The organism is Brevibacillus sp. HB2.2 (assembly GCF_013284275.1).
Lineage (GTDB): Bacteria > Bacillota > Bacilli > Brevibacillales > Brevibacillaceae > Brevibacillus > Brevibacillus brevis_D.
The window spans coordinates 1-57,671 of record NZ_JABSUV010000033.1 but is presented as its reverse complement, the minus strand read 5'-3'; the positions used below and the strand labels follow the sequence as shown (position 1 = coordinate 57,671).

The 57,671-nt window shown below is 46.0% G+C and carries 46 protein-coding genes and 1 tRNA gene (1 of these 47 running past the window's edge); 33 read left to right on the top strand and 14 right to left on the bottom strand.

Annotation, left to right across the window (positions count from 1 at the left end):
* From polA to HP401_RS32725, 5 genes are all read left to right on the top strand, one after another.
* Positions 1-449, top strand: the end of a protein-coding gene (gene polA, locus HP401_RS32745; protein WP_173606517.1) for a DNA polymerase I. Its footprint begins 2,200 nt before the window's first position; 449 of the gene's 2,649 nt are visible here — the last part of the coding sequence; the start codon falls outside the window, past its left edge; it ends in the stop codon at positions 447-449.
* Between the two features lie 48 nt (positions 450-497).
* On the top strand, positions 498-1,325 hold the full coding sequence (gene mutM, locus HP401_RS32740) for a DNA-formamidopyrimidine glycosylase (protein WP_173606516.1): 828 nt from the start codon (positions 498-500) through the stop codon (positions 1,323-1,325).
* Between the two features lie 21 nt (positions 1,326-1,346).
* Entirely contained in the window at positions 1,347-1,955 is a 609-nt protein-coding gene (gene coaE, locus HP401_RS32735; protein WP_012685133.1) for a dephospho-CoA kinase, read from the top strand.
* On the top strand, positions 1,952-2,515 hold the full coding sequence (locus HP401_RS32730; protein WP_173606515.1) for a lytic transglycosylase domain-containing protein: 564 nt from the start codon (positions 1,952-1,954) through the stop codon (positions 2,513-2,515). Before coaE ends, HP401_RS32730 begins: the two co-directional genes overlap by 4 nt.
* 174 nt (positions 2,516-2,689) lie before the next feature.
* A complete protein-coding gene (locus tag HP401_RS32725; protein ID WP_087344730.1) occupies positions 2,690-3,736 on the top strand; it encodes a glyceraldehyde-3-phosphate dehydrogenase in 1,047 nt (348 codons plus the stop codon).
* Between the two features lie 62 nt (positions 3,737-3,798).
* On the opposite strand, the gene HP401_RS32720 is transcribed toward HP401_RS32725, so the two are convergent.
* Positions 3,799-4,932, bottom strand: a complete 1,134-nt coding sequence (locus HP401_RS32720; RefSeq protein WP_173606514.1) for an HD-GYP domain-containing protein — start codon at positions 4,930-4,932, stop codon at positions 3,799-3,801.
* Positions 4,933-5,069: 137 nt separating this feature from the next.
* Here HP401_RS32720 and nrdR point away from each other — a divergent pair, with 137 nt between their 5' ends.
* The 3 genes from nrdR to dnaI all read left to right on the top strand — a co-directional run bounded on the left by nrdR (position 5,070) and on the right by dnaI (position 8,088).
* Positions 5,070-5,549 (top strand): transcriptional regulator NrdR, encoded by a 480-nt coding sequence (gene nrdR, locus HP401_RS32715; RefSeq protein ID WP_012685137.1) that lies wholly within the window; start codon positions 5,070-5,072, stop codon positions 5,547-5,549.
* Positions 5,550-5,700: 151 nt separating this feature from the next.
* Positions 5,701-7,140, top strand: coding sequence for a replication initiation and membrane attachment family protein (locus HP401_RS32710; RefSeq protein ID WP_173606513.1), 1,440 nt, complete (start codon positions 5,701-5,703; stop codon positions 7,138-7,140).
* 15 nt (positions 7,141-7,155) lie between these two features.
* The gene (gene dnaI / locus HP401_RS32705; RefSeq protein WP_012685139.1) at positions 7,156-8,088 is read left to right on the top strand and encodes a primosomal protein DnaI; all 933 of its coding nucleotides are present in this window, start codon (positions 7,156-7,158) and stop codon (positions 8,086-8,088) included.
* Here dnaI and HP401_RS32700 read toward each other — a convergent pair.
* Positions 8,065-8,706, bottom strand: coding sequence for a YdcF family protein (locus HP401_RS32700; RefSeq protein ID WP_173606512.1), 642 nt, complete (start codon positions 8,704-8,706; stop codon positions 8,065-8,067). The genes dnaI and HP401_RS32700 overlap by 24 nt on opposite strands.
* A 180-nt stretch (positions 8,707-8,886) precedes the next feature.
* Between HP401_RS32700 and HP401_RS32695 the strand changes: the two genes are divergently transcribed.
* Entirely contained in the window at positions 8,887-11,478 is a 2,592-nt protein-coding gene (locus HP401_RS32695) for an Ig-like domain-containing protein (protein ID WP_173606511.1), read from the top strand.
* 124 nt (positions 11,479-11,602) lie between these two features.
* On the opposite strand, the gene HP401_RS32690 is transcribed toward HP401_RS32695, so the two are convergent.
* Positions 11,603-11,678 (bottom strand) — tRNA-Ala (locus HP401_RS32690).
* A gap of 656 nt (positions 11,679-12,334) precedes the next feature.
* On the opposite strand from HP401_RS32690, the gene avs1a reads away from it, so the two are divergent.
* Positions 12,335-13,567, top strand: a complete 1,233-nt coding sequence (avs1a, locus tag HP401_RS32685) for an AVAST type 1 anti-phage system MBL fold metallo-hydrolase Avs1a (protein WP_309145149.1) — start codon at positions 12,335-12,337, stop codon at positions 13,565-13,567.
* A gap of 1 nt (position 13,568) precedes the next feature.
* Positions 13,569-18,389, top strand: coding sequence for a trypsin-like serine peptidase (locus HP401_RS32680; protein WP_173606509.1), 4,821 nt, complete (start codon positions 13,569-13,571; stop codon positions 18,387-18,389).
* Between the two features lie 799 nt (positions 18,390-19,188).
* Here the strand turns inward: HP401_RS32680 and HP401_RS32675 are convergent.
* Both HP401_RS32675 and HP401_RS32670 read right to left on the bottom strand, forming a co-directional pair.
* A complete protein-coding gene (locus HP401_RS32675; RefSeq protein ID WP_173606508.1) occupies positions 19,189-19,932 on the bottom strand; it encodes a LytR/AlgR family response regulator transcription factor in 744 nt (247 codons plus the stop codon).
* Positions 19,907-21,619, bottom strand: a complete 1,713-nt coding sequence (locus HP401_RS32670; protein ID WP_173606507.1) for a LytS/YhcK type 5TM receptor domain-containing protein — start codon at positions 21,617-21,619, stop codon at positions 19,907-19,909. Before HP401_RS32670 ends, HP401_RS32675 begins: the two co-directional genes overlap by 26 nt.
* 273 nt (positions 21,620-21,892) lie before the next feature.
* Here HP401_RS32670 and HP401_RS32665 point away from each other — a divergent pair, with 273 nt between their 5' ends.
* Positions 21,893-23,224, top strand: coding sequence for an MFS transporter (locus HP401_RS32665; RefSeq protein ID WP_173606506.1), 1,332 nt, complete (start codon positions 21,893-21,895; stop codon positions 23,222-23,224).
* A 147-nt stretch (positions 23,225-23,371) separates the two neighbouring features.
* Here the strand turns inward: HP401_RS32665 and HP401_RS32660 are convergent, their stop codons facing one another.
* Both HP401_RS32660 and HP401_RS32655 read right to left on the bottom strand, forming a co-directional pair.
* Complete coding sequence (locus HP401_RS32660) at positions 23,372-23,902, bottom strand: ECF transporter S component (protein WP_173606505.1); 531 nt, start codon at positions 23,900-23,902, stop codon at positions 23,372-23,374.
* 194 nt (positions 23,903-24,096) lie between these two features.
* Positions 24,097-24,672: an NAD(P)H-dependent oxidoreductase gene (locus HP401_RS32655; RefSeq protein WP_173606504.1), complete on the bottom strand. Its 576-nt coding sequence runs from the start codon at positions 24,670-24,672 to the stop codon at positions 24,097-24,099.
* A 142-nt stretch (positions 24,673-24,814) separates the two neighbouring features.
* Here HP401_RS32655 and HP401_RS32650 point away from each other — a divergent pair, with 142 nt between their 5' ends.
* The 6 genes from HP401_RS32650 to HP401_RS32625 all read left to right on the top strand — a co-directional run bounded on the left by HP401_RS32650 (position 24,815) and on the right by HP401_RS32625 (position 29,563).
* On the top strand, positions 24,815-25,834 hold the full coding sequence (locus HP401_RS32650) for an AraC family transcriptional regulator (RefSeq protein ID WP_173606503.1): 1,020 nt from the start codon (positions 24,815-24,817) through the stop codon (positions 25,832-25,834).
* Between the two features lie 131 nt (positions 25,835-25,965).
* Positions 25,966-26,622, top strand: coding sequence for a TetR/AcrR family transcriptional regulator (locus HP401_RS32645; RefSeq protein WP_173606502.1), 657 nt, complete (start codon positions 25,966-25,968; stop codon positions 26,620-26,622).
* 11 nt (positions 26,623-26,633) lie between these two features.
* Positions 26,634-27,002, top strand: a complete 369-nt coding sequence (locus HP401_RS32640) for a DUF4180 domain-containing protein (protein ID WP_173606501.1) — start codon at positions 26,634-26,636, stop codon at positions 27,000-27,002.
* A gap of 2 nt (positions 27,003-27,004) precedes the next feature.
* Positions 27,005-27,694, top strand: coding sequence for a formylglycine-generating enzyme family protein (locus HP401_RS32635; protein ID WP_173606500.1), 690 nt, complete (start codon positions 27,005-27,007; stop codon positions 27,692-27,694).
* Between the two features lie 37 nt (positions 27,695-27,731).
* Positions 27,732-28,283: a MarR family winged helix-turn-helix transcriptional regulator gene (locus HP401_RS32630; RefSeq protein ID WP_173606499.1), complete on the top strand. Its 552-nt coding sequence runs from the start codon at positions 27,732-27,734 to the stop codon at positions 28,281-28,283.
* Between the two features lie 74 nt (positions 28,284-28,357).
* Entirely contained in the window at positions 28,358-29,563 is a 1,206-nt protein-coding gene (locus HP401_RS32625; protein ID WP_173606498.1) for an MFS transporter, read from the top strand.
* Between the two features lie 36 nt (positions 29,564-29,599).
* On the opposite strand, the gene HP401_RS32620 is transcribed toward HP401_RS32625, so the two are convergent.
* On the bottom strand, positions 29,600-31,072 hold the full coding sequence (locus tag HP401_RS32620) for an MFS transporter (RefSeq protein ID WP_173606497.1): 1,473 nt from the start codon (positions 31,070-31,072) through the stop codon (positions 29,600-29,602).
* Positions 31,073-31,339: 267 nt separating this feature from the next.
* On the opposite strand from HP401_RS32620, the gene HP401_RS32610 reads away from it, so the two are divergent.
* The 7 genes from HP401_RS32610 (at position 31,340) to HP401_RS32580 (ending at position 39,707) form a co-directional block, all read left to right on the top strand.
* On the top strand, positions 31,340-31,786 hold the full coding sequence (locus HP401_RS32610; RefSeq protein WP_173606496.1) for an SRPBCC family protein: 447 nt from the start codon (positions 31,340-31,342) through the stop codon (positions 31,784-31,786).
* A 211-nt stretch (positions 31,787-31,997) separates the two neighbouring features.
* A complete protein-coding gene (locus HP401_RS32605) occupies positions 31,998-34,094 on the top strand; it encodes an S-layer homology domain-containing protein (protein ID WP_173606495.1) in 2,097 nt (698 codons plus the stop codon).
* A gap of 148 nt (positions 34,095-34,242) precedes the next feature.
* A complete protein-coding gene (locus tag HP401_RS32600; protein WP_173606494.1) occupies positions 34,243-35,004 on the top strand; it encodes a DUF4253 domain-containing protein in 762 nt (253 codons plus the stop codon).
* An 87-nt stretch (positions 35,005-35,091) separates the two neighbouring features.
* The gene (locus tag HP401_RS32595) at positions 35,092-35,529 is read left to right on the top strand and encodes an SRPBCC family protein (RefSeq protein ID WP_012685170.1); all 438 of its coding nucleotides are present in this window, start codon (positions 35,092-35,094) and stop codon (positions 35,527-35,529) included.
* Positions 35,530-35,643: 114 nt separating this feature from the next.
* Entirely contained in the window at positions 35,644-36,036 is a 393-nt protein-coding gene (locus HP401_RS32590; RefSeq protein WP_173606493.1) for an iron chaperone, read from the top strand.
* A 32-nt stretch (positions 36,037-36,068) separates the two neighbouring features.
* Entirely contained in the window at positions 36,069-38,690 is a 2,622-nt protein-coding gene (locus tag HP401_RS32585; RefSeq protein ID WP_173606523.1) for a winged helix-turn-helix domain-containing protein, read from the top strand.
* 84 nt (positions 38,691-38,774) lie between these two features.
* Positions 38,775-39,707 carry an NAD(P)-dependent alcohol dehydrogenase gene (locus HP401_RS32580; RefSeq protein WP_173606492.1) on the top strand — a complete coding sequence of 311 codons (933 nt, stop codon included), beginning with the start codon at positions 38,775-38,777 and terminating at the stop codon, positions 39,705-39,707.
* A gap of 61 nt (positions 39,708-39,768) precedes the next feature.
* Here the strand turns inward: HP401_RS32580 and HP401_RS32575 are convergent, their stop codons facing one another.
* The 3 genes from HP401_RS32575 to HP401_RS35795 form a co-directional block, all read right to left on the bottom strand.
* Positions 39,769-40,614 (bottom strand): DegV family protein, encoded by an 846-nt coding sequence (locus HP401_RS32575; RefSeq protein ID WP_064201294.1) that lies wholly within the window; start codon positions 40,612-40,614, stop codon positions 39,769-39,771.
* Between the two features lie 227 nt (positions 40,615-40,841).
* Positions 40,842-41,699, bottom strand: a complete 858-nt coding sequence (locus HP401_RS32570) for an amidohydrolase family protein (RefSeq protein ID WP_173606491.1) — start codon at positions 41,697-41,699, stop codon at positions 40,842-40,844.
* Positions 41,700-41,713: 14 nt separating this feature from the next.
* Positions 41,714-44,809, bottom strand: coding sequence for a GNAT family N-acetyltransferase (locus tag HP401_RS35795; protein WP_173606490.1), 3,096 nt, complete (start codon positions 44,807-44,809; stop codon positions 41,714-41,716).
* A 136-nt stretch (positions 44,810-44,945) separates the two neighbouring features.
* Here HP401_RS35795 and HP401_RS32560 point away from each other — a divergent pair, with 136 nt between their 5' ends.
* The gene (locus HP401_RS32560) at positions 44,946-45,665 is read left to right on the top strand and encodes a metallophosphoesterase family protein (protein ID WP_173606489.1); all 720 of its coding nucleotides are present in this window, start codon (positions 44,946-44,948) and stop codon (positions 45,663-45,665) included.
* A gap of 69 nt (positions 45,666-45,734) precedes the next feature.
* On the opposite strand, the gene HP401_RS32555 is transcribed toward HP401_RS32560, so the two are convergent.
* A complete protein-coding gene (locus HP401_RS32555; RefSeq protein ID WP_173606488.1) occupies positions 45,735-46,949 on the bottom strand; it encodes a GDSL-type esterase/lipase family protein in 1,215 nt (404 codons plus the stop codon).
* A 228-nt stretch (positions 46,950-47,177) separates the two neighbouring features.
* On the opposite strand from HP401_RS32555, the gene HP401_RS32550 reads away from it, so the two are divergent.
* The 6 genes from HP401_RS32550 to mleBRB all read left to right on the top strand — a co-directional run bounded on the left by HP401_RS32550 (position 47,178) and on the right by mleBRB (position 54,089).
* On the top strand, positions 47,178-47,711 hold the full coding sequence (locus HP401_RS32550) for a 3'-5' exonuclease (protein WP_173606487.1): 534 nt from the start codon (positions 47,178-47,180) through the stop codon (positions 47,709-47,711).
* Between the two features lie 108 nt (positions 47,712-47,819).
* Entirely contained in the window at positions 47,820-49,016 is a 1,197-nt protein-coding gene (locus HP401_RS32545) for a DUF418 domain-containing protein (protein WP_173606486.1), read from the top strand.
* Between the two features lie 163 nt (positions 49,017-49,179).
* Positions 49,180-50,652: an S-layer homology domain-containing protein gene (locus HP401_RS32540; RefSeq protein ID WP_173606485.1), complete on the top strand. Its 1,473-nt coding sequence runs from the start codon at positions 49,180-49,182 to the stop codon at positions 50,650-50,652.
* A 231-nt stretch (positions 50,653-50,883) separates the two neighbouring features.
* Positions 50,884-52,257, top strand: coding sequence for a TraB/GumN family protein (locus HP401_RS32535; RefSeq protein ID WP_173606484.1), 1,374 nt, complete (start codon positions 50,884-50,886; stop codon positions 52,255-52,257).
* A 165-nt stretch (positions 52,258-52,422) separates the two neighbouring features.
* On the top strand, positions 52,423-52,824 hold the full coding sequence (locus HP401_RS32530; RefSeq protein ID WP_173606483.1) for a DoxX family protein: 402 nt from the start codon (positions 52,423-52,425) through the stop codon (positions 52,822-52,824).
* Between the two features lie 419 nt (positions 52,825-53,243).
* Positions 53,244-54,089: a BRB family alpha/beta fold macrolide esterase gene (gene mleBRB, locus HP401_RS32525; protein ID WP_173606482.1), complete on the top strand. Its 846-nt coding sequence runs from the start codon at positions 53,244-53,246 to the stop codon at positions 54,087-54,089.
* Positions 54,090-54,259: 170 nt separating this feature from the next.
* Here the strand turns inward: mleBRB and HP401_RS32520 are convergent, their stop codons facing one another.
* Positions 54,260-55,312, bottom strand: coding sequence for a 2,3-butanediol dehydrogenase (locus HP401_RS32520; RefSeq protein WP_173606481.1), 1,053 nt, complete (start codon positions 55,310-55,312; stop codon positions 54,260-54,262).
* 247 nt (positions 55,313-55,559) lie between these two features.
* On the opposite strand from HP401_RS32520, the gene HP401_RS32515 reads away from it, so the two are divergent.
* Positions 55,560-56,591 (top strand): LacI family DNA-binding transcriptional regulator, encoded by a 1,032-nt coding sequence (locus HP401_RS32515; RefSeq protein WP_173606480.1) that lies wholly within the window; start codon positions 55,560-55,562, stop codon positions 56,589-56,591.
* A gap of 73 nt (positions 56,592-56,664) precedes the next feature.
* Here HP401_RS32515 and HP401_RS32510 read toward each other — a convergent pair whose 3' ends face one another.
* Entirely contained in the window at positions 56,665-57,402 is a 738-nt protein-coding gene (locus HP401_RS32510) for a cyclase family protein (protein ID WP_173606479.1), read from the bottom strand.
* Positions 57,403-57,671 lie beyond the last annotated feature (269 nt).

The following is a 57,671-nucleotide window of genomic DNA, read 5'->3' as shown; positions in this document are numbered from 1 at the left end:
CCCGTAAAGAAGCTGGGGACTTCATTGAGCGTTACTTTGATGTCTTCTCCGGTGTGAAGCGCTGGATGGACGAGATCGTTCAGCAGGCGAAGGCGGATGGCCATGTGACGACCTTGTTGAACCGCCGCCGCTACCTGCCTGATATTCGCAGCAGCAACTTTAACCTGCGTTCGTTTGCCGAGCGTACCGCGATGAACACGCCGATCCAGGGGACTGCTGCCGATGTGATCAAGCTGGCGATGATTCGCATGCAGGAAGCGCTCGAGGAGAAAGGTCTCGCTAGCCGCATGCTTTTGCAGGTGCACGATGAGCTTGTATTTGAAGTGCCAGAAAATGAGCTAGAGGTCATGCGCAAGCTGGTACCAGAAGTGATGGAGAGTGCGCTGTCCCTCAACGTGCCACTCAAGGTGGACGTCAGTGACGGACGTACCTGGTACGATGCGAAGTAGGCATGCCTAGAACATAAGGATCGATAGACAGCGAGAGGAGGAGGGCATATGCCAGAATTGCCGGAGGTAGAAACCGTCGTACGGACTTTGCGTGGCTTGGTTATGGGAAAAACGATCGAGAGAGTAAGTGTTCATTTGGCGCGTATTGTACGCCAGCCAGATGACGTGGAAGCTTTCAAATCTCTCTTGGTGGGACAAACCATCCAGGATATCCAACGGCGGGCAAAATTCATTCAGTTTTTCTTAAACGAGGACGTGCTCGTGTCCCATCTGCGAATGGAAGGGCGCTATGGCGTGTATCAGGCGGATGATCCCGTTGAGAAGCATACCCATGTCGTCTTCCATTTTACGGACGGGACGGAGCTGCGTTATCGGGATGTTCGCCAGTTCGGGACGATGGATCTGTTCCCTAAGGGGAAGGAAACAACCGTCGGACCTTTGGCAAAACTGGGGGTAGAACCGCTAGATAAGAGTTTTACCCCTGAAGTTTTGGGGAAATTGTTAAAAGGACGGTCAACAAAAATTAAGCCGCTTCTCCTAAACCAGGAATGTATTGTAGGGCTGGGGAATATTTATGTGGACGAGTCACTCTTTAAAGCAGGCATTCATCCGGAGAAACCAGCAGGAAAGCTGACAGATAAAGATGTTATTCGACTGCACGAAAGCATCGTCTCCACTTTGCAAGAAGCGGTAGAACAAGGTGGTAGCTCCATCAAGTCGTATGTGAACGGACAGGGCGAGATGGGAATGTTCCAGCAATCTCTATTAGTGTATGGACGTAAAGATGAGGCGTGTACGAAGTGCGGAGCCGAAATCATTCGGTTTGTAGTCGGCGGCAGAGGGACGCATATTTGCCCGGACTGCCAAAAGTTATAACAGTTCGACCAAGGGAGGAGGATGGGCATGATACTAGGGTTAACAGGCGGAATTGCCACTGGGAAAAGCACGGTGACTGGTATGCTTCGAGAGCGTGGAATTCCTGTCATTGACGCTGACCAAATCGCCAGAGAGGTCGTAGAACCAGGTAAACTGGCCTATGAAGCGATCGTGCGCCATTTTGGAAGAGAAATCCTATTGGAAGATGGTCAAATTGATCGAAAAAAACTAGGTGAGATCGTGTTTTCGGACGAGTCCGAGCGTCAAAAGCTGAACGCCATCGTCCATCCCGAGGTACGCCGCGTCATGCGGGAAGAGGCCGAATCAGCGGAAGCGAATGGAGCCGAGATCGTCTTTATGGACATTCCTCTGCTGTATGAGAGCAAGCTTACGCATATGGTAGAAAAAATCGTGGTCGTCTATGCGCCCTACGAGATGCAACTGGCGAGAATGCTGGAGCGCGACGAATTGGAAGAAGAACAAGCACGAAAAAGACTGCGGGCACAGTTTCCCATTGATCAGAAGAAGCAGGGCGCAGACTTTTTAATCGATAATTCTGGTTCGCGTGAAGAAACCGAGCGTCAAGTGGAGGCTGTATTAGCTGCGATTCGATCGGAGCGTCAATCATGAGTTTTGGCAAACGTGCAGCATGGATTCTGCTCGTTTTGGCGAGTGTATTTTTGCTGCTAAACACGCCAGTGGTGTGGAAATGGATGTACCCGATCAAATATGAGCAACAGATTGTGACGGCTGCACTGAAATATGAGGTGGACCCTCATTTGGTATTGGCCATCATTCGTTCCGAGAGTGGGTTTGCGACAGATCGCGTTTCGAAAAAAGGTGCGGTCGGGCTCATGCAACTCATGCCGGAAACAGCGCAATGGATTGTCAATGAGGCAGGCTTCCGTCCAAAGGACAGTCAATACTTGTACGATCCTGTCATGAACATCGAGATTGGGACATGGTATCTCGATTTTTTGCTGTCACGCTATGATGGCGATATCGTCAAAGTCATTGCCGCCTACAACGCCGGTCCGGGAAAAGTAAATGGATGGCTCGCGAGTGAGCAATGGAACGGAACTAGAGACACGGTTGAGGACATTCCATATGGGGAGACCCGTCAATATGTCCAGCGAGTGCTCTATTATCATGATCGTTACAAAAATATATACGACTTTCAATTACGTTAAAAATTACGAAAAGCCGCTTCTCTTACGGGTTAGAGAGCGGCTTTTTCTCTTTTTTTGGGTAGGGTAAATCGTCCAAATATTTATTTTTCAGTAAAACACATTGATAATTGTGTCATACTTATTATAATAAAAGTATCAGATAAGCGTAACTCAATTCGAAAGGGGTTTCTATATATGACAATTAAAATCGGTATTAATGGTTTCGGACGTATTGGCCGCATGGTATTCCGCCGCGCTATCCAGGACCCCAACATTGAAATCGTTGCAATCAACGCCAGCTATCCAGCGGAGACGCTTGCACATTTGTTGAAATATGACACGATCCACGGACGCCTGCAAAATAAAGTGGAAGTCCAAGATAACAAGATTATCGTAGATGGAAAAGCAACAGTTGTACTGTCTGACCGTGATCCGCTGAAACTGCCTTGGGGTGACCTCGGAGTAGAGATCGTTGTAGAAGCTACAGGTAAGTTCAACAATCGCGAAGGCGCTGGCAAGCACCTGCAAAGTGGTGCGAAAAAAGTTGTGATTACAGCACCAGCGAAAGAAGAAGACGTGACGATTGTAATGGGTGTAAACGAAGGCACCTACGACCACGCCAATCACCACATTATCTCCAATGCTTCCTGCACAACCAACTGTCTCGCACCTGTGGCAAAAGTGCTCAACGATTCATTCGGTATCGAACAAGGTCTCATGACTACCATTCACTCGTTCACAAACGATCAGGTGAATCTCGACAATCCGCATAAAGACCTGCGTCGTGCACGTGCAGCTAGCGAGTCCATCATTCCAACGACGACAGGAGCTGCTCGTGCAGTAGGGATCGTTTTGCCAGAATTGAATGGCAAGCTGAACGGTTTTTCCTTGCGCGTACCGACTCCAAACGTTTCTGTAGTAGACTTGGTGGTCAACACGAAGAAGCCAGTTACATTGGACGAAGTAAACCGCGTCCTGCGTGAAGCGAGCGAAGGCAGCATGAAAGGCTACCTCGAGTTCTGCGACGAGCCGCTCGTATCCAGCGATTTCAATGGCAATGATCACTCCTCGATCATCGACGGTCTGTCTACGATGGTAATGGGAGACAATCAAGTAAAAGTCATTGCTTGGTACGATAATGAGTGGGGCTACTCCTGCCGTGTCGTAGACTTGGTTCGCCACGTATCCGAGCAGCACAATCAAGCTGCAACAAAAGAAGCTGCTGCTGTTGGTGTAAAATAAGTAGCATATACAAAACCCCTTTGCCGATATTTCGAGCAAAGGGGTTTTTCGTTGCTTCGTATTTACGATGAGGTAGGAGGATCTTCTAATGAGTTCACGTTAAATAGATCATCATCTTCAAAGCCGATAATAAACAGTCGGATGTTCGCTTTGAGATCGAGGTCATAAGGGCTAGGGACGTCGTTTCCTCGGCCGTCTTTTATCACACGTACAGTAGGGCGATGCGAATAATCCGGATCAACCCGACTTACTACCCCAACTTCTCCGGTATTCAAAACGACGCTGCTTCCAATCGGGAAGATAGCAATGTGCTTGATAAAGGCACTTACGAGATGGTGCTCGAATAACGTACCGCCAGACCCAAACAGGTATTCCACAGCATCCTGTGGCATGTACCGCTTGCGCCATGGACGTGGGGAAGTCAATGAATCATAAATATCGCAGAGACCGACGATTTGCGCGAATTCGTGAATTTGCTTGCCGGATAATCCCTGTGGATAGCCACTTCCATTTAGCCGTTCATGGTGCTGCAGGCAGACGTGGGCTGACAAAAGCGAGATGTCATGCTGCTTTCGCAACAAATTAAAGCCAAGCATCGTGTGTTGTTTGGCGATTTCCTTCTCTTCGTCCGTCCAACGCTCTGTTTTTAGCAACAGCTCTTCAGGCAGGCTCACTTTGCCGATATCATGTAGCATGGCCCCTATCCCTAAATTGATGAGCTGTGTGCGATTGTAGCCTAGTGACATGCCGACAGCAGTCGCCAGCACGGCCACATTCACGGAGTGATGGTATAAGGATGGCGAATGAGAAGAGATCGTAGTCAAATGTCCAACCATTTGCTTGTTTTGCATCAGGTCGTCCAAGATAGAACTAAAGGCACGCTGAAAATGAAGGCCCATTTCTTTTAAGGAAATTTTCCGGGCCAGCTTGTTTGAGTTTGTAATTTGTTTGATCGTCTTCTCGATGGCTTCCACAGCTACTTGTCTGGTTTGTGGGCGAATCACTTCTTCCACAACGATGTCATTGGTACGGGGATCATCGATATACACCGAATCAACACCAGTTCGCTCTAATCCGGAAATGAGTCGTTCCGTTAATTGCATACCGGTTCCAAGCAGCACCTTTCCATCTTCTGTGAAGACCGTACGTCCCAATTTCATTCCAGGCTGTAGGTGTTTTAAAGATACTAAACGCATGACTATCCCTCCAACAGTACTATAATTGTACTCCATTCGACTTATGCTTTAAATAGGTACAAGGATTGACTTGACTTCTGACAGGAATATGAGGGACACTGTAGACAAGTATTGTCAGTATTGGAGTTGATTCTGATATGCGTTGTCCATTTTGCGAATATAATGGGACTAGAGTCCTGGATTCACGTCCTTTCAATCATAATAAATCCATTCGTCGCCGCCGTGAGTGCGAAGCCTGCGAGCGCCGTTTTACTACCTTTGAAATGGTAGAAGAAACACCTTTGTTAATTGTGAAAAAGGACGGAACACGCGAGGAATTCAGTCGAGACAAGATATTGCGCGGGTTGGTGCGTGCTTGCGAAAAGCGTCCCGTCCCGTTGGAAGTGCTTGAAAATGTAGTGAACGACATTGAGAAAGAATTGCGCAGCTGCGGGCAAGCAGAGATCCCGAGCAATGATGTTGGGGAGAAGGTCATGGAGCGTTTATACCATGTTGATGAGGTCGCCTATGTGCGCTTCGCCTCTGTATACCGTCAATTCAAAGATATCAATGTATTTATGAAAGAGCTGGAGGAGCTATTGGCTCAAGCGCGAAACAGCTCGTTTCCGAAAGAATAGATAAGCTTTTTCTGCCAGAATGGCAACTTCTTTCTCGCTCTTGCGGCCAATCCGCCAGGGCTTCTTTGGTTTTCCAACTCATTTTTCCGCGAATGAATGGGTTGTCATGCTATAATAAAAGAATCGAATTTTGTCAGGAAGGAAAGATCTGATGCGTCGTTTAGTTTGGAACGAGTTGTTGCCGAAGGATCGTTATCTGGTGCGGATGGCAAGACCGATTGGCTTTGCCGAAATGGGCTTTGTTACGCAGCTATACTTGCCGATCATCGGTGTCGAATCGTACGCTCTCTACCAACTGCTCGTCCATGGCGTGCAGGAGGTGAGCGGAGCCTCTTCGGAGGGGACCCATCGCAGTTTGATGCTGACGACTTCACTTTCTCTGGATCGGCTATTGGATGCGCGTGAACGTTTGGAGGCAATCGGGCTAGTTGAGGTGCGCCGCAGGGAAAATCAGCAGCGTGACTATTATTACGAGTACTTGATCAAACCGCCGCTTAGTCCGGCTGAGTTTTTTGCAGACTATGTACTGTCGTTGATGTTGTTAAACAAAATCGAAAACGTTCGCTATTCGCAACTGCGCCAGTATTATGCAGACACGCTTGGCAGTCAGTTGGATCAAGAATACTCCATTGTGGAAAACGTCACGAAAGACTTCCACGATGTGTTCCAGTCGTTGAAACCATCGGAGCTGGAAGTGAAAAAAGGATCGGAGCGGGATCAATTTTTAACCGAGATGGACACTAGCTTCCCGCAAGCGCCGATGAAATCTGGCTACGAGGCACAGGTCAACCATTCGCTGAGTGTATCGTCCTTGCGCCTGTACTTGCCGGATAATGCCGACTCGGTCAAAGTGTTGGAAGGCAAGAACATGGAGCTGTTGTTCTCGCTGTGCCATTTCTATCAGCTGGACAGCTGGGGGATGGGGCAGGAGCTGCGTGATTGGACGCTGTACAAATCGGATCGTAGTTTGGACGGAGAAGTTTTGCGCAAGCGTTTGGTACAACGTTACACGGAAGACAAGCTGTACCGGACTACGCCTGCAACTGACACGACAGAGGATGGATGGGGACCCGGTCGCTTGCCTGAACCTGGCAGCGAAGCCTTTATTCGTGCTTGTCGCCAGTTATCTCCGGTGACCCTGTTGGAAAAGGTCGTCGGTGGCAGAATTAGCAAGGTGTTTTTGGAACGGGCTGAAACGCTTGTATTTGCGGATGGGATGCAGCCGGATGTCGTCAATGCGCTGCTGCTCCATACGCTAGCCAGCATGCAAATGGAGCTGCCAAAAGCGTACATGGAGACGATTCGTGACAGCTGGAAAGCGAAGCGGATTGCGACAGTGGACGAGGCAGTCAAGCAGATCCTCGAACGTGCGGATCAACGGGCACAAACAGCCGAGAAGGCAAAAACGAGCAAGAAGGAATCGGCTCCGGTCAGACGCAACGGTAGAGCCATCTTGCAGGACAAGCTGCCGGCATCTGTCGAGTGGCAGCTGTCGCAGGAGAAAACCACATCGGACGCTGAAAAGAAACAGTCCATTCAGGATTTTCCAGACTTGCAGAAAAGACTGGAAACCTTGCGAAAACGGAAATAAGGAGTGTGAGGGAACGTGGAGTCTATCAGTGAGTTTATGCAAGAGCTCGCCAAACGAACACCGCGTCAGTTGCTGACACCAGACCAGCAGTTAGATAAAATGTTCCGTTCGTCAGCCTATTTAAAAGCATTTCAACAAGAGCACCCCGCATTGACCAGGGACGATTACCTTCGCTCGCTCTCCAATATCTATACGGCAGTCAAGGAGCAGTATTGGTGTGAGCGTTGTCCGGGTCTTGGCGAATGCCCGAATTTGGTCAAGGGGCATAGCACTCATTTGGAGCTCGCTCACCAGCATATTATCAGCTCGATGACGCCCTGTTCCAAGCAACTGTCGCACGAGGAAGAGATTCGCCGCCGTCGACTGATGCGCAGCTATTACGTTTCCGAAGAGACCTTGAACGCGAGCTTTGAAGGCTTGGTCATTGACTCCGGGAATTTGGCTACCGTAGATGCCGCGATTCAGTTCTGTGAAAAAGTCGGAACAGGCGAGCGGGTAAAAGGGCTTTATTTGCACGGTCCGTTTGGTGTTGGAAAAAGCTACATCATGGGAGCAATCGGTCGCGAGCTCTCGGAGCGCAACGTGGCTTCCTTGCTGGTTTATGTGCCAGACTTTATCCGGGAGATGAAGGACTCTATCTCGGATCAATCGTACGCAGGGAAGCTGGAGCTGCTGAAAGAAGTACCTGTACTGATCCTCGATGATATCGGCGCGGAGAACTTGACGCCATGGGTTCGAGACGAGATTTTGGGGGTTATACTGAATCAGCGGGCAAACAACCATTTGCCTACGCTATTTACTTCAAACTACGCGCTGAATGAACTGCAAGAGCATATGTCTATCTCCAACGGAAATCGGATCGAACAAACAAAAGCGGCTCGCATCATGGAGCGAATCCGCCATTTTGTCGATGTGTATGAAATTTTACGCGAGAACCACCGTTCCTAGCACTTGTGTAAAGAGGCGAGAGAGCTCCCAGTACGTGAGGGCGAGTACTTCTCTCGCCTTATGATATGGTCCAAACAGGACGTGTGACGTCGTTCCTACAGGCGAGGCGGTAATTCCCAGTGAATCAGCCATGATCATGGCACGGGCCAAATGATAGTCGTGGCTGATGATCAGGGCGTCTTGAATATGATGTTCCTCCAAGACCTGCTGACCGTACAGCAGGTTTTCGTATGTGCTGGTAGACTTGCTTTCTAGCAAAATGTCCTCTTCGGGAATTCCTTTGGCCACCAAGTAATTTCTGCTTACAGCAGCTTCCGTGATCGTTTTGCCTTCACCAAGGCCGCCAGTGACCAACAGCTTCGATACATAACCTTCTTTATACAGGATCGCCGCCTGCTCCAGACGCTCGCGCAGACCAGGACTAGGTCCCTCACCCCAGACCGCTGCACCGAGGACAATGCCGACGGTTGCGTGTCGTGCGTTGGCCTTCTCAATCGTCTGTTCGATGCGGTACCAGTTGTAGCCTGACCATAGTAGACCGAGAAGGATGACAAGCTCCAACATGATCCATATCCTGCGCCAGTAAGGACGCTGTGCGTTTATCGTTCGATTTTTCATTCTTCGAAATCTCCCTTGTAGTCTCTCTCTATTTAGACGTTTGAAATAAGGTCTAGTTACAAGGTTTGACATATGCCTGACACGAAAAACTAGTAAATTCTTTCTTGCACTTTGCCGATATAGTAATGGTGGAATGGTTTCGAAGAACAGCAAATTTCATACTTGCGAGGGAGGCTAGCAATGTTCTGGAAAAAAACGATGCTCTTGTTTCTGGCCGTCTTTCTATTAGTGGGGACTGGAAACGCAGGGGTAGGATTGGCTGCCGATGAAATCAGCCGACTCGTTCTGTCCAAGAACGAGGTAACACTGGAAAATGGAGATTCTACTAACCTGACGGCTACCGCTATTTATGTGAGCGGAAAAACGGAAGACGTCACCGTCAAGACAGAATGGACGACACAGGACGCGAATATCGCTACTGTTTATGCCGGACAGATCACAGCCAAATCGGTAGGGAAATCTACCATTACAGCTACTTACATGGGTAAGCCTGTCGTAGTGGGTGTGACTGTAACCAAAAAGGTAAAGGCACTGACAACAGAAGATCAAACGTTGAACGTGAGAATTGGCAGCACGGAAAATGTAAAGCTGACAGCAGTATACAGCGATGGGACAACAGAAGACGTTACCACTAAAGCAGATTGGTCCATCGATAATCCTGCGATTGCGACTGTAGTAAATGGAGCAATCAAAGGTCTAAATTCAGGATCTGGTACAGTGACAGCAAAATTCGGCAGCCAGTCAACAACGATCTCTGTAAACGTCGAGATTGCACACAGATTGGAGCCTAGCAAAAATCTGGTTTCACTCTTGCTGAACGGCGAAGAAAAAATCAAGCTCAAAGCCATTTTCCCGGATGGAAGTGTAACGGAAGACGTCTCCGACAAGGCTGAATGGTCTTCAGACAATACCGCTGTAGCCGATGCGCTCAAAGGTACGATTAAGGCTTATGGCGCGGGTACAGCAACCATTACGGCGAAGTATGGAACAAAAACAGCGACGATCAAAGTCGATGTGGATACAACGCAAAAATTGGAACTCAACAAGCAAAACATTTTCATGAATGTAGGCAAGGAAGAAGACATCGAGCTGAAGGCAACCTATGCCAATAATGGCGGTTCCACAGTAGTGAACGATAAGGCCGAATGGTCCTCGGATCGCGAGGATGTTGCTTACTACAGCAACGGAAAAATCCATGCGGTGAAGTCAGGTGAAGCAGTGATTACTGCGAAATACGGAAACAAATCCGTTCAGGTACGTGTAGATGTAGAAGTCCCCCGTTCCTTGTATATCAATCCTGCTTTCTTGACGATGAAAAGCGGGGATAAGAAAGACGTAATTGTAAACGCGTCCTTTGCAAACGGTACAAGTGAAGATGTCACTTCAAAAGTAGAGTGGTCTTCGGATAATGCAGATGTCGTATTTGCAAATGGCAAGACCGTATCCGCGTACAAGTCTGGAACAGCGAATGTAACGGCTAAATACGGCGGAAAAACAGCGACACTGGTTGTCGATGTAGATGTACCGCAAAACTTGACCGCAGATATCACGACAGTAGCAATCCCCGTGGGTGGCGCGAAGCAAGTAACGGTAAAGGCTGCGTATCCAGGCGGAGGCTCTGCTGAAGATGTCACACAAAAAGTCGTTTGGTCATCGAGTGCACCTAATGTAGCAAGCGTGCGTCAAGGCTTGATCACTGGTGTGTCCACAGGTTCAGCGACCGTGACCGCTACATACGGAACACGCACAGTGAACATTTCCGTATCGGTTGGCGTCATGCAGACATTGACCGTAGACAAGAAAAAGATCGTGCTCGCAAATGGCAAGTCCGAAACGGTTAAGCTGACGGCAGCTTACGCAGATGGAACGAACAAGGATGTAACAGATACAGCGACATGGAGCACAGCTTCTGCTGCTGTAGCAGAAGTAATGAACGGAAAGATCACAGCGACAGGATCAGGTAAAACGACCGTAACAGGTACCTTCGATGGCAAGTCGGTTACGATTGCAGTAGAAGTAGACCAAGCGACGAACCTCTCTGTTGATCCTCGCATGCTGATCTTGAACGTCAATGAATCAAAAGACATCAAGCTGAGCGCAACAAACTCTGCTGGCAATTCGGACAATGTGACCAACGATGCAGAATGGTCCTCGTCCTCGCTGAAAGTAGCAGATGTGGTAAACGGCCGTGTAACAGGTCTCTCAAACGGACGTGCGACGATCACCGCGAAATACGGCGGCAAATCGATCAGCATCCCGGTTGAAGTCGGAATCGTGAGCAAGCTGGAGGCAGACAAGCGCTTTGTTTCTACGAAGTCAAACAGCAACGTACAAGTAACCTTGACAGCTACCTTCTCCGATGGCCGCACCATGGATGTTACCAATCTGGCTGACTGGAAGACGAGCAACTACAAGGTAGCTGACGTAACAAAAGGCCTCGTTTCAGGACGTGCTTACGGCAAAACGACAGTTACAGCTAGGTACAACGACAAGAGCGTGTCCATCCCAGTCGATGTTGATATGTTGAAATACTTGAAGACAGATGTCGTTCAGCTCGTGATGAACAAAGGTGAAACAAAGCAAGTGAGCGCCATCGCGACGTACATGGATGGCTCCGAGCAAAATGTCTCCAAGCCAGCTCTCTGGACCACTACTCGCCTGTTGGTAGCCGATGTGAAAGACGGCGTGATCAAGGCCACAGGGTCGGGTAAAGCGACGATTTATGTGCAATATGGTGGGAAGAAGACACCGATTGTGGTGACGGTGAGATAGTGGAGTGATAGGGAAAAAGAGGAAAGCCAACCGGGTGGATCGGTTGGCTTTTTTTGTTGGGTTTTATCGAGTTTGTAAAACAAAAAAAGTCACTTTATACAAGTGACTTGTGCGTTCTATATTATGGTGGAGCCAAGGGGGATCGAACCCCTGACCTCTTGACTGCCAGTCAAGCACTCTCCCAGCTGAGCTATGGCCCCATTAATGTTTAAATATTAACATATGCTTGATAGATGGTCAATAATAAAATATTTACTAATGAGTATATGGAGTCTACTGACCAATACGGATTCTTTTCAAAAAACAGGAAGTAAAATCGCATGTGGCGAGAGCAATACATATGGCAGTCTAGAAGAGAGTTGCTTGTTTGGGTGGAGTCTCTTCAGATTGAACAAAAACATGCCTATACAAAAGAGTTCATTTCGTGAATATAAATGCGGTTGTACTTAGGTCATTCTCAATAGAGATGTCAGCAGGTGTTTTCCCATTCTAATAAAAATGTGCCATTCGTTGCTTGAACTCATGTGTAAATTTTCTACACTCACGTTTTGCCCCTGAGATTCAACTTAAGAGAATTGCCCAATTCCGATTAACATGCATATACATCTCTGCTTTGGGAGAAATATTCGAAGGTAACTACAAAAAGTGTCAGAGTACACTCCTCTTACTCCACATACATAATCGTTAGTATTAAAGACTTAGTTCCTTAGACTAAAGCCTTTTAAAATCTAGTCACACTTTAGTTGTTTTGTTGTAAATTGAAGGGATTTCCAGAATGATGTCGAAGTGCAAAGATTAAGTGACTAACATTATTGAATAGTTAATCAGCCTGAAAAGAAGCATATGGAGTTGATTAATACTGAAAAAGATACTCATAGAATTATTACCTGCTTCACATGGTGATTGCTTGATCATAACTTTAATTGATAATGATCATAAGAAGCATATTCTTATCGATGGTGGGGTTTTCGAGACCTATCATAATCAACTTAAAGAACGATTAAAAATAATGGCAGATAGGCATGAGGAAATTTCACTCCTAGTAGTAACTCATATTGACCAAGACCATATAGAAGGTGTTATTGAAGTTCTGAAGGATCAGCTTCATTTAGATAAGCAAAAAAGGCTTAGAATTAATGAAGTATGGCATAATAGCTTTAGACATCTTCATTTTTCAAAAGTAGATAACACAGGAGTTATTGAAAAAACGATTTTAAAAGGTATCATTGCTGCTGCAAAAAATAAGCGATGTGTTAACTATAAATGTGAAAACAATGAGATTAGTGCAAGACAGGGGTCTACTTTGGCAGCTTTACTAAAAGCCGGTGGGTACTCTTGGAATTCATCTTTTAATGGTAATGCAATTAATTATGACTATTTGCGAACGGTTAAGTTTGAGGGATTCAAGATAAGATTGCTGTCTCCTGATACTCAAAAGTTAATGAGACTATCAAAGGTTTGGGAAAAAGAACTGAATAAAAAAAAGTTTGGTTTTAAAATAAGTGACGATGTTCTTTTTGAAGATGCTTTTGAATTTTCTATGTTTATGCAAAATGAATCGAACGATTTAAATCAAAATCAACCAATAGCAAAAAATGCAATAAGAATAGAAGAACTAATAAATGAAGATGAAATATTGGACACGTCACCGACAAATGGTTCATCTATTGCATTTATTTTAGAATATGCAGGTAGAAAGTTGCTTTTTCTAGGAGACTCTCATCCAGAAATTGTTGCTGATCATCTTGAAAAATTAAAGGAGGAACATTACGAGTTAAGATTTGATTTAGTAAAGATTTCTCATCACGGTAGTAAGAAGAATACAAATGATCGGTTATTGAGCTTAATAGATTCCTTTCAGTATTTAATTTCAACCGATGGTAAGAAACACAATCATCCAGATTTAGTCACTCTATCAAAGTTACTATGTAGACCCTCTACATATACCAAAAAGGTTATTTTTAATTACTATACGGACAATGCTAAAAGGTTCCAAAATAGTGAGCTAATGGATAAGTATAACTATAGTTTTGAGTTTCCTCGACAGGAAGGTTCCCCGGTAATGATTGAATTACGAGAGGTTGACTAAGATGGTGCATTCGATAAGCAGAATTGAAAGATCAGTTGCAAGATTAGAGTGTGGTCTAGGTAACGATAAGGATCGGGGGACTGCTTTCTTAATTTCACCAGGGAAAGCAATTACAGCTACACATAATATTAGAAACCATATTAAAGAAAATGCCCCAATTCAACTTGAATTTCTAAATTTATCGAGCGATAGCCCACAAGTAATATATGCCAAACCAATTAGTACAGCAATAATAAGTCCAGTTGCAGTGCTTGAATTAACTGAACCTTTTCTAGGATATGACTATCTCACTTTTAGTAATAAAAAAGTAAACCCAGATGATTCATTTGAAATCTTTGGTTACCCGACTGTTAAATGGGATACGGGTCAATGGACTAAAAATAAGATTTCTAGAGTCTTAGAGGAAAATGTATACAAACCTTTTGATTGGGACGTTGATTTGAACCATAGCTCCAAGATAGAAGACTTCTCTGGACTTTCGGGTGCACCCTTAATGGTTGACGGGTTCTTGGTGGGGGTTTTGTTGGCGGAGTCCTTGGAGAATGGAAAAGCAATTTCGTTAGGTGCTATAAGTATCACGAGAATATCACACTTACTAGAAAGTTTAGGAATTTTTATACAAGATTATAGGAATACTATCAATTATGAGTCTGAGGCAGAGTACAGTAATATTAATTGTATAGATAAAATAGAAGCTGCTAGTGTTTTAATCGAGGGTAATTTAAGAAATGACGTAAAAAAGCTCAATGAATATTCAGGGCTTCTTTGTAGCCAGATCAAAGATACCATTGGAAAAAGGTTTCGTTTATCTAGAGATAAAGTCATAAATTCGATTATGGATTCATTTGACGAAGGTGGAATAGTATTCATTTCTGGTGATCCCATGGTAGGAAAGACCGTGGCTTTAAAGCAAGTGAGAGAACGGTTATGTCAAAAAGAGCATTTGGTATGGGTGTTTTCAGTGGTAAGATTTACAGAAAATGGAATAGATTCATTTCTAGGTAATATACAGATTCAACATAATTTCCAAACTTTACTTAAAGCAACAAAATCGAAAAAAAGTAAATTCATATTAATCGATGGACTTGAGCATGCAGTTAGTAACGGAAGGAAGAACACAGTAATCGATTTAATAAAGCTTGTCCAAGATTTCAATACAAGTGTCAAAGAGAATGAAGGAAAGGCTGAAGACTGCTGGAATCTGATTTTTACCTGCAGAAAGCAGGATGTGGACTATTTTATGTCCATTATTCAAAAACTTCATGTCTTAGATCTAGATAAAATTGTTAAGCATGAAATTCCAATTCTAACTGAGGAGGAGATTCACCAAATTCTGTTTGAGTTTCCCAGGCTACAGCCGCTGCGAGATAAGAGCAAAATCCATGATATTATCTGGAGACCTGCTGTCGTAGATATAATGACTTTATCCGACATGAATTTTAACCGGCCAACGTATGAAATTACAGAAACATGGGTTCGTTTATGGTTCTGGGAGGAAATTGTTCGTAAGGAACGGTATATACATTTAAGAGAGCAAGTGTTATTACAGGTTGTTCAAGCAAGGCTTACTAAGAAAGCTATTGCCCTAGGAGATATGGATACGGAAATACTTCATAATCTCATTGAGGATCGAATCCTTATTATTCAGGATCATACCATTGCATTTTCTCATGACGTGTTAGAAGAATGGACTATTGTATCCTATATGGAACGGAATCGTAATATTCTTATTACAGTGTTAATGAATTTGGTAGAAGAACGTATTGGCATTAGACCTTTAACATTGTATTGTTGCCAACTCCTGGATGTAAGTGGGAAATCTGATGAATGGATTCAAATATTAGAAGAAGTAAAACAAATGGGGAACATGCAGGTAGCTTGGCAGCATGCGGTATTGTCAGCACCACTATTAACGACTCAATTAGTGAATATCTTAAAGGATCTAATCCTTAGAAATCGCATCGATGTGCTCGCACAGATCCTGGCAATATTAAAATTAAATCAGAGCTTTTATCACTTACGCATTAAGGTTATTAAGGTCTTGATTGAACATCAAAATTATCTAACCCAAGAAGCTCTTTACGAATTTTCATTTATAGCCAAGGATTGGATGAAGGAGACAGTAGGATTATCTCTATATAGAGTAGAACTATGTCAATTATTTGCCCCAATTCTTCTAAATAGAGACGATGGAATGACTGATGATGGGGGATATGATGAGAAGTTTCTATGTAATGTAGCGCAAATCATTCTATGGTCAGCTGATGTTTCCCCCTCATGGATACGTTCCCTGCTAAAGGCAGAAATTCCTGAATTTCTAAAGAATTATATCCATAATATTATTTTTAAAGAATCATGGACATGTTTATGTCTCCATATGGCTGATGAAGCTGTTGAAATCATAGGGAATTTAATGATTCCTAGAACTTATTGTCCCGATGTTGATTCATGGGGGATTCGAACATTCGGAGAGGCAACCCCAAGTTACCTTGTAGGACCGTTCTTAGGTTTCTTGAGAATGAATTTCGTCAATGGATTGACACTCATTCTCCGTATAGTGAATCATGCTACAGAAGAATGGATACAACAGCAATCGCTCCAAAATAAAATACCAATTCCTCAAGAATTCACTTTTCAAGGGATTACAAAAGAGCTCTGGGGGGATGAAGATGTTTATTTGTGGTACAGGTACTCTTATGGAAACAGTAAAATTGTAACCAGTTGCCTCATGGCATTAGAACAATATTTATATGAGGCAATCGCTAAATGTCAAGAAGTTAAGGCTCTACTATACCTAGTACTTGAGAAAACTAACTCATTAGCCACATTAGCTGTTGGCGCTTCGGTTGCTTTTGATTTATACGAAACTTCCGTACCCTCCTTAGATGCAATGTACCCACTATATAAATCTTCTTCTTTTTGGCATCTTGAATATCACCGATTTATTAAAGGTGCAGAAATGAGGAAAAGGATAGAAATTGGCGTATTTTGTAATGATCTTGAGAAAAATCAACATTATCCAGTCTTGCTTGAAATTCATGACCGATTTAGCTTATGCGCCCCGATTCATGCGACCTATCTTGTACAAGAAAATCGGGACTTTACTCTCAAACTCCTTGTGGAGAGTCTTCCAGAACGTATACCATACTTTTGGGAAGGGGAAGAGTATAGGAACGATATAAGAGAAGTGCGGTTTCGAAACAGTATGTTCTTTGTAGATTTAATAAAGCCAGCTGAAGAGCGTCAGTCAAACAACGAGGCTAAAAGCTTTGATATACAATTAGACAGATTTTGGGGATGGACGATCAACTTCTTTAAATATAACCAAATTAATGAGGCATTTACCTTAGAGAGCGGGCTGGAGTTTGCATATAAGATTGAAAAGATGGATAAGATCGATTACGTCCCTTTTGGTATATTCTTTTTGGAAAATGAAGTGAAGATAGCCGATTCACTTGCTATGTTCGCGGCAGCATTAATTCTATATAGGTGGGAATGGGTAAAGAATCACGAATTGCAAAAGTGGTGCTCAAAGCAAATTATCATTGCAAGTAAAAGACCTGATGATATGGAGCGATGGAAAAACATTAAAAACTTGACTAATATAAAGGATCATGGGTATAAGCTTGCTTCTGCAGTATCATTGCCAATACTAGTCCTCATTAATCCGGGTAAGGAAGAGTCTGTTTCTTGCTTAAAGGAGCTCATCAAGCACCCTAATATTCAGATTCGAGAAAATGTTTTTCGTGCAATGGGATGTTTGTGGAGGCGAAATCCTTATCTGATTTGGCAGTGTATAGATTTAGCTTTATCAAAAGCAATAGAAATCAAACCTCTTAGGTATCCTTGGAAAACACTCAATAACTGGTTACATACTCGAAATGCATATAGCAAACTGTATAAATCTAAAATTTCTAAATGTTATGTGACTCCAGGTTATTTGTATCCAATCGTGTTTGGACTTCCTTCATACAAGGATATTCCGCATATAGCGGATCTGAACGATCTTGACAATTTTCTGAAGGAATGCTTTCTTTATAGGCTATCAAATAGTCCAGAAGGTGAATCCAATTTTTACTTGTCAGAGAGTCAAAATTGGACAATACAATTGTTTCACAAAATAGCAGAATTCTTTATTGGACAACCTAATCTGACAAATTCAATATTATATAGTACCTGGTTCTATTATGGCATCGGATATCCTCAATTAATTAAAAGTGTCATGGATAGAATGGTGAGTGTAGCGCTTGAAATGGATGAAAGGGAATTGACCGCCATGTATTTCAGAAATTGGCTACCTTTATGCGATAAACTTTTTGACATACAGGATATAGACACTGATATTTATAATCTTATGATTCTCATAAGACCAGCTGTACCACCTAATGTACTTAATCAACGAAAGGAGCCGAACTTAACTGCGATCATTCATTGGAACCAACAGACATCACTTAGTAACTTTATCAATAGATGGAGTCAAGTTGTAGGAGGAAAAGTTTCTTGTTATCAGGGGATGCTTACTTTTTTAGAAACACTGGGCAGATATGCACCTTCACAAGATAAAGTGGGGTGGTTGTATCATTGTGTGCATAATCATAAACAAATACTTGAGATTGATACTTTGGCAGAGCAAACTTCAAAATTACTACTAGATTATTGGGAAAATGATCGTGAAGGTATAATTAACTACGAGGATACATTTATGAAGTTCATATTTATCCTCGATCTACTAATGGAAAGAGAAGATCAAATTTCGATACAGATTCACGCTGAATTGATAGAAGTAAACCCATATCAAAATAAAGCTATCCCAATTATTTAATTTTACAGCATGAGGAAAAGAGAAGAAATAAGAGCAAAGTAAGGAACTTTCAGAAATTGTGAGCTTGAAAGTCAGATGTTGTGGAACCTCTCAGATGGTGAAGACACTAAGACAACTTGGGAAGCATCAGCAATTTCATCAAGATTGGAGAAATTTAAAATTTATGAAGTAAACAAAGAGCAGCTGAGGCGCGGTTGCAACTAGGGTAGCATCTGTTGTTGCTGGTGTAGCAGCCGCACCAGTAACTGCCGGTGTTTCTACTGTTGTCGGAATCGCGTTATCTTTAGGAGATGCAGTAATAAGTTATAAATCAGGACTATAAGGATGTGATAATGATTTCATTAATCCTCCTTTAAATAGTACTGAATGTCATCGCATTCTTTAATGTAAGAAAGTACAGCAAACATAAGCTCGTTATTGTCCCAGTCATAATATTGTTAGGCATGCTCGTTGGTTTACTGAATCACTTAGTTACTCTTAACTAGTTATCAAACTTAACAATGTCAAGATATGATCATTTTAAACCTGCCTGTACAAAGTGAACTGCACCCCAAGTATTAGACACATCTAACAGTTGGAGGTGCAGTTTTTTGTCTAAGTTTACTGCAAAAGATAAATTATCAGCAGTTCTTTGCTATTTGTTGTATCTTTTAGTATAGGAAATCTCCAGTTCGACGGAGGTTTTAGAACGCTTATAGCATTGAGCAGCTACGCTTGGAACTCGAATACCCCGCCTCTCTAAAAACGGAGCGAAAAGATACTATCTCTCCGCTCCGTCCCTCATCCTTCTCCCAAAAACTCACAAATTCATCAACCCCCGAAACGCTTTCATCCTCCCCCTACTAACAGGAATATCCGTCTGACTATCATCATTCATCTTAATCAAATACGTATGATTAAACCACGGAATAATCTCTTTAATATGCTTCACATTCAAAATATAGTTCCGATGACTTCGAAAGAAAGAGCGGGACCGATTCAAAATCTCCTCCAGCTCATTTAAGGACAAATCACACTTGTCGATACTCTCTTTTGTCGCCACATATAAATCTTTCTCCCGCACAAACGCAAAGTAAATCTGCCCTACTGGGATCGGAATGATCTTGTTGCTCTTCCGGATGCATACATGCTCTTCCATCAGGGGAACTGTCGCGATGCGGTCATTCATGGCCGCTCGCTTCCTCAGTGTCCGCACTTTTTGGATCACATCATCCAATTTCGATTCCATGATCGGTTTGGTCAAATAGCCCACAGCCAGCGTGGAAAAAGCCTCCAGAGCGTGTTCGTGATAGGCAGTCGAAAAAACGATCAATGGGGGATTGGACATCTGATTCAATGTTTTGGCAAATTCAAGACCATTCATCCCGGGCATCTGAATATCGAGCATAAGCAAATCAGGCTCGGAATTGATCATATGAGGCAATGCTTCCAGTGGATTGGTATAGATTGCGTCCACCTGGATATCAATATATTTTTTCAGCAAATATTCCAATTCGGAACAAATGGCTGGCTCGTCATCAATAATGATCGTTTTCAGGAGCATCTGGATGCACTTCCTTTTCAAATGCGGATAACGGAGCGACAAAGGATACAACTGTTCCCAAACCGGGCTTGCTTTGAATCGTGAGGCCGTATTTTTTACCATAAATGGATTGCAGCCGTGAATGGACATTGATAAGGCCGATGCCTTTTGATTGGCTGTTCCAGATTTCGGCTAAACGCTCTTCACTGATTCCAACTCCATTGTCTTCAATGCTGATTTTCACTTCATGGTCGTACGGTTCCACTCGAATCGTGAGCAGACAGTCGCTAACTTTTGGGGAAAGTCCATGGTGAATGGCATTTTCTACGATTGGCTGCAAAGTCAAGACAGGCATTTTGCACTCCAGCAGGGTTTCGTCGATCTCCATGTTCACCTTTAAACGGTTGCTAAATCTAACCTTCTCGATTTCCAAATACGACTTGATTCCGTCCAGTTCTTCCTGCAAGCTGTGATGATTTCCCTTGCTTTTCAAATTGCGCCTGAAGATGTCGCTTAAATGACCGATTAAGTTTCTCGCTTGATCAGGGTCTGTTCGACAGTAAGACATTATCGTCCCCAAGGTGTTGAACAGAAAATGCGGGTTGATTTGTGCTTGCAGGGCGCTCACTTCAGCCTGCTTTCGCATTTTCGCTTGATGCTCGATCTCCGCCAGTTCAATTTGGACTGACAGCAGCTTGGCTAGGCCGTCCACTAGCTTCTCGTTGGTCTGGGACGTCTTGGAGGAAGAGGTTTTATAGTAGAATTGCAACGTCCCGATTTTCTGGTTTTGATGATACAACGATGCGGCGCTGATCGATTTTAGGCGAGGTGGATGCGGAAGAGCAAAATCTTTGTCGCACCATATCCCTGTAGGGTGGTTCAAAACAGCCTCCGCTACTTGTGCACACAGCGTCTCTTTCTGCAAATGATTCTCCAGTTCATAGCCTTTTGCGCTGAGCAGCTTTTCGCGGTCGGTAATGGCGACTGCATCCACTCTGGCCATTTCACGGATCAGTTCAGCAGTTTTTTTCGCAGAATATTCATTTAGCCCCGTCCGCAGATGAGGCAACGTCTGGCTTGCAATCGACAAGGCAAGGTTTGCCCCCAGTGCGCCGGACTGGTCTTGCATCATTTTGAGATTTTGGAAAACGCGCGTGAAGAGCAGCAGACCTGCAATGGTCATAATTGTGGTCGGGATCGCGATTTTTACTTCCAGCTCGAGTGCCGCTGAAAAAGGCTTGGCCATGAGCAGCACCAACACTTTTTGAATGAGCTCGGCTGTAACGCCAATCAGTACGATATGCTGCCATTTCAGACGCAACATATTCATTTTCGTACTGACGATCCCGGCCAAGTAGCCGTTCATTACGGTCGAGATGGCACAGGCGAATGCGGTAAATCCACCGATGGAATAGCGATGAATACCTCCTATTAGGCCGGCCAAAAAACCGACGACAGGCCCCCCGATCAACCCGCCAGCGACGGCACCGACAATGCGCGTATTGGCGAGTGCGTCATTGACCCGTAAGCCATTCTCCGTTCCGATAACCGACAGGAACCCAAACAGCGTAGAGAGGATCACGATCCGCATCCAGTTGTTTTTCCCGTACATGATGTTCCGAAAGTAATCGAGTTGGCCGATGATAAGGGCGATGACTGCAATTACAGAGATATTTTCAAGCAGTCCCAGAAGCATAGTGATTGTCATAACAGCCGCCTCCCTATGGAAAAGGGTAGCCCGAACTGGTCGAAAAATCAATGTAACTCAACTGGGTTTTTCGGCAGCTCGGATGCCGTTTTTGCACATCTGGAAGTATTCAATAGATTCTAGCAAAACAAACAACTTAGAATAAAAGCAGTTCTTCGAGAATCCATCCGGGTAAATATGTAAACCCTTTCAAAGCATCGTTTCATTTTGAAAGCGGTTCAACGATCCCAATTGCGAATGGATTCGGGTCAAACATAAGGAGGGGGCAAAACAATGAAGCCATCGAGTGATCGTGAAAATACGCGGCGAATCACAAGCAACATCTTTAAAGGTTCACTGGGGAACCTGATTGAATGGTACGACTGGTATGTCTATGCAGCTTTTGCGGTTTACTTCTCTTCTCAGTTTTTTCCAAAGGGCGACGCTACCAGCCAGTTATTGAATACTGCCGCTGTTTTTGCTATCGGATTTTTAATGAGACCGATCGGGAGCTTGCTCCTGGGTCGATATGCTGACCGTCATGGGCGCCGTGCTGCGTTGACGCTGTCTGTTACCATCATGGCGGGTGGTTCTCTGGTGATTGCCGTAACACCAAACTATGAAACAATCGGCGTGTTTGCGCCTATTATTCTCGTTCTTGCCCGCTTGCTTCAAGGTCTTTCGCTTGGCGGGGAATACGGAACATCTGCCACGTACTTGTCCGAGATGGCTTCGAGTGGTCGCCGAGGGTTCTATTCTAGCTTCCAGTACGTCACACTGATCAGTGGTCAGCTGTTGGCATTGGGTGTGCAAATTATTTTGCAGCAAATACTCCCAGAAGAAGCCATGATGGCATGGGGCTGGCGAATTCCGTTCATCATCGGAGCATTTGGCGCAGTAGCCGTATTGTGGTTGCGTCGCAGCATGGACGAATCGGAGCAGTATACCAAAATGGAGTCGAAAAACAAGGAGAAGGCGGGTACACTTCGAGAGCTGATGAAGCATCCGAAGGCGGTGTTGGCAGTCGTCGGCCTTACACTCGGGGGAACCATTGCCTTTAACACCTACACGACCTATTTGCAAAAATTCATGGTGATTACGGTAGGACTGCCGAAAGAAGTAGTCAGCTGGATTAACTTTACCGCATTGCTCGTATTCGTTGTCTTGCAGCCGCTTGCTGGTATGCTGTCCGACCGAATTGGACGGCGCCCGTTGTTGATTGGTTTCGGTATTCTTGGAACATTGTGGACCGTACCGATGTTTATGCTTCTGGAACAAACGACTAGCCCATATGTTGCTTTCCTGCTGATGCTATCTGGTCTTATCATTGTTACTGGTTATACGTCCATCAATGCGATCGTGAAAGCCGAGATGTTTCCTACCGCTATTCGGGCTCTGGGTGTAGGATTTCCATACGGGGTGACCGTTGCGATCTTTGGAGGAACAGCGGAGTTCATTGCGCTATGGTTCAAAAGCATCGGGAACGAGTCTCTCTTCTATTACTATGTAGCAGCTTGTATTGCCATAAGCCTCCTCGTATACTGGCGCATGGGTGAGTCGTCGAAAAACTCCCAGATCGAAGCTGAGCTAAACACTGAAAAGGATAAGCATGCTTCTAATCAATAGGAGTGGACGGACATTTTGAAAGCGGTTCGATCCCGTTATGTCCACCTAACTATAAAAACCACGATCCAATGGGTCGTGGTTTTGTATTTGGTAGAGTATGAAAAAACGCCCAAGAGAACACATGTCTCCTGAGCGATTTTTCTCTTTTTAACCCTGACCTACAATCTTCTTCAAACGTCCCACCAGCGGGACAACAATAACCGCTGCTACAACCACCTGCAAAACGTTCCCCGGAATGGAGCCAAACGGCTGAATCCAGTTCCCGTAAAGAATAACCTCAACAAAGTAGTAGCCCACGATCTTAATCACCAATGCAGCGACAACTGCGAGTGCGTACACAAATACCCGATTGCCAGGCCCCTTTTCGGCGATGAGGCCAGCTACATAGCCCATTGCACCCACGATAACGAAGGTAAACGGTGCCCATGCTGTCCAACCGGAGATAAGGTCAAAGAGGCCCATACCAAAAGCTCCAGCGATAGCTCCTGTTTTTCTGCCATACACAAAGGCTGCAATTAAAAGAGGCACGTTACCGAGATGAATGAGGCCACCGTTACCCATGATCGGGAGTCGTAAATTGATAAACATGGTGGCTGCGAGCGTAAAAGCGATGAAGAGTGCGTTAATAACTAAGGTTTTCGTCTTTGTTGCTTTTCTTGGTGAAAAAGTAGAATCCATATGATAGCCTCTTTCTTATTATTTTTACTATTATCATACTCACAATCAGCTACATAATAAATACACTTTGCACGATTTATTTGCATAGGTAAATCATTCCAATGAATAGATAAGTAAGCGAATAGGAAAGACTCAAGCTGTAATAGGCTTGAGTTTTTGTTTTGTCGCTCTGGTTCGTTTTTTTCACCGTACGCTTAGGCAAGCCTCTCCCCAAGCTGTTTCATTTTCTCCAGCCACTTCTTGCGCTTTTCCTCCGCCGAGGCATTCACCCCACTAATCTCCGTAACCTTCACGGGCTTAATCCCACAAAACTTCAAAATGTTGCGTTTCATCACAAGATGACCGGCTTGCCAGTAGATCAATCGGTTGTACCAAGATGGGGTATCCATTGTCACAATTACATGGGCGGTTTTGCCTGTTAACAGCTTATCCCAGAGTGACGAACCCTCCCGATATTTATAGGCGAATCCGGATAAAAGGACGCGATCGAAAAACCCCTTCAAAATAGCGGGCATCGTGCCCCACCAGGTCGGATAGACAATGACCAAATGATCCGCCCAACGGATGAGGTCCTGTGCTTCTTTTAGGTCATCCTCCAGCTCTGTTCTTTTCCGATATCCATACTTCAAATTTGGGTCGAAAGCGATTTGGCTCAAATCAATGGTGCGAATTTGTGCTGCTTTGCCTGCGGCTCCTTGCATATAGGCGTGCGCCAACGCAGAGCAATAGCTCTCGGGATCTGGATGTCCGATGATAACGAGAATGTTCATTTTCATATCCCCCTGTAGAGTCGATTCCATAACCGACAGATCGTGGTAAACTGAACTGTATTCAGCATATCGTGTGGAATGGAACAGATGAATGATCGAAGGCGCATAAATGTTGTGGATTCACGCAAAGGAGGTTCCGTACTTGGAAAATGCGCATGGGTTTGCGATTTCGATGGTGTATCCGGTTATGAAAACAATTACTCACAAGAAGCTTGATTTTGAGCGTTTTTGTGATCATATTTCTTTCGACAGTAGCTTGCTAAAGGATGTAGAGGCGCGGATTGATGAAGCAGAGCTCGAGCGCTTGATGAAAGAAGCTGCCATTTACACGCAGGATGATCATTTCGGACTGCATCAAGGACAGTTAACCGATATTGCCGATCTGGGCATCCTTGGCTATGTCATGATGCATTCGGAAAAAATCGTCGATGCATGGAAGGCTTATCAGCGATATCACGTGATCCTTTGCAGCGGGTACGAGCTGGATTGGGAAGAGCGGGGGCAGAATGTTTTCCTGCGGTTTCATAGACAAAGCCCTGGGAGCGTGTCTCGACATTGCATGGAAGATATGATCAGCTCCTTGTACCACTTGATCGTCCGTATGAGTCATCAGACCATTCCGTTACAGTCCATACATTTCACACACGACGCTACGGATGATATCGCTCCGTATTTAAAATTGTTCGGGATGGAGCCTCACTTTGGTGAAGAAGAAAATGGGCTCTTGGTAGGCAAAGAAGTTTTGCAATACCCGATCCTGTATTCAGATGTCCGGCTGCGGAAAGCTTTCGAACCAATCGCGGAAGAAATTAGAGAGAGGCTGATAAGGGGGCGGGAATTTTCGGACCGCGTGTTTCAATGGATGATGGGATGTATGCCTGCGGCTTTTCCGACCTTACAGCAGACTGCGGCTGCTTTTCATATGAGTACGAGATCTCTGCAAGCGAAACTAAAGGCAGAGGACACTTCCTATCATGAATTGTCCACGAATGTCCGCAAAGAAATGGCGATGGGGTATTTACAGCAAGCGGAGCATTCCATTGGAGAGATTGCATACCTGCTGCATTTTTCAGATCCAAGCGCCTTTCAAAATGCTTTCAAGAAATGGACGGGGCTGACACCGGGGCAATATCGGATCAGTCGCCAAGCACTTGCCATGTAACGGCAAGATCGAACACGCTGCGTAAGCGTGTTTTTTTGTGTTGTCGAACCTATTAAGTTTGACAAACTGGAAAATCATGGTGTACACTTTTTTTATTCTGACCGTACAGTATAAATAAACGAGGTAAAATCATGCCCAAATTAGGAATGGAACCAAAGCGCCGAGCAGATGTCATCAATGCGACCCTCACTTGTATTAGCAATCATGGGATTGATGGCATGACGCTGGATAAGGTGGCGGAGTATGCGGACTGCTCAAAGGGTGTCGTCACATATTACTTTAAGAATAAGGATAATTTGACGAGTGAAGCCTTTCAGGCATTCTTGGCCTATTATGGCTTGAAAATCGAAGCTGACATTGAGAACACCATGACCGCCCAGGAAATGATGGACGTCACGCTTGCGCACATCTTGCCGCCATACGTGAATGACAAGGAAAAACGGATCAATGTTTCGCAGCTGGATGGCATCGCTGAGATGTACATCCCGCATGAAGATCAAGCAAGACTCTTTGTCCAATTCTTCTCCAAAGCCGCATTGGACCCCAAGCTGCAAGAAGTGGTTGCGAAGAGTTATATGAGAGATTTGCAGGGCATCACCAAGATTTTTGAATACGGCAAACAAACTGGGCTTATGTCTGTAGAGGATTCACAAAACGCTGCCTACGGACTCATGGCGATGGTTGTTGGCTTGAGCTTCTTTCGAGTGGCGAGCGTTTCGCCAGCAACCGGTGAAGACAACCGATATATTTGTGAGGATTATGTGAGGCAGATGACGACTAAAAGATGAGGAGGATACACATGAATATTACAAAGGTAGAAGCTGGCGGGAAAAATATTGCCATTGTGAGTGGTAGCGAGGTACTTATAGGGGATGTGCAGTCCGCATTGGATCTGATTGCAACGGTACATTATCAAGCAGACAGTGAGCGTATTGTTCTCAACAAATCGTTGCTTAACGAAAGCTTTTTCGATTTGAAAACACGCCTTGCTGGGGAAATCCTTCAGAAGTTCATCAATTATCGGGTGAAAGTGGCAATTGTAGGAGATTTTTCGGTGTACACAAGTAAAAGTCTAAAAGACTTCATCTATGAATCGAACAACGGAAACGACATCTTTTTCTTGCCGACCGAAAAGCAGGCGATTGAGAAGTTAAGCCAGGTGAAATAGAGATGGAGCGGTCGTACACCATGGTGAGCATCCCAGCAGGGCATATCGAATTACGGGATGATCGGATCAAGGAGACATGGACAACCGAGGTGAACGCTTTTTTACTCGCACCGGTTCCTGTTACGAATGCGTTATATTTCTCGGTTGTACAAAAAGTAGCTGGACCGAGTGACCACCCAGAGGCTCCCGTCGTGAATGTCTCGTGGAACGATGCGATTTCGTTTTGCAATCTGCTTTCTCAGCAAACAGGTCTCACGGAATGCTACTCGATAAGTGAAGATGGTGAGCGTGTTAGTTGGAACGAGGAAGCGGATGGCTATCGTCTGCCGACAGAGGCGGAATGGCAGTACGCTTGCAAAGCAGGGACGGGCGGTTATCGGTACGGCGAGCTGGATGAGATCGCATGGTACGAAGGGAATGCTGAGGGTACAGCACATACGGTAGGACAAAAGCTGCCGAATGCGTGGGGGCTCTATGACATGCTGGGAAATGTTTGGGAGTGGTGCTGGGACCTTTACGATGTAAACGTGTATGGCTCCTACCGAATTTTTCGCGGTGGCAGCTGGGCAGAAGAGTCCAGAGGCTGTGGGGCGACGTGCCGCAGACGCAGTCACCCCACGTTTCGAATTGATGATCTCGGCTTTCGTCTTGCCAGGGGGGGTTGCAAAATCCAAAAAAATCCTTTATATTGATTTTAGTTAGATAATCTAATTAAATTCAAGGTGGATTATGAGCAGAAAAAACAAGTGTGAGCATACATCCGATCAATTGCCGAAACTTGGTATTCAGCCATATTTGCATCTGATGGAAACAACTGCTCTGCAAAATACGGATCGCAAATTGGCTCAGTTGGGATTATTGATGCTATGGCTGGGGGATAACGCCATAGACGTCATTGATTTGAATTTGGAGAAATTCGGCATAACGGAGTGTAAATGGGACGTATTGCTGTTGCTTACGTTACATAAAGACAGAGAACTTATCACCCCTTCTTCGCTTGCAGACAGGCTGGGGATTCGGCGTGCTTCTGTTACAGCTTTGCTGGACTGGCTGGAAAAAAGGCACTGGATCATCAGGGAGCAAAGCACGCTGGATGGTCGGAAGATTCATGTCAAAATAACGCAAGAAGGCAGAGAATTGGTAACCAGCGTACTGCCAGTTTTTTGGTCTGCTTGCTCCTCCATTATGAGCGAATTAGAAGAGGAAGAACGGATGCTGTTGGAAAAAATCTTGATGAAGTTGAATAACAGCATGGAAGAGAAACTGGGGGTGGGAAGATAAGATCATATTTTTTTGTGAATATAATTAGATAATCTAACTAGAATGTGTGTAACTATTTGAAAAAGAGGTGTGCGATGTCACAGCGAAATTACTCACTCATGACGGCAATTCTCTGCTGGTCTGGAATCGTCGTCATGTCGAGCTTATACGTTACGATTCCCCTTATGACCCTGTTTGCCGATCTTTTCAGTATTACGTTGACACAGGCTGCAGCAGTAGGCAGCGCATTTTCGGTTGGGTTTGCCATAGGGTGCCTGATTTACGGACCGTTGTCCGAAAAGTATGGCCGCAAGAACGTTATTGTGATCGGGATGATTGCCCTGGCTCTCTTTTCTTTGTTGCTTGGTAGTGCAAATGATTTCGTATGGATCATTGTACTCAGGGGCTTGCAAGGTGCTGCCGCTGCTACGTTCTCGCCTGTTGCACTCGCCTATGCTGTGGAAATGTTCCCTGCGGCAAAGCGGGTAACGGCAATCGGATTTATCAGCACGGGATTTTTGGCGGCAGGAATCATTGGTCAAGTGCTCAGCACCATAATGAGTCAACAATACAGTTGGCACGCCGTATTCTATATGCTTGCTGCTATCTATTTTGTAACGCTGTTTGTGGTGATGAGGTGGCTGCCAAAAGAAGAGAGTCCCCTTGCTACCGTTAATATTTGGGAGCCGATTAAGCGAATTCCCTCCTTGTTCAAACAAAAAAATATTGTCTTGAGCTACATAATCGCTCTTGTATTGCTTATGTCTTTTGTTAATATGTATACAGTCTTGAGCAGTTATTTGGCGGGATCTGATTTTGGGCTTAGCAACAAGGAGATGCTGCTTGTTCGAACGATTGGTGTAGTGGGTATGCTCATTTCTCCGCTGGCGGGCGGGCTGGCAAAACGGTTTGGCTTACGTACCGTGCTCCGCTTCGGATTAGGTTTGGCAGTGGTCAGTATGGCTTCCCTCGGTATGATATCTAACTTGGCTCTTTTGATTGGTACGAGTGTGCTTTTCGTTGCTGGAATTGCGTTATCCGTTCCTTCCGTGATCTCGCTTGTTGGACAGCTAGGGGGCAAATCGCGGGGAATTGCGGTTTCTGTTTATACGTTTATCCTGTTTTCGGGAACAAGTCTTGGGCCGATATTGTCCATCCGATTAATGAATGTTGGAAGCTATGAACTTACTTTTGTCCTGCTTGCAATCGTACTAGGAATTGGTCTGTTGGCTGCATGCCTGATTCGCAGTGATTCTGCAGTTGAAAGTAGTAGCACAAAACCTCCTTCGCCACTAGCTTAGTGGTTGAGGAGGTTTTGTTGTTAGAAACGATGGCTGCTATTGATTATTTTGTTGATTCAGCAAGCGTTCTCGCCGCTTATGCACGGCAATGAAAGCGGCAAACACGAGCAACAGACATCCTGTGAACAGAAACCCTTCCTCGATGGAGAAGGGCAGCCAACCTAAAAGACCTGAGCCGACGACCACACCGAGAGAGAAAAAGGCGTATAAGTAACCGTGTGCTTTCCCCCGCAATTCTTGTGGCGTCGATTGAATGAGCATCGTATTGACAGAAGGAAACAAGAGAGCAAAGCCGATCCCATATAGTCCTAAAATGCAGTACAGTGCCAATGTCGTGTTGGATTGACCAATAAGCAGCTGACTCACGCCCATGAAGCCAATTCCGATGGACATCGTTTTGGAAGGAGCTACACGATCAAAAATCCGGTTTGTCGGAAGCACAAAAAGCAAGACGGCAATGATCCCAAAAGTGCTCATTAATGTACCGCTTATTTTCGAATCGTATCCAAGCGATTGCACATGCAAGGGCAAAAGATAAGCGATCACCCCTTGTGAAAACATGAGCAAAAAGGCACCGCCGTAAGCCTTGATTATCCCAGCATTGAAGATCAAGGCTGAGGTCGGAACGTCCTTCTTAAGCTTCTCTTTCTTGCAAGCCTGAGTGGATTTCAGAAAAATGACGGACAGGATGGTTAGGAAAAAGCCCATAACAGCTACACATGTAAAGACAAAAGGCACGGAGGTTTTGCTTGCCATAATGCCGCTGAATGCAGGTCCGATAATCGCTGCGAGTCCCACAAAGGTACCGGTGAAGGCAACCTTTCGTCCTTGCTGCTCTTGTGTCGTGTTATTCGCAGAAAAAGTAAAAGCAGCAGGAACGATCAAACCGGCGACAAATCCGTGAATGATTCGCACGATAATCAACAGAAACGGCTGATCGACGATATGATACAGCAGCAAGGCACAGCTCGATAAAACCAAGCCGATCAACAGTGGTTTGGATGGACCAACCTTATCTGTCAGTATGCCTGAGATAATATTGCCAAAGGTATTGGCTAGCGAATACAGACCGATGACAAACCCTATAACAAATGAGCTGGCACCTACGGAAGCAGCAAATGTACTCATGACCGGCAGTTGCGAGAACAAATCAAAGAACGAGAAAAAAACGATGGCGTATACGAGCAGGGCATTGTTAAACGGCTTCAGAGGATACACATCCTGTGCCGTTTTCAGTCTGCGATCCAGAAAGAAGTTCCCAAACGGTACAAAAGCGGCGAGTATTGCAGCAAGAGACCAGAGCAGGCTCCATCTCACGCGAATGGCTGCATAGAGTATCGCCAGAGCATACAAGCAAAATATCCCGCCGTGAATACTCCCTATGATGGTTACCGCTTTGTCTAAGCCCCACACGTATTTCAAGGGCATCGCGATGCCCATCAATACTAATAAAGAAAGGCCATCGAGTAGGCCTGTAAGACGTAAAAAGTAAATTGGATGTACCCGCACTTGTGACTCTCCTCATTTTTTATGAAGTAATGCCTCTATCCTATCATTTTTTTTGAGGAAGAAAGTGAACAAATTCGGGTCATTCCTGTGTCGATATCATGAGGGCGGTCGCCCAATCACGACTCTATCGACGGGTCTTCTGTTTAAGAGTGACATTTTATGGGTGATTGTTTACAATTTACATAAGTTTTTGAAGGAATTTCAAATCGATCATAAAAGTTTGGTTCCAAAGTTCGTCCAAACAAATAGGATTGGCGAGGTGTCCCGATGAAAAGTCAAAATCCCGAATCGAGTAAAATCGTTGGTCAAACGGCAGCGACAGGCTTCCAGGTAGGTGTACGCAGGACGATGCCCATTACCCCAGAACAGGCTTGGGCGTTTTTAACCTCGTCCGAAGGGGCGAAGTTATGGCTTGGAGATGTAGCGAACCTTACCTTTAGCGAGGGGGAGACCTTTACTTCCAGCGATGGGATATCGGGTCAATTTCGTGTTGTGAAGCCGTTCCGGCAGTTTCGTTTAAAGTGGTCGATGAAGGACTGGGAAAAGCCGTCCACATTGCAAATCCGGCTGATATCCGACAAGCCTGATCGAACGACCATTAGTTTTCATCAAGAGAACTTGGATCATATGAATACAAGGGAGCAAATGAAGCTTCATTGGGAAGAAGTTCTGAATGAAATCAGGCAAAATGTCTCCATGATGGAGAGGGAATAAGCTAATAAACTGCACCACCCGTTTCTATGTTTCATAATGGGGTGCAGTTTTTTTGTGATCTTCCATGTTGAAAATGCAAACATATTTTCCTGTTACTGGTATAATCAAGAGGAATATATAAAATCAGGGTGAGATGATGAAATGTTTTCTTTTCATAAAATCAGCAACAATGTTAGCAATCATGGGCTGTTATTTTTCCGGCGTACCAACGATGAATGAAAAAACAGGTATCGTGACAACTGCATTTGCAGCGGAACCCGCTTCTTATCTTACAAAGGAACAGGCTATCTCACTCATGAAAAAGATACCTATCGATATGAAGGGTTACGTTGTGGAAGATATTTATTTTAACGAGACCGTCGCTTTTGGTCAAAACGGAGCGGTTTGGACGAGTTATTGGGTCAAAGATAAAGACGGGACTGAAAGCTTATTCATAGATGTAGACGCAACAACAGGCAAGTTGGTCCAGTTTACAAAAGCTACAGTTGATAAGCCAAAAGAAACGGCTGTGAACATCATTTCAGAAAAAGATGCTTTGAAAAAGGCAGAAGCATTCGTAAATTCAGTTGCCCCTGAAGTGCAAGGGCATATTTCCAAGGCAGACGAATATCAGGTTGACGATTCCCTTCCTCCGCGGGTAATGGATCATGTTTTTCATTTTGTTCGCGTAGAAAATGACATTCCATTCTTGGAGAACTATCTTCAGGTAATCGTCGATTCTCAAGGTGAAATCGGTTCTTACAGTCGCCAATGGTACAATGGAGAGCTGCCATCTCCTGTTCCAGCCATATCAGCGGAGGAGGCAAATAGACGGTGGGACGAGTCGGTGAAGCCAGCCCTTCATTATGTATATACAGGAGAGCAGATCGGAAAATATGGATTGCCCCATAGAAAAATGATTTTGGCATATGCTTACGATGAAAAAGCATCGGTCTTTATCGATGCGATGACAAATCAACCCATGACGATTTTGGGGGAGAGTATTCAGCAGTCGCGAATCCCACTAGGAACATCAACAAGAGCGTTGGGCAAGGAACGCAAAAGGCTGATAGATGATGAAAAGAGAGAGAAAGCCGACGAGATTGCACGTACGATGTTCCAAGCCATACCTGATCGTCAAACAAAGGTTGGGGGCAGTACTGGGATATCATGGAATGGATTTGGGGAGGTTAGCTCCAGCAGTGCAAAGTCTTACTATTATGCTCGTCCAGCCCAAGGAAAAGAAAAGGCAATGAAGTTCCAGTTAGGGATGGATGATTACGGAGAGGTTACGATTTTTTCGGTGGAGGAAGAACATTCTGAAATAGAGGATCGAATCTATCCCAATCCCATTCCTTACGAAAAAGCAGAAGCAGCTGCAATCGATTTTATGAGGAAGCTCTTTCCTGATCGACAAGGAGAGCTGTATGTGATCCATCTTCCCCCAACAGAAGAGAGCAAAAAATGGCTGTTTGAGAGAAATGGCGGCTACTGTATTACTTTTGGTTGGTTAAAGCACGGAATACCTGTCCAAAGCCTCGAAACGGAGGTAATCGTAGATCCTGTAAATGGAGAGGTAAAGGGGATACACACCCTTCCAGCCTATCAACCACTCGAGATGATTCAGGTACAAAAACCTAGAATCGATGAACAAACAGCAAAGCAGGTAGAAAAGGAAAACAAGGAGCTTCGACTCACCTATTTCATGCCATATCCAGAATGGCGACAGGGAACCTATCTGGTTAGTCGTGAGCCAAAGCTGGTTTACAGAATGGTAGGAGACGATGGTGTGGTTGATGCGGATTCTGGAGAATGGGTGAGCTATACGGCTTACAAGCAATCAAAAATTCCAGAGGATATTGCTGCGCACCCTCACTATTTGGCGCTTCTGTACGCTGTGAAAGACGGTTATTTTCCTGTCACAAAAAGCAAGCTTGATCCTGATCAGCCTGTCACCCGTGGAGAGTTTCTACGCATTGTGCTCAAAGCCCAGGAGTCCTACGACTTCTTTCCAGACTATTATGAAGTAGCGGGGGAGGAGCAGTTTTTTACGGATATCGATAAAGGTCATCCCCTCTATGAAACCGTGAAAGATGCGATAGAAAGAGGTTTAATACAAGCTAGCGCAGGTAATAAGCAATTCGATCCAGATCGCAATCTCACAATCGCGGAAGCAAAAGACATGATTTCCAGGTTGCTACAGAGGAGCGGAGAAAAGAACGGAGCTTTATCAGTTGCCGGGCAGCCTACTAAGATTTTGACAAAGGCTGATGTAGCTCGTTTATTGATGGAATTGAAATTCTATGCGAGAAGCACAGAGCAAGAGTAGGGATGGAGTTGGGTTCCCACTTTTTACGCGTTTGCTCCGAACCCAAGCATTTTTTTTGCTTTTTGTTCATTTCCACTCACTCTGGAAATTGAAGTAAAATAGATGAGTAATCCTATGATTTGCACAAACCAACAGAAGAGGTGTGACGATGGTAGAAGAGTTGTCGAATTACCTAAAAGAATGTGACATAAAAGTGGTTGCTGCGGAGGATTTCACGGTACCTGCTACAAAGGAAGATAAGGACAGCATTTTGGTTCTGCCAAGCTATAATATACTAGAGATGATAGAAGAAGCAGTGGACGAAGAGGGGTCACTCTCTGATTATGTACATAAACAGCTAGAGGAGGTTCACGGCTTATCTGTGGAGGATGTCTTTCGGCGAATTGTGAAATCTCGCCTTTTGTATACAGACATTGAATCCGAGTTGAAAAGTTTGGAAGGAAAGAACTTTGAAGGCATCTATCAGGCATATTCCCTGATATGGGAAGGTAACGAGCTGATCAATGAACAACTCAGTGAAACAGATAAGGAGTCCTTCCTCATAAGTGAGAAATGGGTGCAGGATCGATTACAAGATGACGCCCTGATTGTCCTGGAATTGCCGAAAGCATCCGGCTATGAAGCACCGTTGTGGGTCCCAATGGGCGGCTATAATGAATGCCCACTGCCCGTTTACCAGTCCGTTATCGTAAAGCACTGGCAGGAGGCTTATGGGATTAAGATTCTCGCTGTGACAGAGGATACGTGGATTTTTCAAGCCGGTTCAAGACCGCAGACCTACGAGGAGGCAATTAAGCTGGCAAAAGAGCATTTCATCTTTTGTCAGTATGTCTTGGATGAGTTTCCTTCATTAGGGCATTACGCGGATTATTTAATGAAACAGGATGTATGGCATTTTTGGTGGGATTAACCCGCCATATTCCTGAAATATCTCCCGTGTTCTGACAATAAACATAACAAGATACCAAAGAACACTGGGGGAAGGAATGAGCAAATCATGCCTCAAGGAATACATGATGTGGAGCTGAACCAGCCCATCGGGGCGGTATGGCAGTTTGTGAGTATAGTGGAGAATTGGGTTCCACTGGTACCTGGCTACATCAGTCACGAGGTAATCAATGAACGTCGTGTCGCTTGGACGTTTACAGGCGATATCGGCATCATGAAGAAGACCATCAGCCTGCAAGTGGATATCACCGAATGGACGCCTCCGACCGAGGTGAGGTTTACCTTGACCGGGATTAGTGGGAATTTTACCGGTCATGGCTACTTCAAAGCGAAGGCATTGGGTGAGGCACGGACGAAAATGACGGGATGTCTGGATATCACCGCACACGGTGTGAAGGGTCCTATGATTAATTCGATTTTAAAATCCAATCTGCCCAAGACAACGAGAGAGCTCGTGGAGGCTATTGGAAAACGTATAACGAAATAGCATCCTTGCCACCAAAACGAAACGAAACACGCCAGCGCGGCGTGTTTTTTTGTGTCATGCACGATTGGGAGATAATAAAGGCATTCACCTCTGATCGAGAAAGGAGATTCCTCCATGAAAGAAACCAAAGTCACGTATGCGTCCATCGATGAATATATTTCGACGTTTGCTCCCGAGGTTCAGGAGATTTTGCAAACGCTCAGGGGAGTAATAAAGGGGGAGGCGCCGGATGCGATGGAAAAGATCAGCTACCAGATGCCTACCTTTGCGCTCCATGGAAATCTGGTGCATTTTGCTGCTTTCAAAAATCATATCGGTTTTTATCCATCCCCAGGTGGCATAGAGGAATTCAAAGAGGAAGTGAAGGAATATCACAAGTCGAAAGGGACATTGCAGTTTCCGATCAATCAGCCCTTACCTTATGATCTGATTAGGAAAATCGTCCAATACCGTGTAGCGAGCAACTTGAAAAAAGCAGAGAGTAAATCAAAAAGTCGGCGGAGTTGACGCTTAGAGACAGCGGTACATATAATTTCTTTATGACGATTCCAATTGTAACCACCAAACTGTATATGCCCCCGCCACGGTTGAAGACCGTTACCCGTCATCAACTAATCGAGCAGTTAAACGAGGGCCTAAACCGTAAACTGACGGTCATTTCAGCACCAGCAGGCTCCGGGAAAACAACACTTGTCAGTGAATGGCTTGCTAGCGGTGATCGACCCTTCGCTTGGATTTCCATGGATGAAGGCGATAATGACCCTGCGCGTTTTTTTACATACCTCTTCACAGCGCTGCAAAATATTGGCCCGAATATTGGATCGGGCATATATCCTTTGTTCCATTCTCCTCAACCTCTACCAATCGAATTAATGATCTCGACTCTGCTTCATGAAATAATCGCAATACCCAACCCTTTTGTTCTTGTCCTCGATGATTACCACGTTTTGAAAACGGGGCCGCTTGATGATGCTATCTCATTCCTGCTTGAACGCATGCCCCGGCAGATGCATCTGGTAATTGCTACCCGTGAGGAACCACGACTGCCTATTGCTCGCCTACGAGTACGGAACCAATTGAATGAAGTCCGCGCATCCGATTTGCGCTTCACCTATTCGGAAGCAGCTGAATTTCTGGAGAAAGTGATGGGGTTGGAGTTATTACCAGAAAACATCGCCCTGCTCGAAGCCCGCACAGAAGGCTGGATTGCCGGTCTACAGTTAGCTGCTCTTTCCATCAAAGAACAAATAGATGTCACAACCTTCCTTTCAACTTTTTCGGGCAGTCATCATTTTATTCTCGACTATCTGGTAGACGAAGTGCTTACCAAGCAATCTGCAAGCACTCAAGCATTCTTGCTGCATACATCCATCCTCGACCGATTATCTGGTCCTCTTTGTGACGCCGTTTTTAGTCAAAGTGAAATGTGCTCAGGTTCAGGCCAGGAAACGTTAGAATTCCTCGAACGCGCCAATTTGTTTATCGTCCCGTTGGACAGCGAACGGCGTTGGTACCGCTATCACCACCTTTTTGCTGATTTGCTGAGGCAGAGGCTCCGGCAGCGTTTTTCATCGACAATAGGAGAGTGCGAGCGAATTCTCGCAGAATTACACACCCGTGCTAGCATTTGGTATGAAGACAATGGATTTGAAATGGAAGCTTTTCACCATGCAGTAGTAGCCAATGATCTATCGAGAGCAGCACGACTGGTGGAGGGAGAGAGGATGCCGCTGCTCTTTCGTGGAGGAGTAGTTCCTGTGCTGAACTGGCTGGAGTCGTTACCACGCGAGGAGCTGGATGTAAGGCCAGCGCTGTGGGTGATGTACGCCTCAGCATTGCTGATGACTGGACAAATAACTGGTGTTGAGCCGAAATTGCTAGCCGCTGAAAAAGCAATGCAAGGTATGGGCCAAGATGCAGGGGCTAGAGATACTCTTGGGCATATCGCTGCTATACGTGCCACTTTGGCTGTGAGCATGCACCAAGCAGAGGAAATCATGGCTGAGGCCAAGCGAGCCTTAGCGTACCTGCACCCCGACAACTTGCCTGTCCGCACAGCCACTACGTGGTCGCTGGGGTATGCTTATCACCTTCAAGGGAATCGTATCGCAGCCAGCATGGCTTATCAGGAGGCATTATCGATCAGTAAGAAGATTGGTCATGTTGTGATCACCATGATGGCTACGCTTGGACTAGCGAAGCTACAGGAGGCAGATAATCAGCTCCATATGGCGGCTGAGACTTATCAGCATGTACAAAAATTGGCGGGTTCTCCACCGTTACCAGCTGCTTGTGAAGCGCATCTGGGTTTGGCCCGGATTTTTTATGAATGGAACGACCTGCATACAGCGGAGCTTCATGGTCAACAGTCCATTCAGTTAGCAAGTCAGCTGGAACAAACGGATAGAGTCGTAGCAGCGCAGGTGTTTCTCGCACGACTGAAGCTAGTACAGGGAGACGTTAGCGGAGCGGCTACCATGCTTGCAAATGCTGAGTATGTGGCTCGCAAGCAAGGCTTTGTCATGCAGATGCCTCCTATTGCCGAAGTACAAGTCCTTATTTTGCTTCAGCAGGACAACCTGACAGCGGCAGCCCGATTGGCACTGAGGCACGACCTTCCCATAGTCCAAGCCCGTGTTTATCTGGCACAGGGAGATACGTCCGCAGCACTTGCGGTGCTCGAGCCATTACTCGTGCAGGCGGAAGCAAAACAGTTAGAGGATGAACGACTCAAGATCATGCTTTTGCTAGCCGTTGTTCAGCATGCGCATGGTGATCAAGCAAAAGCTGCGCAAATAATGAAAGACGCATTGGTGATAGCGGAGCCGGGTGGCTTCATTCGCACTTTTGTCGACGAAGGTAGCCAGATGAAAAGAATATTGCGTGATGCGACAGTCCATAGAACGATGCCACGCTATATAGAAAAACTGCTTGCAGAATTCGAGTCCCACCATGCTGATTCCCTGATCGAGCCGCTTAGTGAGCGAGAGCTTGAAATTTTGCAGCTCATCGAAAAAGGATTATCGAATCGTGACATTGCCCAGCAGCTGTTCCTCGCACTCAGCACGGTGAAAGGGCATAACCGGAATATCTTTGACAAGCTGCAGGTACAGCGGCGTACGGAAGCAGTCGCACGGGCTCGCCAGTTGGGCTTGTTGTAAATTTCCAAAAACAATACTTAAGTATCTGTATACCAATACCGTGCTCCCGCTATACTCATGGCAAAGTGGATAGGGGAGATGCCAATGAGAGCCGTGATATGCACAAAATACGGATCGCCAGATGTTTTGGAGCTAAGAGAAGTAGAAAAGCCTATGCCTAGGGACAATGAAATTCTGATAAAAATTCATGCCACAACGGTTACTTCTGGAGACTGTAGAATACGCGCCTTCAAAAGTCCGTTTTTGCTCTGGATTCCCATGCGCCTCGTGCTCGGCCTTACCAAACCGAGAAATCCGATTCTTGGTGTGGAGCTATCTGGAGAAGTCGAAGCGATCGGCAAACATGTAAAACGATTTAAAATAGGCGACCACGTCTATGCATTAAGCGGGATGCGATGCGGTGCGCACGCGGAGTACATCTGTCTGCAAGAAAACGCAATCGTGGGCTTAAAGCCGACAAATGTAACACATGAAGAAGCCGCCGCGATTCCTTTTGGGGGAACGACTGCCTTGCATTTTTTTCGAAAAGGAAAGCTGCAAAAGGGACAAAAAGTGCTGATCTACGGAGCTTCTGGGTCGGTAGGGACCGCCGCGGTACAGCTTGCCAAGTATTTGGGGGCTGAGGTGACAGCGGTATGTAGCTCCGCCAATTTCGATTTGGTGAAATCGTTGGGGGCCGATACCGTCATCGATTACACGAAAGAGGATTTTACGAAAAAAGAAGAGCGGTATGACGTTATATTTGATGCGGTTGGGAAAGCAACGAAGTCCCATTGTGTAAAAGCATTGGTGCCCAACGGGATATTCCTGACAGTGGATGGGCTAGGGATTGCGAAGGTGCGGACGGAGGATTTGGTTTTCCTTAAAGAGTTGATGGAGGCAGGACAGATAAAAGCGGTTATTGATAGACGTTATTCGCTGGAACAAGTACCGGAGGCTCATCGATATGTGGAGACAGGGCGGAAGAAGGGGAATGTAGTGATTAGGGTGGAACATGATGAAATGGTGCTAAAATGACATACAAAAGGGGCCGCTCTTTGCCGAAAAAATCGGCAAGTGAGACTGCCCCATTTCACTCTTACTCATTCCGCCAAGCCAACGCCAGCGTCCCCATCCCAGCATGCGCCCCAATCGTAGAACTGATCGGTCCAACCAACACCTCGACATCGGCGTACTTGCTCTGAATTTTCTCTTTCAGTTCCAGCGCTTTGTCCAAGACGTTGCCATGTAAAATCTGCACGTGCTTCACGGAGTAGTTCTGTTTGGCGTTCTCCAACTGTTCCAGCATGCGCTTGACCGCTTTTCCTTCGGTACGAACTTTTTCATATACTTCAAACAGCCCATCTTTCATTTGGAAAATCGGCTTGATCTGAAGCAGATTGCCGATGAAATATTGCAAACCGGTCATTCGGCCGCCCTTGTAAAACTGGTCGAGACTGCCGACCAGGATATAGTTCTCGAAAGATTTGTATTCTTCGCGCAAGGAAGCGGCAATCTCTTGGTAGCCTTTTCCTGCCTTGGCTTGTTCGATTCCGTTTAAGATAATCGAGGTAATCGGGTACGACATCAGCTTGGAATCTACCGACTCGACAGGGAAGTCTACCATCTTGGCTGCTGTTGCGCTTGTATTGTAGGTCCCACTCAGGTCAGAGGAGAGGTGGACAGCAATCGCGCATTCATACTCTTCCTTTAATCGTTCGTAGAGAGACACAAATTTTCCTAAGCAAGGCTGCGACGTTTTGGGAGCATGATTGGCCTGCATAATTTTTTGATAAAGCTGTTCAGGAGCTAAATCAATGCCGTCTTCATATGTGCCATCTTCAAAGATAATTTCCAGTGGAACGACGTAGATGTCATGCTCTTCCATGACGTGTTCAGGTATGAGCGCGGTACTGTCTGTAACCCAGGCAATTTTTTTCTTCAAGGAAACATGTCCTCCCCCCATTTAGTAGAAACCTTGCTATCTCTTTACTCTCGAAAGCTTTGGGTCATGGTTGTCCGAACCTGACGATGTATAAGTAAACTCGCATATATGTATCATAATACGGAAACTGTCGTTTTTTGTCGTAAATAGAAGAAGTTTTCTTGAACAAATGAAAAATCCCATGTTTCTTCGAGAGGAAGAGACATGGGATTTAGGATTTGTATCGTCTACTCAACTAACGGCTTGATTTTGGGAAACACCTTCAATGCTGTCTTGTAAAACACATCCTCGTGATATTCCGCTGGGATCAGGTCCTGTACAAACTGGATATACGACTTCACTGGTGCTAACGGCCAGTCTGTTCCGAACAAAAACTTGTCGTAATGATCACAATACGTGATCGCGTGGCGCAGATGGGAGAAGAAGAGAGGAGATTCCGCGAGTCGCTTGCAATTGGCTGCGTCACCGACCATTAAGCCGGAGAGATCTGCAAACATATTGCGGTTTTTATAAACGACTTCTGCCCCATCGAGTACCCACGGATCGCCAAAATGGGCCATCATGAAATTGACGTCTCGATGCTTCACCGCCACCTCGTCCAGTGTGAGCGGGTGGGAGTATTTTAAGAGCCCACGCTCTGAGTACGTATCGCCGGTGTGAAAGACGACAGGCACCTGGTATTTGGCAGCAAGTGCATAGACGGGATCGTAGACGCTATCATAGGCGTAGAAGGGATAGTAGCCCAAATAGATTTTCAACCCGACCACATTGGGCTTTTGCAAATCAGCTTCCAAGCGTGCCACTGCTGCTTCATCCAGCTTGAACGGATTGATTCCCAGACAGTAGACGAACTGTGGCGGCAACTCGTCTGTCAGGTCTAGTCCCATGGGAGTGAGAGCTTCCATATCGGGAAATCCGTCTGGTTGAGTCTCTGTCAAGCCCATGCCTATCCCAAGAACCACGCCATTTTCGGCATATTCTTGCAAGAGACCAGCGACAGAGTAATCGACAAACGATTTTTCAGCTGCCGTCCGCTTGAATTCCTCGATATGGGATAAATGCATATGCGCATCAATGATTTTCATTGTGAAGCCCTCCCTTATTTGGCAAAGCGAATCGCCCGTAAGTCAGATAAGGCATTGGATGGGAGCGTGTTGTCGGCAAACAGGAAAAAGACAGGCGGAGTAAAGGTCGTGCTGTTGTTTGGCAAATTCAGTTCGCGTATGACAGAAGCTACGGCCACTTCTTTGTTTGCGTATACTTGGAGGTCCGCAGTTTCGAGGTCAGTAACGATATGCATCTGATCCTTGCTGTTAGCTCGCCCTAGGACATAATCAGAGACTTCAAGGACATCCAATTCACCTTGTGCCAGCGTGTAGTTGAGCTCCTCGCCATTTGTACCGACCGTTTTCAGCCATACCGCCTCGTCCTCGGTTCCTGTCTGCAAAAAGATGTCAGTGGCCAATTCTTTGCCAGCAAAGTACGTTCCGGTATTCTGCTCGATCTCTACGGTATGACAGAGGACAGGTACTCCTGGCAGCAGCAAGTAATACTGGTGGCAAGTCAACCCGCGATACTTCTCCTGCTTTTTCACATGGTAGCTCACCTTGATTCCCTGCCACGCATTTTGCTTGTTGTCGATTAGCTCAACAAAGGAAGCGGTACGCTCTTCCTTAACCAATGAAAACGCACTTAACTCCTCCATATAGTTGCCGATTCCGCCTGTCCATGGATTCCACCAAGATTTCGGCTTCCGCTCAGGGAAGGCGCTGTCCAGCCACTCCTGCCCATTGCTTGTGAGCGAGTAGAGTGTGGAGGCAAAATCTGGAGCGGCTTTGATCCGCAATCGTCCATTGTCGGCGATATAGACCTGCTGTCCCTCTTCCACTGTTTGCTCCTGGATGACCTTGCCTTGACCGATTGGGAAAATGGCGCTCTGCAAATGAGACACATGCGTAGCAAAACGTCCCTCTACTTGCACGAGGTCATATGGTTTTTCCGGCGTCTTGAAGGAGAAGCCAGATTCCGTCTCTTCCTCATCTTCTGTAAAGCTCTGCGTTTGTCCGGAGGCTGACTCACTCAGAAGAGATGCCATCAGTTCTCCTTCCAAGTACTGCTGCTTGTACTCTTTCACCTGTACATCCAGGTCCGTGCTTGTGACAAACGGATTCTGCCCATTGGCACTCAACTCCAGGTGAGAGGTCAAGATCAGGTCTGCTGGCATAGATTCCTTACGGGCAAAGGCGCGGAATTCTTTCCAGTCGGCATAGCCCCCATGCGAGAAGTGGATCGGGCCGAACGATTTTTTTTCATGTGGGGCAAGCATGCCGAGATTGGTTTCCAGTGTGACGTACCAGCCTTGAATGTCAAAACGGTATTCAGGAGGCCAGCACATTCCCCATGGGGCTGTTTCATCTTGTGTAAACAGCCAGTTTTCACTGACTAACTCAGCATCCCAATAATCCATATCGCTACCATAGGAGGATGGTGTTTCAACATAACGGCCTTGGTACGGCACAATGGGGCGAAGAAAACTGTGATGAAAGCCTTGGTTAAGCCAAAGCTCAGCAGCCAGCTTGTCAGCCGAGTGGTTTTCTATCTCCAATCCGTGTTCTACGGTGCCATCTCCGAACAGGAGTGTTTTGCTAACCAACGCTATTTGCGGGTAGGCACTGGAGTGATACGTCGCATGGATTCCGATCGCTCCCTTTTCAGCGATAAATGCAACTTTCTCGGCACGTTTCTTCGAGAACTCGCTGGAAAACGGTTTGCCGAGCTTGGGATAGTAGAGAGTGGTTGGGTCCCCACCTGTCCCGGCGACAACGGTCATCTCATTATCTTCTTTGTTCAAGTAGAGCGAATGGCGGCCATGGTGAACTTGCCAAGCCTGTTCCGTTTCTCCCGACACCATCGCACCTAGCCCGGTAAAGGCAGCTCCGATTTTTTTGACAAAAGAAACCGCTCTGCCATCTGCGAGCTTTGTCTCCACCTGTACGTTGGCTTCGTAAAAGCCGTGTTCATACAGGTCAACGTTAAGTGGAAGCGAAATGCGCTCTTTGCCGGACAGTTTCAGTATGTGAAGGTGCTCTTGTAAGCTGAAAAATGAGCAAGCGGGCAGCTTGAATGAAAACTCCGCTTCTTCCGCAAAGTTGTTTTCCACGTCCAAATAAAACAGTTTTGTCTGTCCCGGATAGGAGAGGCCAGGTACATGCAAGGAAAGGGTAGCAGGAAACTTGGGAAGGATTCCTACCTCAAACAGCGCTGTCTTGCCGTTGATCAGCAGGTGGGTGCAGACACGCGGATGCGTGCGCCAGATGCTTTGCTCTTCTGTGATTGGATCGACAAAAAAGGTTGCAGACAGCGTAGTTTCCCCTGTCACAGCCAGCTCGTGCTGATAATCAAAGCGGATTGTGTCGCTCGGTTGCCCGTTTAACGAAATCTGTAACGGCTTGCCTGATTTGTTGATGATCCGGTAGTGAATCTGATACTCCCGTCCAAAGACCAGCTCCAGCTTTTCCACTTCGGCGGACACGAGATAATCTTCCGTCTCGATGAGGCGCATGCCTCGACCGCGCCGCTCAAACTCTACGCGCAAGCGCTGTTCTCCTTTTGCCCAGGAGTAGGTGAAGTAATCAAAGCCGTTTTCCTTGCGTCCATCCGGCTCTACGACGATCACCCGCGTGGAGTCCTGATACCAGTCAAGCTCTTCAAAATAATGGGCGATTGCTTCGGTACGGAGCACAGAAGGAATCATATTCATCAGATGGGTGGCGTCGTCCCGGTCTTCCCAGAAAAAGCCGAACTTCTTATACAACGGAACAGCCTTCGTGTTTCCTGCCCACGTATACAGATCAAGTCTCGGCCAGCCGAGCTCAATCGTTTTTTTCAGTGCACATGAGAGTAGCATCCGGCCGACCTTTTTTCCGTGATAGTCGGGACGTACATTGAGCAACGGGATGTAGAGGGCGCCGGTATCTTCCCGATATTCGGCCAGGCTGCAATAACCAACGACGGTTTCACCTTCCATTGCGAGATAGACAGTGATAGCGTCAGAGGCTGCCTCTTCTTGTCTGATTTGTTCGGCTGTCGTAATCGAATTTCCGCCTCCCCAGCTTTCTCGGCTGGCATTCCACATATCTGCGACCGCTGCGGCTAGCTCAGGGCGGTAGGTGACAATTGAGATTGATGCTTCCATGCTTGTTAACACCTCGATTACATTGTTAAATGATGTATCTTATAAGAGTTGTACGTATGATCGACAAAATTGTTGCTAGTTTTCGGAAAAAGAATCTGAATATGGGATAATAAGAGTAAGCAGGAAGGAGATCGCTATGAAACGGAAACTTATTATTGGTGATATCCATGGATATTTTCATGTACTTAAGCAGCTACTGCAAAAAGTAAATTATAGGCCTATACAGGACCAAGTTATTTTTATTGGAGATTATATAAGTCGAGGACCTGAATCCCTAAAAGTTGTTTCAGAGATAAAAAGAATGGTGGAGGAAGAAGATGCAATTGCGTTAATGGGGAATCATGAATATTCTTTGATTGAATTTTTAGACTCTCGGAATCCTTCCTTTGATTTATTTTTTCTACATCAAATGGGTGGTATGAACGCAATAGATAGTTTTCTTCAAGGTGTGGATGATTCAGTTTTTAACGATATAGAGCTTGTTAAAAGAACACTCAAAGTAGAGCGTAAAGAAGAAATGGATTTTATCAATCATTTGCCTTATTACTTTGAAGATGAAGGGCATATTTTTGTACACGCAGGAGTTTCTCCAAGGAATTGGCGAGAAACAACACCTTCTGATTTTGTCTGGATAGGTGAGGATTTTATCGAAAGTCCAACAGGCATTGATAAAGTTGTGGTATTTGGACACACCCCAACTTCTAGAATAAAATCGAATCCAGAACCCAATCAAATTTGGTATTCAACAGAAGGTGATAAAATAGGAATAGATGGCGGGTGTGGCTATTCTGGCGGACAACTAAATGCGTTGGAAATCAATACAGAAGGATACAGGAACTACTTTGTCAAATGTTAAAATACACAGCCCCTACCCTCGTTAAAAGGTGGGGGCTGTTTGACGCTTGCCAACGAAACGACCATTTCCTTACTTTACAATTCCCTTCAAGAAGTCAAGGAGCAGCGGATAGAAATGGGGTTTGAAGTGAACGCCGTTGTCTGCGTATTGGATTTTGTTGGCGGTGAATAAGGGTGACAAGTCCACGTAATCGACTTTGACTTCATCGGCCAACTGTTCGAGCGCTTGGTTGAAGTCCGTAATGTTCGCATACTGCGGCACTTGCTTCAGGGTTTCCTCGGCGACTGGCGGGATGGACAGAATGTGGAGCTTGGCGTTCGGCAGCTTGTTTCGGATGCTGTCGATCAGCTGGCGATAGCGCTCGATGAATTCCTGCTTGTCCGACAATGTAATGTCATTGCTGCCCAACAAAATGAATACATGCTCCGGTGTCCGGCTGGCGAGTTTCTCGACATTCATGAGGGCGAGAGAGAGCGTCGCGCCGCTCGGGGCGATGACATTCGCCGAATCCACTTTGTTCAGATAGGACAACGCCCCCAAGATGGAATCCCCCAGGAAAACACTGTGCTTGAACGCTGCTTTGTAGGCTTCGTTCGTATCGATGAGCGCCGGACCGCGCGACTGATTGGCCAGATCGGTCCGCTCCTTCAAATAGCCCAGTAGGATTGGGTAGAATGCGTTCGTGAAATGAGAGCCGTCTTCATCGTATTGAATCTTGTGCTGCCGGAAAATGGGGGCAAGGTCAATGTAGTCGATACCCTTCTCCTTCGCCATCTTCTGCAAGGCTGCGTTGAATGTTTCAATCTGTGGGTTCATGGACGAACCGAACGGCGATGCGGTATCTACCGGCGTAATCGACAGCATGTAGACGCGAGTCGCCGGAAGGAGTTCCCTTATACGATCGACCAGCCGCGTGTATTTCTGTACGAATGTCTTCTCCGCTTCCTCTAGCGGTTCCCCAAGATCGTTCTGTCCCATTGACAGGAATACATAGGACGGCTTGCGGCTCGTGATCTCTTCGACGTTGTCCAGCGTAGATTGGACCGTTCCGCCCAATCCCCCCATAACGTTCGCTTCAGGTAGTAGGTCATCGTTCGTCAGTCCTCCGATAATGGAGTCGCCTACGAACAAGCTGCTGCCGAACAATTCCTGAAAGCTACCTGCAGGCGCCTGTGTCGTAGCGAGCTGAGTCTGCCCCTTGTCGTCGGGCGCACTACAGGCGACGAGAGCTGATAGTATCGCCACTGATAAAAAAATACTTACCCATCGTTGTACCATTTTCATTCTCAATATCTCCTTCTTGCAAGATAGCCAAATCATAGAAGAGAGAAATCAATATCGGGTGCAGATGAGATCAATATTGGGTGCAGACGAGGGGCAGGAGGCATTGGCTTGCTTCAAGTTGGACAAGGTGCAATTGCCGGCGGTAGTAGCTTTTAGGGAAAAATTGGTATACTTGCAGAGAGACCATACAAGGTTTATGATGCGATGTTTTATGTGGGAGGAATGACTATGAATTACATCATCTTTGACCTGGAAGCTACGTGCTGGGAAAACGACAGGACGAAACAAAATGAAATCATAGAAATTGGAGCGGTAAAGCTGAATGAGCACCTTGCCGTAATCGGTGAGTTTCAAACTTTTATCAAGCCAAAGCTAAACCCTATTCTCTCAGACTTTTGCAAAAAATTAACATCCATTTCTCAAAAAGAGGTGGATCAAGCACCGAGCTTTGGTGAAGCAATCAGCCACTTTCAAAACTGGATAGGCAGTGAGTATCACCTTTGTTCATGGGGCTTCTACGATAAAAAGCAATTGAAAATGGATTGTGAATTACACAATGTGCCGTCAAGCTGGATTCGTCACCATATCAGCATCAAGCACCAACACGGCAAAATGATTGGAGCCGAGCGAGGTGTCGGGATGGGGAAGGCATTGCAGATGTTGAATATCCCTCTCGAAGGTACGCATCATCGTGGAATGGATGATGCCAGAAACATCGCTAAAATATTCGTCGAAATATTTGATCGGTTGAAGTTCTCCTGATCGTCTATCATACGCAAGTTACGATAAATGTAAAATTAAGGTAACGGTAAGGCGTGATTTAGAAGCCATTAAGCTTAGCTCGTTACAATCAGACTTGAGGTGATTGTCATGGAGCTAAAGCAGAACCGCGTTCGCATCATCGATGGCTTGCGGGGATTTAGTTTAGTAGGGATTTTGATGGCGAATATGCTGATTTTCCAGTATGGGATTTGGGGAAGCCAAGAAATGGAGTTGTACGCCCTCTCCGATTATGAAATGACAGCTTATCAGCTTGTGAAAATATTTGTGGAAGGCAGCTTTATGCCGATTTTTGCCTTCATGTTTGGTTTTGGCATGATCAAAATGCAGCAAAGCCTGGCTGCCAAAGGCTTGAGACAAAAACGCTACCTTACCCGCAGGTTTTTGATGCTGATCGGACTTGGTCTCCTTCATTCGTACTTCCTGTGGGAAGGGGATATCTTGGGGTTTTATGGTATGATGGGCTTCTTTTTGTTGCTGTTCATGAACCGGAAACCGAAAACTCTGCTCATTTGGGGGATTGTCTTGCTCTGCCTCGTCAGTTTAATGGGGCTTGCTCCAAATGATCCGAATGATCCTGCGAGTATTACCGATTCTGCCCGTATGGAAGCCTATGTGGTCAAAACCATGACCGTCTACGGCACGGGAACATACGAGGAGATCGTGCATCACAGAAGCAACGAAGATCCGCTTGATTTGCCAGAATACATGATGTTTGTTTTGCTGTTGATCGCGCCGCTTATGAGCGCACCGATGTTTCTTTTTGGGATGTATGCTGCGAAGCGCAGGTGGTTCGAAAAGCCAGAGCAAGAACGAACCTCGTATCTCCGAAACATGCTGATCTTCTTGCCAGCGGGACTTCTGTTAAAAGCGCTACATGTGTATCTGCCGGGAGCTTGGTGGAGTGGCGTCGGTGATATAACGGGGGAAAGCATCCTTGCCATCGGTTACATTTTCGCCTTTGTTTGGTTCTTTTCCAGAGGCACGGAATCAACTTGGCTGCCAAGGTTTGAGGCTGTGGGGAAACTCTCTTTAACCAATTACCTTTTGCAAACCGTTATTTGTACGACGATCTTTTATGGATATGGACTCGGATGGTTCGGAAAGATCGGGATATTGGCTGGTTGTGGATTAGCGATCATGATTTATGTGGCACAGCTTTTCTTAAGCCCATTGTATCTAAAACGATTCCGTTATGGTCCAGTGGAACGACTATTGCGTATGTGGACGAATTTTTCGCTCTCCGGCAAAACAAAGCAACGCCCGGAAAAACCTATTTCAGCGTAGCATCAAAAATTAAAACCAAGTAGCTGCTCTATTGGCTACTTGGTTTTTTGTTTGTTTTTTGGCCTCTAAAAATATGAATCCTCTTATCGGTCTCCATCATACAATGTAAATGGTTGGAAAAAAGATGATCAGATAGGTCATCGGAAAGAACGGAGGATGGGAATTGGGACGTTTTCACAGAGCCGTAACGAGTCTGGTTTTCTTTAGCCTCTTTTGCTTGATCTTCCAAGCATCCATATTCGTGCCTGTAAGCCAAGCAGCAAGTGCAGAGGAAACACCTGCCGCAGTAGAAGCCACTGTAGATCTTCGTCATTTACAAGGAAAAGTCAATGAAATTAACGCCGAGAACTTAATCCAGGAAAAATATACGCCAGACAGTTGGAGCAAGCTTGTGTATGCGTTGGATGCTGCAAAAGCGGTACTGACGAAGCCAAACGTCACCCAAGCAGAAATCGATGGTGCCTTGTCCGTGTTAGTCATAGCAAGAGACGGGCTGAAGAAGCAGGAAGGTACAGTTGACAAGAGTAAACTGCAAACGAAAGTAGAGGAAATTGCAGTAGAAAAGCTGCAAGAAAAAGATTACACGAGGACCAGCTGGAAAGAGCTACAGAATCGACTAGGGAATGCTTACTTTGTGCTGGATGATCCACATTCGAGCCAGATTGTCGTAGATGTTGCCCTTGAGAAACTGATCAAAGCAAGACAAGATTTGAAGAGACAGGATGACGCGGTCTATAAAAGAGAATTGAGAGCCAAAGTCGAAGAGATCGAGGACAAAGACTTGGATAAAGATGACTACACCAGATCAAGCTGGCGTGATTTAGAAGATGCACTCAAACAAGCATGGGATGTCATCGACGATCCACATGCCACGCAGTCGGAAGTAGACGATGCTCTGTACGATTTGAAGAAAGCATGGAGAGATCTAGAGGATGACAAACATCGGGACAGAGACCGGGATCGGGACAGAGACCGTAAAAAAGGTTCCTATACCACGCCGACAAACAGCTTTTTTACTGGAGGCAGCTCCACAGATAAAAAAGAGGAACGCCCGTCAACCAATAAGAAAAGTAAGAGTCAACGTGGCTATATCAACGGCTATCCAAACGGAACGTTTCAACCGGATCGCACGGTGACACGTGCGGAGATGGCGGCCATTTTACTGAATGCCGGAATGGTGAGCCAGTCTTCTGTAAATAAGGGAAGGTTCTTCGATGTAGCTGACAACTACTGGGCAGTAAATCCGATTCATCAAGCAAGTGCGGCGGGTATGATGAGCGGCTACACCGATGGCACATTCCGCCCATCGGCCAACATTACCCGGGCGGAAATAGCCGCGGTCATCTATAAATACAAGGCCTTGCAAGGTGGAGGAGGGGGCACTGCCTTCTTTGATGTGAGGGGAGATCACTGGTCATCTCCAATCATTGCAGCGGTTGTTGCGAAAGGCTACATGACAGGTTACCCCGATGGCACCTTCCAGCCAGAGAAAGCGCTGACTCGTGCCGAAGCCGTAACGATTCTCAATCGCGTGCTGAATCGCGTCCCAGAGAACCAAGCTGGTTCGCAAAGATGGCCGGATGTCGCACCTGGTCATTGGGCGTATAAAGAAATTGAAGAAGCATCCATTCAGTAACGATTTCGAAAAAGGACTCACCCTTCTGTAAAATAGGAGGGTGAGTTTTTTTATGGTGATGAACATGATCCTGACGATCAGAGTGGCTGCTTTTTATGTATAGTGAAAAAGGCCCTGTTTTCTATTCTTTTCTATCATTCGGTTATCTCTTCCAGAAGATTGTGGTATAATCTACCACTAAGATGGAATGGCATAAAATCATTCAGCTTAGAATCGAGAGGAGAAAGTTTCATGAAATTAAACAAACGCTGGAGCAAACTGACTCGTTGGGCGGGTACAGGTGCACTCAGTTTGGCGCTTTTGCTAGGGTATGTGCTTCCAGTTCACGGACAAACTCCCGTAATCAGCCCTTGGTCGGTGAACACGTTGAACGAAGGGGAGAAATACGGAATTTTTCCACTGGCGTGGTATGAAGACGGTTCATTTCAGCAATCGATTCCTGCTGACAAATTTATTTCGTTGATGGAAGGAACGGCGAAAAAGCTGGATCTTCTGGGATTGAAGAAAAAGAACGCTTCCTTATCCTTTCCGACTGATAAGGTCATTACGAGAGAAGCAGTCATTACTTCTCTGTACAAACTCCTGGCGAACTACGAATTGCCAGCAGCATTCGAAATGACCGGGGATAACCCGATTGACTATATGAAGAAAAAAGGCTTGGTCAAAGGGACAAGCGCAGGTCTGGAGCTGAACCAGCCAAGCACGCTTGAACAAGCGACGGTGATGGCGAGCCGACTGGTCGAGTTCGCATTCGATACGGTGGGCAGCGGTGCCGAAGGTCTCATGTGGAAAGTGACTAATGGCAAAAATACTATGTACTTACTCGGCTCGATCCACATGGGGATCGCAGATATGTACCCGATGCAAAAAGACATCCGGGAAGCGTATGAAGAATCGGATGAACTGTGGGTCGAAGCCGATATTATCAACGGTGACAATGACTATTTAACACAAAAGATGGTATACACGGATGGCACCACACTGAAGGATCACGTATCCGCTGAGACGTACCAAAAGGTGCAAAAATTGCTTGCAAAGCTGCAACTGCCAGCCAATTCTTTTGATGCCTACAAGCCATTTGCTATTGCGTTGTCTGTGCCAACGCTCGGCTACGCAGACGGTGAAACGGATCTTCAGTTCGCGATGCTGACTGGCATCGACAGGTACTTCCTGACGAAGGCGATGCTGGATGAGAAGCCGATCAAGGAGCTGGAAGGTATTAAGCTGCAAGCGGACTTGCTGTCAGGTGTACCGGCAGAGCAGCAGGAGAAAGAATTGAACATTATTTTAGATAGTGCGATGACCGAAAAAGGGCTGGAGGAAGGCACCAAGCTCTTAAAAGATATGCAGACGGAATGGGTAGAAGGCGATCTCAATGGCTTTACCCAGATCATGACGACGAATGGCGATTTCGGTGAAGGCGAAGTGAACCAGCGCCTGCTCGGTGAGCGAGACAAAAACATGGCTATTAAACTGGCAGAAGTGTTGGAGAAAAAAGGAGAAACGACTTCTTTTGTCGTGGTCGGTGCTGCCCACTTCTCCATGAAAGGCATGGTTATCGATCATTTGAAAGCCAAGGGCTATCAGGTGCAACAATTGCAATAAGAGCGGGAATAGGAAGTGTCGGCGCGCAGGCTGGCACTTCTTTTTGTTGCTCCGAAAAAATAGGTTACAGAGTGAACATTTCCCCAAAAGAGCAATTCAGAAGAAATCTCTCTGCTTTGAATGTGCTACGATCTGCTTAGGAAAAAAATGAAAGGTGGGACCCCCATGCGGAGTCAAATTTCTAAAACACGTCTGTGGATTGCACGGATTATGAGCGGACTTGTCATTGTTTTTATGCTTTTTGACGGTGTATTTAAACTCATCCAGCCTGCTCCTGTCGTAGAGGGAACCCTCGTACTTGGCTATGCGCAGCATCACATTGGTGTGATTGGAATTCTCGCCCTTGTATCAACGGTGTTGTATGCGATACCCCGGACAGCAGTTTTGGGTGCGCTTCTGTTGACTGGATTTTTCGGTGGGGTCATTGCGACCCAGATCCGTGTCGATGCGCCTCTTTTTACGCATACACTGTTTGCTGTCTACCTCGCGATTTTAATGTGGGGCGGATTGTGGCTGCGGGATGAGCGGGTGCGAAAGATGCTTTTCGCTGTCAAAGAAGAAAAATGATAGCTACGAACAACCGTTGAAACTGCCAATCGTTGACAGATGAAAAAGCATGTGGTAGGATGGGCACAACTTATCAAGAACGGAGGGTTACGTGTGGCAAATTAATTTTTCGATACTTTATTCGCACAACACAATCGATGATATAGCGTAAAAAGGCTATGTTGTGTGCATACGAATCGAAAAATGGTTTGCCGCTACGGTAACCCAATTGAATCATGGGCAAATGGGAGTGAGCAAGGCAAGCGTGCTGCCCCCTCTATTTGCATGATCTGTGAAGAGAATGGAACCCATCCTGTACAATCAGATGCTAGTATCTGATGTTCATGGTTTCCGTTTAATCTTTCTTTTTCGATGACGTAAGCACAGGCAGCCTAGCCTGTGTTTTTTTATTACAGTTTCGTTGAGGAGGAAAACTTACAATGGCAGAACAGATCCTAAAAGTAAACGGTGTGGAAATATGCGCGGAAAGCTTTGGGAAGCCCACAGATCCGGCGATTTTGCTGATTATGGGAGCCCAGATGTCCATGCTTTGGTGGGAGGAAGAATTTTGTCAGCGAATAGCTGACGCTGGACGCTTTGTTATTCGTTTTGATAATCGGGATGTCGGGCGCTCCACGACGTACGAGGTTGGCCAACCAGGTTATACGTTTGAAGATATGGCGGATGACGCTGTTCACGTCCTGGATGCATTCGGTGTACAGCAGGCACACTTCGTTGGTATGTCGATGGGCGGAATGTTGACACAAATGATTGCATTGCGACATCCCGAAAGAGTTCGCACGATCACATTGCACGCAACGTCGAATTTTGCTCCTGGCCTACCACCAATCGATGAGAAGCTGATGGAGTTTTTCAGCAAGATGGGGGAGATCAACTGGGAGGATGAGAAGGAGGCGTTAGAGGCGGCGGTTGCGAGTTGGAAAGTTCTCAGTAGTTCCAAACATCCTTTTGACGAGCAGCGCGTTCGTGAATTGGCCAAAATCGATATCGCCAGAAGCAACCATTATGCGAGTAGAAACAACCACGCCTTCGTGACGGCCAGTGAACCGTATTTGTTGCGGACAGCGGAAATCGGTGTACCAGCTCTCGTGGTTCACGGTACTGAAGACTTGCTCATTCCTTTCGCGCATGCATTACATCTTGCGAATACCATTCCGGGAGCAGTCTTGCTCACGTTGGAAGGGACAGGGCATGAGCTTCCGTATGGGGATTGGGATGTCGTCATCGAAACGATTTTGAAGCATACGCAAGAAAAGGAAGCGTAATGACAAATCCTCCTCTTCGCTGAGTGCAAGGTTACAAATCGAAGAGGGTAACAAGAAAAAACGGAGCGGAAAACAGGAATGAACCCTGCTTTCTCTCCGTTTTTTTGTAGCGGAATGGGTATTTCCTTATGTGGAAGGAAACAGCACGATATTTATGGAATCGTTTTCGATTATGCTCTCGGGCTAACGAGGATTTTCACCTGGTTTTTCTCTTTCAGCAGAGCTTCAAAACCATTCTCCATGATGTCGTCGAGCTTGATGCGCTGGGTGACCAGCTTGTCTGCTGGGAAGAAGCCCTTTTCCATCAGGCTGATGACGGCAGGGAATACGTCGCGGTAGCCAATGATGCCTGTCATGTTGCGCTCTTTCATGACGATGTGATTTGGCTTGATTGAAGCTTCTCTTTCGAAGATGCTGACGATCATGATTTGTCCAGCGATTTTGGTAGATTCGATGGCTTGCGTGAGGACAGGAGGCACGCCTGTGACTTCAAAGGCAATATCTGCACCGCCGTTTGTCCGGTTGTGAATTTCCTGGACTACGTCGTATTCTTTTGGATCGATGACGATAGCTCCCAGCTCAGCGGCCTTGCTTTTACGTTCGGGGGACAGCTCCACTGCATAAATCTCAGCTGCACCTGCTGCTTTCAGTGCTTCGATGACAAGCAAGCCGATAGGACCGGCGCCGAATACGACAGCTTTGTCACCAGCTTTCAACTGACTTGAACGGACTGCATAAAGGGCTACGGCAGATGGCTCCACAAGAGCACCTTGCTCATAGGAGAGACTGTCTGGGATTTTGTGGACCATGTGCTCATCGCAAGCCACGTATTCCGAGAAGCCGCCACCACCGCCTGCGAGACCGAGGAAGCCCATTTTTTCGCAAAGATTGTATTTGCCTTGTCTGCACGCAGCGCATGTTCCGCAAGCGAAAACTGGCTCGACGACGACGCGATCGCCAACCTTGATAGTGGTTACGCCTTCGCCGATTTCCACTACTTGTCCGGAAAATTCATGCCCCATTACGATCGGGGCTTTTTCACCTGTAAGTGGATGTTCAGCTCCCTGTGGGATGAAGATCGGGCCAGCCACGTATTCATGCAAGTCGCTTCCGCAAATCCCGCACCACTCGATTCTGATTTTCACTTTACCTTTGGTCGCAACCGGTTCCGAAATGGTTTCCAAACGGAGGTCCTTCAAACCGTGCCAACGTAATGCTTTCATATCTGCCATCTCCCTTGTTCGATTTGGATTCTATATGAAATTCAGCAAGTAAAATAGGAAACGTTTCCGAAAAATAATATGTCATAAGTTCAGCAACTTGTCAATTTGATTTCCTAGGCAAGAGTCTGCTATGTTTTGCTCACGCCTCGTTACCGTTACTTTTGTGTATGCTATAATTGCGGTAGGAAAACACAATTTAGATCGGAAACTTAGAAAACGATTCCGGTATGGAAAGGAAAGCACGGCGTTGGATACAAAAAATAAAGTGACAATAGAAGACGTGGCGAAGAAGGCTGGTGTAGGAATCGCAACGGTATCGAGGGCCATCAATGACAGCGGGGGAATCAGTCCGAAGACGAAAGCGTTGATTCTAGAAGTGATTGATGAGCTGGGCTTTATTCCGAACACTTCCGCGCAAAGTCTAAAGGTACGCCAAACCTATCAAATTGCACTGGCTGTCCCTGACATTCGCAATGCAATCATTCCGGATATCGCCTGGTCAGTTGAGCAAGCTGCCAAGCAGCATGGCTACCGTGTCGTACAAATTAATACAGCAGGAAATGCCCGAATGGAGCTTGAGACTGTGCGTGAGGTCAAAAAGCTGCATGTAGACGGGCTGATTATCATGCCGCTTGCCTATCCGAAGACGTTGGTCCAGATGATTAACAAAGCGAGTGTTCCCGTTTCGATTATTAACTATGGAAAAAAGCTTGAAGATAGTGTGAAAGCAGATGTGGTCAGCATGGCCCGTCAAGAAGGGCGACTCGTCATGGAACATCTGATCAAAATTGGCCGTACGCGAATCGCTTACGCTGGTGCGCCAAAGGACAAGATCGAGGAGCGGTATTTTGCCTATGAGGCGTCACTTCAGCACGTCGATCCTTCGCTGGTGTATTTTGGTGAGGACTTCTCGTTTGAGACGGGCCTTCGTGCTGCCGATTACTTTTTTAGCCTGAAAAACATGCCGGACGCTATCTATGCGGTCAATGACATGGTGGCAATCGGGATCGTGAATCGGTTCAAGGAACTCGGAGTCCGCGTGCCAGAAGATGTCGCGGTCGTGGGAATTGACAACAATGTGTGGACGACGATAACGACTCCGCAGATCAGTTCTGTTTCGATCATGGGGGAAGAGGTTGCACGGCTGGCGACGGAGCTTTTGCTGAAACGGATTCGCGAGCAGGGGGCAGGAGCGTACGAACGCGTACAGTTCGAGCCCCGGCTGATTGTAAGGGAGTCCAGTGTGGCGGTTATCCGTAAATCCTCGTTGGATACGTAGACATTTTCAGCTGAAAAGCCGAGTGAAAGACAGGTGATCGGTGATGATACCTGGCGTTTCCTCGGCTTTTGATTTAAGGCAATATGGCAAACGAACGAACCGGAAACCCGGAGGCTTTTTCGGGCTTCGGTGTAATGTTTACTATGACAGCGCCTTTTGCTGGTAGCTTATCGAGATTTTTGAGCAGCTCTACTTGATAGGTGTCTTGATCGAGGACGAAATACTCACCCAGAAGCGCTCCGTTTTTTCGGTAATCGATCGTCGCATCGGTATCAAAGGTTTCGTGACCGACTGCTTTGATTTGTCTTTCCTTGAACAAAAATTGTAAAGCCTCCAATGACCAGCCAGGAGCGTGATTGTTTCCATCTGCATCCTTATTGTTGAAGGCCTCCACATCTGGCCAGCGCTTGCTCCAATCTGTACGCAAGGCTACGAAGGAGCCGCTCTCGATTTGACCATGCTCGGTTTCAAATTGCAAAATGTCTTCCACGGAAAGCGAATAGTCGTTGTTGGCTTCGGCTTCTTTTGATTTGTCGATGACGACGAGCGGCAATACGAGTTCTTTTAGTTCGATCTCGTCCAAGTAACGCTTGTTGCGCACGAAGTGAATGGGTGCATCCAAGTGCGTACCGTACTGTCCAGGAAAAGAGAAGCGCTGGGCAAAGAAGCCGTCGTCATGCGTGAACAGTGTTTGGAATTCGGCGGCGTCAAAGGCGTGGAAGTGCGGAGATTCCGGACCGAATGTGTGCGTAAGATCGACCCATTCTTTTTGTTTTAACAGGGTAATTGCTTGAATCAAATCGTTTGCCATGTGTCCACCTCGTTACTGTTTTTAAAATTTTCGCGCTTATAAAACCGAGTTTATCCAATACTTTATCGCTTCTAATTCCGAGTGTCAATATCGGAAATGATATGGATGAATGGTTTAACAAAAAATAGCAATCGAGAAGAAGCGTTCGAGCATGATTCTGCTATGCTTTAAAGGAGAAGAATGAGTATCATCCAAACAAAAAGCGAAGGAGAAATTCCCATGACAAAAGAGCTTTGGATCCATTTGCCCGTCAAGGACCTCGAAAAGTC

What these genes read in the sequence shown, in the direction of transcription:
- HP401_RS32600 (WP_173606494.1), top strand. Translation starts at nt 34,243, where the DNA reads ATGGTAGAAGAGTTGTCGAATTACCTAAAAGAATGTGACATAAAAGTG.
- HP401_RS32530 (WP_173606483.1), top strand. Translation starts at nt 52,423, where the DNA reads ATGCGGAGTCAAATTTCTAAAACACGTCTGTGGATTGCACGGATTATG.
- HP401_RS32605 (WP_173606495.1), top strand. Translation starts at nt 31,998, where the DNA reads ATGAATGAAAAAACAGGTATCGTGACAACTGCATTTGCAGCGGAACCC.
- HP401_RS32670 (WP_173606507.1), bottom strand. Translation starts at nt 21,619, where the DNA reads ATGACAATCACTATGCTTCTGGGACTGCTTGAAAATATCTCTGTAATT.
- HP401_RS35795 (WP_173606490.1), bottom strand. Translation starts at nt 44,809, where the DNA reads ATGGAAGCATCAATCTCAATTGTCACCTACCGCCCTGAGCTAGCCGCA.
- HP401_RS32625 (WP_173606498.1), top strand. Translation starts at nt 28,358, where the DNA reads ATGTCACAGCGAAATTACTCACTCATGACGGCAATTCTCTGCTGGTCT.
- HP401_RS32520 (WP_173606481.1), bottom strand. Translation starts at nt 55,312, where the DNA reads ATGAAAGCATTACGTTGGCACGGTTTGAAGGACCTCCGTTTGGAAACC.
- HP401_RS32610 (WP_173606496.1), top strand. Translation starts at nt 31,340, where the DNA reads ATGAAAAGTCAAAATCCCGAATCGAGTAAAATCGTTGGTCAAACGGCA.
- HP401_RS32535 (WP_173606484.1), top strand. Translation starts at nt 50,884, where the DNA reads ATGAAATTAAACAAACGCTGGAGCAAACTGACTCGTTGGGCGGGTACA.
- mutM (WP_173606516.1), top strand. Translation starts at nt 498, where the DNA reads ATGCCAGAATTGCCGGAGGTAGAAACCGTCGTACGGACTTTGCGTGGC.
- mleBRB (WP_173606482.1), top strand. Translation starts at nt 53,244, where the DNA reads ATGGCAGAACAGATCCTAAAAGTAAACGGTGTGGAAATATGCGCGGAA.
- HP401_RS32710 (WP_173606513.1), top strand. Translation starts at nt 5,701, where the DNA reads ATGCGTCGTTTAGTTTGGAACGAGTTGTTGCCGAAGGATCGTTATCTG.
- HP401_RS32645 (WP_173606502.1), top strand. Translation starts at nt 25,966, where the DNA reads ATGCCCAAATTAGGAATGGAACCAAAGCGCCGAGCAGATGTCATCAAT.
- HP401_RS32595 (WP_012685170.1), top strand. Translation starts at nt 35,092, where the DNA reads ATGCCTCAAGGAATACATGATGTGGAGCTGAACCAGCCCATCGGGGCG.
- nrdR (WP_012685137.1), top strand. Translation starts at nt 5,070, where the DNA reads ATGCGTTGTCCATTTTGCGAATATAATGGGACTAGAGTCCTGGATTCA.
- HP401_RS32695 (WP_173606511.1), top strand. Translation starts at nt 8,887, where the DNA reads ATGTTCTGGAAAAAAACGATGCTCTTGTTTCTGGCCGTCTTTCTATTA.
- HP401_RS32700 (WP_173606512.1), bottom strand. Translation starts at nt 8,706, where the DNA reads ATGAAAAATCGAACGATAAACGCACAGCGTCCTTACTGGCGCAGGATA.
- HP401_RS32635 (WP_173606500.1), top strand. Translation starts at nt 27,005, where the DNA reads ATGGAGCGGTCGTACACCATGGTGAGCATCCCAGCAGGGCATATCGAA.
- HP401_RS32570 (WP_173606491.1), bottom strand. Translation starts at nt 41,699, where the DNA reads ATGAAAATCATTGATGCGCATATGCATTTATCCCATATCGAGGAATTC.
- HP401_RS32660 (WP_173606505.1), bottom strand. Translation starts at nt 23,902, where the DNA reads ATGGATTCTACTTTTTCACCAAGAAAAGCAACAAAGACGAAAACCTTA.
- HP401_RS32725 (WP_087344730.1), top strand. Translation starts at nt 2,690, where the DNA reads ATGACAATTAAAATCGGTATTAATGGTTTCGGACGTATTGGCCGCATG.
- HP401_RS32585 (WP_173606523.1), top strand. Translation starts at nt 36,069, where the DNA reads ATGACGATTCCAATTGTAACCACCAAACTGTATATGCCCCCGCCACGG.
- HP401_RS32510 (WP_173606479.1), bottom strand. Translation starts at nt 57,402, where the DNA reads ATGGCAAACGATTTGATTCAAGCAATTACCCTGTTAAAACAAAAAGAA.
- HP401_RS32630 (WP_173606499.1), top strand. Translation starts at nt 27,732, where the DNA reads ATGAGCAGAAAAAACAAGTGTGAGCATACATCCGATCAATTGCCGAAA.
- HP401_RS32545 (WP_173606486.1), top strand. Translation starts at nt 47,820, where the DNA reads ATGGAGCTAAAGCAGAACCGCGTTCGCATCATCGATGGCTTGCGGGGA.
- HP401_RS32675 (WP_173606508.1), bottom strand. Translation starts at nt 19,932, where the DNA reads ATGCTCCTGAAAACGATCATTATTGATGACGAGCCAGCCATTTGTTCC.
- HP401_RS32555 (WP_173606488.1), bottom strand. Translation starts at nt 46,949, where the DNA reads ATGAAAATGGTACAACGATGGGTAAGTATTTTTTTATCAGTGGCGATA.
- HP401_RS32590 (WP_173606493.1), top strand. Translation starts at nt 35,644, where the DNA reads ATGAAAGAAACCAAAGTCACGTATGCGTCCATCGATGAATATATTTCG.
- HP401_RS32730 (WP_173606515.1), top strand. Translation starts at nt 1,952, where the DNA reads ATGAGTTTTGGCAAACGTGCAGCATGGATTCTGCTCGTTTTGGCGAGT.
- HP401_RS32580 (WP_173606492.1), top strand. Translation starts at nt 38,775, where the DNA reads ATGAGAGCCGTGATATGCACAAAATACGGATCGCCAGATGTTTTGGAG.
- HP401_RS32640 (WP_173606501.1), top strand. Translation starts at nt 26,634, where the DNA reads ATGAATATTACAAAGGTAGAAGCTGGCGGGAAAAATATTGCCATTGTG.
- HP401_RS32720 (WP_173606514.1), bottom strand. Translation starts at nt 4,932, where the DNA reads ATGCGTTTAGTATCTTTAAAACACCTACAGCCTGGAATGAAATTGGGA.
- HP401_RS32655 (WP_173606504.1), bottom strand. Translation starts at nt 24,672, where the DNA reads ATGAACATTCTCGTTATCATCGGACATCCAGATCCCGAGAGCTATTGC.
- HP401_RS32550 (WP_173606487.1), top strand. Translation starts at nt 47,178, where the DNA reads ATGAATTACATCATCTTTGACCTGGAAGCTACGTGCTGGGAAAACGAC.
- HP401_RS32560 (WP_173606489.1), top strand. Translation starts at nt 44,946, where the DNA reads ATGAAACGGAAACTTATTATTGGTGATATCCATGGATATTTTCATGTA.
- HP401_RS32680 (WP_173606509.1), top strand. Translation starts at nt 13,569, where the DNA reads ATGGTGCATTCGATAAGCAGAATTGAAAGATCAGTTGCAAGATTAGAG.
- HP401_RS32665 (WP_173606506.1), top strand. Translation starts at nt 21,893, where the DNA reads ATGAAGCCATCGAGTGATCGTGAAAATACGCGGCGAATCACAAGCAAC.
- coaE (WP_012685133.1), top strand. Translation starts at nt 1,347, where the DNA reads ATGGGCATGATACTAGGGTTAACAGGCGGAATTGCCACTGGGAAAAGC.